At 69.6% G+C, this 56,756-nt stretch carries 53 protein-coding genes (2 of these 53 cut by a window edge); 32 read left to right on the top strand and 21 right to left on the bottom strand.

Annotated elements, in window-relative coordinates; translation table 11 throughout:
* Positions 1–377, top strand: partial view of a DUF2306 domain-containing protein gene (locus NBW76_RS12145; RefSeq protein ID WP_055967480.1) — the 3' portion only. It extends 97 nt beyond the left edge of the window; 377 of the gene's 474 nt are visible here — the last part of the coding sequence; its start codon lies off the left edge, out of view; the stop codon is at positions 375–377.
* Between the two features lie 56 nt (positions 378–433).
* Here the strand turns inward: NBW76_RS12145 and NBW76_RS12140 are convergent, their stop codons facing one another.
* A complete protein-coding gene (locus tag NBW76_RS12140) occupies positions 434–1,240 on the bottom strand; it encodes a thioesterase family protein (protein WP_056554222.1) in 807 nt (268 codons plus the stop codon).
* A 162-nt stretch (positions 1,241–1,402) separates the two neighbouring features.
* Between NBW76_RS12140 and dapA the strand changes: the two genes are divergently transcribed.
* The 12 genes from dapA (at position 1,403) to NBW76_RS12080 (ending at position 12,692) form a co-directional block, all read left to right on the top strand.
* Positions 1,403–2,320 carry a 4-hydroxy-tetrahydrodipicolinate synthase gene (gene dapA, locus NBW76_RS12135; RefSeq protein ID WP_056554225.1) on the top strand — a complete coding sequence of 306 codons (918 nt, stop codon included), beginning with the start codon at positions 1,403–1,405 and terminating at the stop codon, positions 2,318–2,320.
* A gap of 21 nt (positions 2,321–2,341) precedes the next feature.
* Entirely contained in the window at positions 2,342–4,021 is a 1,680-nt protein-coding gene (locus NBW76_RS12130) for a ribonuclease J (protein WP_056554228.1), read from the top strand.
* 278 nt (positions 4,022–4,299) lie between these two features.
* Positions 4,300–4,929 (top strand): sirohydrochlorin chelatase, encoded by a 630-nt coding sequence (locus tag NBW76_RS12125; protein ID WP_055967492.1) that lies wholly within the window; start codon positions 4,300–4,302, stop codon positions 4,927–4,929.
* Between the two features lie 276 nt (positions 4,930–5,205).
* The gene (locus tag NBW76_RS12120; protein ID WP_082481897.1) at positions 5,206–7,710 is read left to right on the top strand and encodes a DNA translocase FtsK; all 2,505 of its coding nucleotides are present in this window, start codon (positions 5,206–5,208) and stop codon (positions 7,708–7,710) included.
* Positions 7,711–7,718: 8 nt separating this feature from the next.
* Positions 7,719–8,198 (top strand): hypothetical protein, encoded by a 480-nt coding sequence (locus tag NBW76_RS12115; protein WP_156364762.1) that lies wholly within the window; start codon positions 7,719–7,721, stop codon positions 8,196–8,198.
* A 29-nt stretch (positions 8,199–8,227) separates the two neighbouring features.
* Positions 8,228–8,866 (top strand): CDP-diacylglycerol--glycerol-3-phosphate 3-phosphatidyltransferase, encoded by a 639-nt coding sequence (pgsA, locus tag NBW76_RS12110; RefSeq protein ID WP_055967498.1) that lies wholly within the window; start codon positions 8,228–8,230, stop codon positions 8,864–8,866.
* Between the two features lie 10 nt (positions 8,867–8,876).
* Entirely contained in the window at positions 8,877–9,389 is a 513-nt protein-coding gene (locus NBW76_RS12105) for a CinA family protein (protein ID WP_056554233.1), read from the top strand.
* 53 nt (positions 9,390–9,442) lie between these two features.
* A complete protein-coding gene (locus NBW76_RS12100; RefSeq protein WP_055967504.1) occupies positions 9,443–9,739 on the top strand; it encodes a helix-turn-helix domain-containing protein in 297 nt (98 codons plus the stop codon).
* A 215-nt stretch (positions 9,740–9,954) separates the two neighbouring features.
* Entirely contained in the window at positions 9,955–10,455 is a 501-nt protein-coding gene (locus NBW76_RS12095; RefSeq protein ID WP_056554236.1) for a GNAT family N-acetyltransferase, read from the top strand.
* Between the two features lie 81 nt (positions 10,456–10,536).
* A complete protein-coding gene (locus tag NBW76_RS12090; protein ID WP_055968556.1) occupies positions 10,537–10,731 on the top strand; it encodes a DUF3046 domain-containing protein in 195 nt (64 codons plus the stop codon).
* Positions 10,732–11,037: 306 nt separating this feature from the next.
* Entirely contained in the window at positions 11,038–12,123 is a 1,086-nt protein-coding gene (recA, locus tag NBW76_RS12085) for a recombinase RecA (protein WP_056554239.1), read from the top strand.
* Between the two features lie 38 nt (positions 12,124–12,161).
* Positions 12,162–12,692 carry a regulatory protein RecX gene (locus NBW76_RS12080; RefSeq protein WP_235492950.1) on the top strand — a complete coding sequence of 177 codons (531 nt, stop codon included), beginning with the start codon at positions 12,162–12,164 and terminating at the stop codon, positions 12,690–12,692.
* A 39-nt stretch (positions 12,693–12,731) separates the two neighbouring features.
* Here the strand turns inward: NBW76_RS12080 and NBW76_RS12075 are convergent, their stop codons facing one another.
* Positions 12,732–13,289, bottom strand: a complete 558-nt coding sequence (locus NBW76_RS12075; protein ID WP_156364763.1) for a PadR family transcriptional regulator — start codon at positions 13,287–13,289, stop codon at positions 12,732–12,734.
* A gap of 82 nt (positions 13,290–13,371) precedes the next feature.
* Here NBW76_RS12075 and NBW76_RS12070 point away from each other — a divergent pair, with 82 nt between their 5' ends.
* Positions 13,372–13,833, top strand: coding sequence for a hotdog fold domain-containing protein (locus NBW76_RS12070; protein ID WP_055967522.1), 462 nt, complete (start codon positions 13,372–13,374; stop codon positions 13,831–13,833).
* Positions 13,834–13,839: 6 nt separating this feature from the next.
* Here NBW76_RS12070 and NBW76_RS12065 read toward each other — a convergent pair whose 3' ends face one another.
* The 5 genes from NBW76_RS12065 to NBW76_RS12045 all read right to left on the bottom strand — a co-directional run bounded on the left by NBW76_RS12065 (position 13,840) and on the right by NBW76_RS12045 (position 18,890).
* Entirely contained in the window at positions 13,840–14,715 is an 876-nt protein-coding gene (locus NBW76_RS12065; RefSeq protein WP_055967525.1) for an amino acid ABC transporter permease, read from the bottom strand.
* Positions 14,712–15,356, bottom strand: coding sequence for an amino acid ABC transporter permease (locus NBW76_RS12060; RefSeq protein ID WP_055967528.1), 645 nt, complete (start codon positions 15,354–15,356; stop codon positions 14,712–14,714). Before NBW76_RS12060 ends, NBW76_RS12065 begins: the two co-directional genes overlap by 4 nt.
* 84 nt (positions 15,357–15,440) lie before the next feature.
* Positions 15,441–16,319, bottom strand: a complete 879-nt coding sequence (locus NBW76_RS12055) for a glutamate ABC transporter substrate-binding protein (RefSeq protein ID WP_235497756.1) — start codon at positions 16,317–16,319, stop codon at positions 15,441–15,443.
* A 58-nt stretch (positions 16,320–16,377) separates the two neighbouring features.
* The gene (locus tag NBW76_RS12050) at positions 16,378–17,106 is read right to left on the bottom strand and encodes an amino acid ABC transporter ATP-binding protein (protein ID WP_156364802.1); all 729 of its coding nucleotides are present in this window, start codon (positions 17,104–17,106) and stop codon (positions 16,378–16,380) included.
* A gap of 224 nt (positions 17,107–17,330) precedes the next feature.
* A complete protein-coding gene (locus NBW76_RS12045; RefSeq protein WP_056554251.1) occupies positions 17,331–18,890 on the bottom strand; it encodes an LVIVD repeat-containing protein in 1,560 nt (519 codons plus the stop codon).
* Between the two features lie 122 nt (positions 18,891–19,012).
* Here NBW76_RS12045 and NBW76_RS12040 point away from each other — a divergent pair, with 122 nt between their 5' ends.
* On the top strand, positions 19,013–19,708 hold the full coding sequence (locus NBW76_RS12040) for a DUF305 domain-containing protein (protein ID WP_056554254.1): 696 nt from the start codon (positions 19,013–19,015) through the stop codon (positions 19,706–19,708).
* Positions 19,709–19,785: 77 nt separating this feature from the next.
* Positions 19,786–20,208, top strand: a complete 423-nt coding sequence (locus NBW76_RS12035) for a VOC family protein (protein WP_056554257.1) — start codon at positions 19,786–19,788, stop codon at positions 20,206–20,208.
* 80 nt (positions 20,209–20,288) lie between these two features.
* Here NBW76_RS12035 and NBW76_RS12030 read toward each other — a convergent pair whose 3' ends face one another.
* Positions 20,289–20,600, bottom strand: coding sequence for a hypothetical protein (locus NBW76_RS12030; protein ID WP_056554260.1), 312 nt, complete (start codon positions 20,598–20,600; stop codon positions 20,289–20,291).
* Between the two features lie 100 nt (positions 20,601–20,700).
* Between NBW76_RS12030 and miaB the strand changes: the two genes are divergently transcribed.
* Positions 20,701–22,209: a tRNA (N6-isopentenyl adenosine(37)-C2)-methylthiotransferase MiaB gene (gene miaB, locus NBW76_RS12025; protein ID WP_056554263.1), complete on the top strand. Its 1,509-nt coding sequence runs from the start codon at positions 20,701–20,703 to the stop codon at positions 22,207–22,209.
* A 127-nt stretch (positions 22,210–22,336) separates the two neighbouring features.
* Here the strand turns inward: miaB and NBW76_RS12020 are convergent, their stop codons facing one another.
* Positions 22,337–24,415, bottom strand: coding sequence for a YhgE/Pip domain-containing protein (locus tag NBW76_RS12020; RefSeq protein ID WP_056554265.1), 2,079 nt, complete (start codon positions 24,413–24,415; stop codon positions 22,337–22,339).
* Entirely contained in the window at positions 24,415–27,315 is a 2,901-nt protein-coding gene (locus NBW76_RS12015) for an MMPL family transporter (RefSeq protein ID WP_056554269.1), read from the bottom strand. Before NBW76_RS12015 ends, NBW76_RS12020 begins: the two co-directional genes overlap by 1 nt.
* Before the next feature lie 51 nt (positions 27,316–27,366).
* Here NBW76_RS12015 and NBW76_RS12010 point away from each other — a divergent pair, with 51 nt between their 5' ends.
* Complete coding sequence (locus tag NBW76_RS12010; protein WP_162239211.1) at positions 27,367–28,005, top strand: TetR/AcrR family transcriptional regulator; 639 nt, start codon at positions 27,367–27,369, stop codon at positions 28,003–28,005.
* A 46-nt stretch (positions 28,006–28,051) separates the two neighbouring features.
* The gene (locus NBW76_RS12005) at positions 28,052–28,618 is read left to right on the top strand and encodes an HhH-GPD-type base excision DNA repair protein (protein ID WP_055967569.1); all 567 of its coding nucleotides are present in this window, start codon (positions 28,052–28,054) and stop codon (positions 28,616–28,618) included.
* Positions 28,619–28,645: 27 nt separating this feature from the next.
* Here the strand turns inward: NBW76_RS12005 and NBW76_RS12000 are convergent, their stop codons facing one another.
* Positions 28,646–29,215, bottom strand: coding sequence for a hypothetical protein (locus NBW76_RS12000; RefSeq protein ID WP_056554276.1), 570 nt, complete (start codon positions 29,213–29,215; stop codon positions 28,646–28,648).
* A 64-nt stretch (positions 29,216–29,279) separates the two neighbouring features.
* Here NBW76_RS12000 and NBW76_RS11995 point away from each other — a divergent pair, with 64 nt between their 5' ends.
* Positions 29,280–29,960, top strand: coding sequence for a hypothetical protein (locus NBW76_RS11995; protein ID WP_056554279.1), 681 nt, complete (start codon positions 29,280–29,282; stop codon positions 29,958–29,960).
* 7 nt (positions 29,961–29,967) lie between these two features.
* On the opposite strand, the gene NBW76_RS11990 is transcribed toward NBW76_RS11995, so the two are convergent.
* Positions 29,968–30,216 (bottom strand): antitoxin, encoded by a 249-nt coding sequence (locus tag NBW76_RS11990; RefSeq protein ID WP_055967578.1) that lies wholly within the window; start codon positions 30,214–30,216, stop codon positions 29,968–29,970.
* A gap of 66 nt (positions 30,217–30,282) precedes the next feature.
* Here NBW76_RS11990 and miaA point away from each other — a divergent pair, with 66 nt between their 5' ends.
* The 6 genes from miaA (at position 30,283) to NBW76_RS11960 (ending at position 39,484) form a co-directional block, all read left to right on the top strand.
* Positions 30,283–31,239, top strand: a complete 957-nt coding sequence (gene miaA / locus NBW76_RS11985) for a tRNA (adenosine(37)-N6)-dimethylallyltransferase MiaA (protein ID WP_056554282.1) — start codon at positions 30,283–30,285, stop codon at positions 31,237–31,239.
* A gap of 9 nt (positions 31,240–31,248) precedes the next feature.
* The gene (gene dapF / locus NBW76_RS11980; protein WP_055967583.1) at positions 31,249–32,079 is read left to right on the top strand and encodes a diaminopimelate epimerase; all 831 of its coding nucleotides are present in this window, start codon (positions 31,249–31,251) and stop codon (positions 32,077–32,079) included.
* Complete coding sequence (hflX, locus tag NBW76_RS11975; RefSeq protein ID WP_056554285.1) at positions 32,076–33,497, top strand: GTPase HflX; 1,422 nt, start codon at positions 32,076–32,078, stop codon at positions 33,495–33,497. The genes dapF and hflX overlap by 4 nt, the downstream gene beginning before the upstream one ends.
* A gap of 81 nt (positions 33,498–33,578) precedes the next feature.
* Positions 33,579–35,522: an ATP-dependent DNA helicase gene (locus tag NBW76_RS11970; protein WP_056554288.1), complete on the top strand. Its 1,944-nt coding sequence runs from the start codon at positions 33,579–33,581 to the stop codon at positions 35,520–35,522.
* Positions 35,523–35,643: 121 nt separating this feature from the next.
* Positions 35,644–37,497 (top strand): carboxypeptidase-like regulatory domain-containing protein, encoded by a 1,854-nt coding sequence (locus NBW76_RS11965; protein ID WP_162239212.1) that lies wholly within the window; start codon positions 35,644–35,646, stop codon positions 37,495–37,497.
* 73 nt (positions 37,498–37,570) lie between these two features.
* Positions 37,571–39,484 carry a hypothetical protein gene (locus NBW76_RS11960; protein WP_056554294.1) on the top strand — a complete coding sequence of 638 codons (1,914 nt, stop codon included), beginning with the start codon at positions 37,571–37,573 and terminating at the stop codon, positions 39,482–39,484.
* Positions 39,485–39,583: 99 nt separating this feature from the next.
* On the opposite strand, the gene lexA is transcribed toward NBW76_RS11960, so the two are convergent.
* A complete protein-coding gene (gene lexA / locus NBW76_RS11955; protein ID WP_055968558.1) occupies positions 39,584–40,360 on the bottom strand; it encodes a transcriptional repressor LexA in 777 nt (258 codons plus the stop codon).
* Positions 40,361–40,739: 379 nt separating this feature from the next.
* On the opposite strand from lexA, the gene NBW76_RS11950 reads away from it, so the two are divergent.
* Positions 40,740–41,129, top strand: a complete 390-nt coding sequence (locus NBW76_RS11950; RefSeq protein WP_082481901.1) for a LysM domain-containing protein — start codon at positions 40,740–40,742, stop codon at positions 41,127–41,129.
* A 25-nt stretch (positions 41,130–41,154) separates the two neighbouring features.
* On the top strand, positions 41,155–41,901 hold the full coding sequence (locus tag NBW76_RS11945) for a type 1 glutamine amidotransferase (protein ID WP_056554297.1): 747 nt from the start codon (positions 41,155–41,157) through the stop codon (positions 41,899–41,901).
* 10 nt (positions 41,902–41,911) lie between these two features.
* Here the strand turns inward: NBW76_RS11945 and NBW76_RS11940 are convergent, their stop codons facing one another.
* Positions 41,912–42,325: a VOC family protein gene (locus NBW76_RS11940; protein WP_056554300.1), complete on the bottom strand. Its 414-nt coding sequence runs from the start codon at positions 42,323–42,325 to the stop codon at positions 41,912–41,914.
* Positions 42,326–42,716: 391 nt separating this feature from the next.
* Here NBW76_RS11940 and nrdR point away from each other — a divergent pair, with 391 nt between their 5' ends.
* From nrdR to NBW76_RS11925, 3 genes are all read left to right on the top strand, one after another.
* Positions 42,717–43,205 carry a transcriptional regulator NrdR gene (gene nrdR, locus NBW76_RS11935; RefSeq protein WP_055967602.1) on the top strand — a complete coding sequence of 163 codons (489 nt, stop codon included), beginning with the start codon at positions 42,717–42,719 and terminating at the stop codon, positions 43,203–43,205.
* A gap of 106 nt (positions 43,206–43,311) precedes the next feature.
* Positions 43,312–46,236: a vitamin B12-dependent ribonucleotide reductase gene (locus NBW76_RS11930; RefSeq protein WP_056554304.1), complete on the top strand. Its 2,925-nt coding sequence runs from the start codon at positions 43,312–43,314 to the stop codon at positions 46,234–46,236.
* A 109-nt stretch (positions 46,237–46,345) separates the two neighbouring features.
* Positions 46,346–47,650, top strand: a complete 1,305-nt coding sequence (locus tag NBW76_RS11925; protein WP_056554307.1) for a DNA cytosine methyltransferase — start codon at positions 46,346–46,348, stop codon at positions 47,648–47,650.
* Here the strand turns inward: NBW76_RS11925 and NBW76_RS11920 are convergent, their stop codons facing one another.
* On the bottom strand, positions 47,651–48,073 hold the full coding sequence (locus NBW76_RS11920; RefSeq protein WP_235492951.1) for a very short patch repair endonuclease: 423 nt from the start codon (positions 48,071–48,073) through the stop codon (positions 47,651–47,653).
* 47 nt (positions 48,074–48,120) lie between these two features.
* Here NBW76_RS11920 and NBW76_RS11915 point away from each other — a divergent pair, with 47 nt between their 5' ends.
* A complete protein-coding gene (locus NBW76_RS11915) occupies positions 48,121–48,861 on the top strand; it encodes an HNH endonuclease (protein ID WP_082481902.1) in 741 nt (246 codons plus the stop codon).
* A 4-nt stretch (positions 48,862–48,865) separates the two neighbouring features.
* Here the strand turns inward: NBW76_RS11915 and NBW76_RS11910 are convergent, their stop codons facing one another.
* From NBW76_RS11910 to NBW76_RS11885, 6 genes are all read right to left on the bottom strand, one after another.
* Positions 48,866–49,927: a helicase associated domain-containing protein gene (locus NBW76_RS11910; RefSeq protein WP_056554319.1), complete on the bottom strand. Its 1,062-nt coding sequence runs from the start codon at positions 49,925–49,927 to the stop codon at positions 48,866–48,868.
* Positions 49,924–50,226 (bottom strand): hypothetical protein, encoded by a 303-nt coding sequence (locus NBW76_RS11905; RefSeq protein ID WP_056554322.1) that lies wholly within the window; start codon positions 50,224–50,226, stop codon positions 49,924–49,926. Before NBW76_RS11905 ends, NBW76_RS11910 begins: the two co-directional genes overlap by 4 nt.
* Complete coding sequence (locus NBW76_RS11900; RefSeq protein ID WP_156364767.1) at positions 50,211–51,332, bottom strand: hypothetical protein; 1,122 nt, start codon at positions 51,330–51,332, stop codon at positions 50,211–50,213. The genes NBW76_RS11905 and NBW76_RS11900 overlap by 16 nt, the downstream gene beginning before the upstream one ends.
* Complete coding sequence (locus NBW76_RS11895) at positions 51,329–53,377, bottom strand: Z1 domain-containing protein (RefSeq protein ID WP_056554328.1); 2,049 nt, start codon at positions 53,375–53,377, stop codon at positions 51,329–51,331. Before NBW76_RS11895 ends, NBW76_RS11900 begins: the two co-directional genes overlap by 4 nt.
* Positions 53,374–55,023 (bottom strand): hypothetical protein, encoded by a 1,650-nt coding sequence (locus NBW76_RS11890; protein ID WP_156364768.1) that lies wholly within the window; start codon positions 55,021–55,023, stop codon positions 53,374–53,376. Before NBW76_RS11890 ends, NBW76_RS11895 begins: the two co-directional genes overlap by 4 nt.
* Positions 55,024–55,762: 739 nt before the next feature.
* Positions 55,763–56,756: the final stretch of a UvrD-helicase domain-containing protein gene (locus NBW76_RS11885; protein ID WP_056554334.1), read on the bottom strand. The gene runs 1,289 nt beyond the window's last position; only the last 994 of its 2,283 coding nucleotides appear in the window; its start codon lies beyond the right edge, outside the window; it ends in the stop codon at positions 55,763–55,765.

Genomic DNA, 56,756 nt, shown 5'->3' with positions numbered 1-56,756 from the left:
ATCGCGTGGCCGGGCGGGTGTGGGTCGTCGCGCTGATGTTCGTGGCCGCCTCGTCGTTCTGGATCCAGGAGATCCGGCCCGGGCACTTCAGTGCCCTGCACGCGCTCTCGGTGGTCACGCTGGTCACGGTTCCGCTCGGCATCCTCGGCGCACGGCAAGGTCGTATCCGCGACCACCGGTCTGCCATGACGGGCAACTGGATCGGGCTGGTGGGTGCCGGCATCGCCGCGGCGGCGGTGCCGGACCGCGCGATCCCGCAGCTCGTGGTGCACGACGCCGTCACCGCAGGTGTCGCGGGTCTGGCCGTCCTGGCGACCGCGGCCGCCGTCATCGGCGTCGGGCGCGTCGTCGACGCCGCCGTCGTGCCCCAGCCCTGACGACCTGCCCTGGCCACCAGTCCTGAGAGCCGCGCCGGAGGCGTGGGCCCCGAAGGTCAGGACAGGACGGCGAGCTGCCGGCTCTGTGCCACGAGGCGGCCCTGGTCGTCCCAGAGCTCGACGTCCTCGTCGTGGTAGCCGTGCACCACGTGGCGGGTCGTCACGTGCATCAGCGCCCACGCCGTCTCGGGGCGGCGGCGCAGGTGCACGGTCAGCTGGACGGTGGCGGAGGCCAGGAGTCCGAGCTCGGCCGTGACGGGCGGGTAGCCGTCGACGATGGCAGCGGCCGCGACGGCGTCGATCGGTCGGCCGTCCTTGGGTCGGACCCACACGCTGGCCTCGGGATCGCCGCTCGGCTCGCCGCGCAGCCAGCCGGGGACCTCGGGCAGACGGACCTCGTACCGGTCGACGATCGGGACCGCGCCGGACGGCACGTACCCGGAGACGTCGACGCCGTCGTCGGGCCCGCCGACGGGGGGCGCGCCGTGCGGCGTGTGCTCGGCCGAGCCGGCGGCGTCCCAGTCGTGCAGGGAGATGACCGCGTGCGCGACAGTGGCGCCGTTCTGCAGGAGCACTGCCTGGTGGACCGACACGCGTCGACCGACGCGCAACGTGGTCACCTCCACCGCGGCATCGCCCGGCGTCGGCGGCTTGAAGTAGCTCACCGAGACGGTGAGCAGGTCAGGGTGCGCAGGGGCGGTGGTGGCGGCCTCGTCGAGCGTGGCGCGGGCGAGCACGGCGAGCACGTAGCCGCCGTTGGCCGTCCCGTTGGGGGTGTTCCAGTCCGCGGTGAGGACGAGGTGGCGCAGGCCGTCGTCGCCGGGTGTCGAGGCGATGGCACGGTCGAGCTCGTACGTCGTCATGGGCTGACGGTAGCGACGCGCCTTGCCTGGCCCGCACGCGCGGTGCCGCACGTGGACGTCGCGCGACGAGGCACCTGGACGACCTGATCGACCCGGTCGCATCCTCCTGCGTGCTCAGCGGGCCGGACCGGACGCCGCAGCGTCGAGCGGTAACCTCGGTCCATGACCTCCCCGCTCGCCAGCGACGCCGCGCCGTTCGGGCGCGTCCTGACCGCCATGGTCACGCCGTTCACGCCCGACGGCGACCTCGACCTCGCTGCGGCGCAGAAGGTGGCGAAGCACCTGGTCGACCACGGCAACGACGGCCTCGTCGTCAGCGGCACCACCGGCGAGTCGCCCACCACCACGGTCGAGGAGGACGGACAGCTGCTGGCCGCCGTCGTCGAGGCCGTCGGTGACCGTGCCACCGTGGTGGCCGGTGTCGGCACGAACGACACCCGTCACTCCGTGCAGCTGGCGCAGCAGGCCCGCAAGGCCGGCGCCCACGGCCTGCTGGTCGTCACGCCCTACTACTCCAAGCCGCCGCAGTCGGGCATCGTCGCGCACGTCAACACCGTGGCCGAGGCCGGCGAGGACGTCCCGGTGATGCTCTACGACATCCCCGGACGCAGCGGAGTCATGCTGGCGACCGAGACCTACGTCGAGCTGCGCAGGAACCCGCTCGTGCTGTCGGTCAAGGACGCCGTCGGCGACTTCAACCGCGGTGCGTGGCTCATGCGCGAGACCGGCATCACGATCTACTCCGGCGACGACTCGCTGAACCTCGGCTGGCTCGCGTACGGAGCCAGCGGCATCGTCAGCGTCGTCTCCCACGCCGCGCCCCGTCGTCTCGCCGACCTGGTCGCCGCGGTCGACGCAGGCGACCTCGACGAGGCTCGCGCCATCCAGCGGCAGCTCCTGCCCATCGACCGGGCGATGATGACCGTCACCCAGGGCGTCATCACGGCCAAGGCCGTGCTGCAGATCCTGGGCGTGCTCGACAACCGCACGACCCGCGCGCCCCTGCCCGAGGCCACGGAGGACGAGGTCGCCATGCTGCGCGACGCCCTCGCCGCCTCCCACCTGATCGACCAGACCTGATCGACTGAACGGACGAACTCCTTGAGTCACATGCACACGGAGCTGGGCCCGCCCCCGGCCCTGGGCTCGAACACCCTGCGCGTCACCCCGCTCGGCGGACTCGGCGAGATCGGTCGCAACATGACCGTCTTCGAGTTCGGCGGCAAGCTGCTGATCGTCGACTGCGGCGTGCTGTTCCCCGAGGAGCACCACCCGGGCGTCGACCTGATCCTGCCCGACTTCGGCCCCATCCGGGAACGGCTCGACGACGTGGTCGCCGTCGTGCTGACCCACGGCCACGAGGACCACATCGGCGGTGTGCCGTACCTGCTGCGCGAGCGCGGGAACATCCCCGTGGTCGGCTCGAGGCTGACGTTGGCCCTCGTCGAGCCGAAGCTGCGCGAGCACCGGCTGCGCGACGTGCCGCAGCACGTGGTGGCCGAGAACGAGACGCTGCACCTGGGGCCGTTCGAGCTCGAGTTCGTGGCCGTCAACCACTCGATCCCCGACGCCCTCGCCGTCGCGGTCAAGACGCCCGCGGGCGTCGCGCTGCACACGGGCGACTTCAAGATGGACCAGCTGCCGCTCGACGGCCGCATCACCGACCTGCGCGCCTTCGCGCGGCTCGGCGAGGCCGGTGTCGACCTCTTCCTCACCGACTCCACCAACGCCGACGTGCCCGGGTTCACGGTGGCCGAGCGCAACATCACCCCGGCGATCGACGCGGTGTTCGCGTCCAGCACGCAGCGCGTCATCGTCGCCTCGTTCGCCTCGCACGTGCACCGGGTGCAGCAGGTCCTCGACGCCGCCGCCAAGCACGGCCGCAAGGTCGCCTACGTCGGACGCTCGATGGTGCGCAACATGCAGATCGCCCGCGACCTGGGGTACCTGCACGTGCCCGACGGGGTCGTCGTCGACCGGATCGACGCCGCGCCGCCGGAGAAGATGGTGCTGATGTCCACCGGTTCCCAGGGCGAGCCCATGGCCGCCCTGTCGCGCATCGCCAACCGCAGCCACCCCCAGGTCAGCCTCGAGCCGGGCGACACGGTCCTGCTGGCGTCCTCGCTCATCCCGGGCAACGAGAACGCCGTCTACCGCGTCATCGACGGGCTCACCAAGATCGGCGCGCGCGTGGTCCACAAGGGCAACGCCCTGGTGCACGTGTCCGGGCACGCGTCGGCCGGCGAGCTCCTCTACTGCTACAACATCGTCAAGCCCACCAACGTGCTGCCGGTGCACGGGGAGATCCGCCACCTGCACGCCAACGCCGCGCTGGCCACGCAGACGGGCGTGCCGAACGTGCTGCTGGCCGAGGACGGGTACGTCGTCGACCTGGTCGACGGGCACGCGTCCGTGGTCGGCGCGGTCCAGTGCGGCTACGTCTACGTCGACGGCTCCTCGGTCGGCGAGATCACCGACAGCGAGCTCAAGGACCGTCGGATCCTGCGCGACGAGGGCTTCATCTCCGTCGTCGTGGTGGTCGACTCCACGAACGGCAAGATCGTCACGGGCCCGGAGGTGCACGCGCGCGGTCTCGCCGAGGACGACTCCGTCTTCGACGAGATCACGCCCAAGATCGTCGACGCGGTGGAGCAGGCGCTGCGCGAGGGCACGCACGACACGCAGCAGCTGCAGCAGGTCGTGCGCCGTGTGCTCGGCTCGTTCGCCGGCCGGAAGCTGCGGCGTCGGCCCATGATCATCCCCATCGTGCTCGAGGCCTGAGCCGTCCGACCCGGTCCGATCGAGGACCTTCGGACTGTTACGCAGGTGAAACCTGTGGGCGGTGGTGCCGAAACACGCGCTGACTAACGTCGTCATCAAGAGTTCGGCGCGGGGCCGAACCGTGGTGGGACACCGGTTGCGGCCGGCAGCGTCGTTACGCACGACGGTGCCGGCCGTACGCCGATCTCCCCGCACGAGGGGGTTGGTCAGTGACGTCACGCAGGTCCGACGAGGTGTTGCTCGCCTGCTCATCCGGGCATGCCGATCCGGCCGAACGGGTGGCCCTCCAGGGCCTGGTCAACGCCGTGCGACGCGACGCTCCGTCGGTCGACGTGCGCGACACCCCGGTCGACCTGATGGCCCTCGACGACGCGTGGCCGCCCGTGCGGGTGGCGGTGCCGCTGACGCTGACCGGAGGGACCGCCGTGGCGGGCGCGCTGTCGGCCGCCTCCCGGCACGACCCGTCCCTCGTGGTCGCGCACCCGATCGGCCCGGACTGGACGTTGGCCGAGCTGTGCGTGCAGCGACTGATCGAGGCAGGGGCCCGCAAGGACGACACGATCGTCCTGGGTGTCTCCGGAGCCCATGACGACGCGGCGATCACGGGCTACTCCCGGATGGCGCGGCTGGTCAGCGCCGTGTGGGGCGGGCCGGTGCACATCGGCTCCATCGGCGGGAAGGACACGCCGCTCACCGACGCCGTCGACATCGCGCGGGCCTACGGCCAGCGGGTGGTGGTCTCGTCCTACGTGCTGACCCCGGGTCGCGACGCCGACATGCTGCGCCACTGCGGTGCCGACCTGGTGACGGCACCCGTGCTCGACGGCGGGCTGCCCGACCGACGGGTCGTCGACCTCGTGCTCGCTCGGTTCCACCAGGCCCTCGGTCTCGGCGTCGCAGCGCTCTGAGGTCGGTCGTCCGGCGGCTGCGCTGCCTCCGGTCTCCACGACGACCTGCGGCTGCGCTGCCCCGGCCTCGAGCGGGGCCGCTCTAGCGGGCTGTCCTCGGGCCGTGCTCGGGCCGTCAGAGGTAGGTGACGCACGTATCCGCGCCGTCAGAGGTAGGTCTCGCACCGAAGGGCGGTCTCGACAGGTGCGACGCCTACCTCTGACACGCCGGGAATCCCCGCCGGGTCGACGGCGTGGGTGCACGCCGACCCTCGACTTCTGGTTTAGGCTCTCGCCATGGCGACCCGAACGTCTTCCCCGCCGCGCAAGCGGCCGTCCGGCAGCCAGGCCCGCAAGAAGCCTGCCTCCCGCAGCACCGCGAAGCGCAAGCCCGCGGCGCGCAAGCCTGCCCCGCGGCGCACCGGACCCGGTCCCGTGGCCGCGGTGCTCGGCGGGCTCGCCCGTGCCTGCGCAGCCGTCTGGCTGGGCATCGCCGGAGCCGTCGGCGCGGTCGCGCGCAGCATCGGGCACTCCGCGGCCGAGCTGGAGCCCGAGCAGCGCCGTGACGGCGTCGGGTTCGGCATCGTCGCGCTCGCCATCGTCGTGGCCGCCGCCGTCTGGTGGCAGGTCCCCGGTCCGGTGGCCGACGCGGTGCGTGCCGCCACCACGGGCACGGTGGGTCTGCTGGCCTGGGCCGTGCCGATCCTGTTCGCCGTCATCGCCTGGCGCACGCTGCGCCACCCCGACCGCAACGGCCCCGTGGGCCGTCAGGTCATCGGCTGGTCGGCCATCTGCGGTGGCGTGCTCGGCCTCGTGCACCTCGCCCACGGCGTGCCGCGCCCGGAGGACATGGTCGAGGTCCGCGACGCCGGGGGAGCGGTCGGGTTCCTGTTCTCCGCCATCCCCATGGACCTGCTGCGCACCGAGTACGTCGTGGCCCCGATCCTCGTGCTCGTCGTCCTGTTCGGCCTGCTCGTCGTCACCGCCACGCCCCTGCACGCCGTGCCCACGCGACTGCAGGAGGCCCGCGATCGTGCCCTCGGACGTCACGTCGAGGACGCCGAGGCGGAGCCGGAGGCGAGCCCGCGCAAGCGTCACCCCCGCACCGTGGCCGACGAGCCGTACGAGAACCCGCTCGTCGACGGTCCCGACGAGGACCGCCAGGTCTCGGCCCGACGTCGCCGCAAGGCCGAGAAGGCCGAGGCCGACGCCGCGGCCGCGGCTGCGAGTGCGATGGAGGTCGACGCCGCGCCGGAGACCGAGGACACCACCGACGTCGTGCTGCCGCCCATGGAGCCGCTGCCGGCACGCGCCGAGCAGCTCGCACTCTCGGGTGACGTCGTCTACTCCCTGCCCGACTCCACGGTCCTGCGCGAGGGCAGCCCGCACAAGGCGCGCTCCGCGGCCTCCGACGAGGTCGTCGAGCGGCTCACCGAGGTCCTCGAGCAGTTCCAGATCGACGCCCAGGTCACCGGCTACACCCGCGGACCGACGGTCACCCGCTACGAGGTCGAGCTCGGACCGGCCGTCAAGGTCGAGAAGGTCACCGCGCTGAGCAAGAACATCTCCTACGCCGTGGCCTCGAACGAGGTCCGCATCCTCAGCCCGATCCCCGGCAAGTCCGCGATCGGCGTCGAGATCCCGAACGTCGACAAGGAGATGGTCTCCCTCGGCGACGTGCTCCGCTCGGCCAAGGCCCGCGGCGACCACCACCCGATGGTCATCGGCCTCGGCAAGGACGTCGAGGGCGGGTTCGTGGTCGCCAACCTCGCCAAGATGCCCCACCTGCTGGTGGCCGGCGCCACCGGCTCCGGCAAGTCGAGCTTCGTCAACTCCATGATCGCGTCGCTGCTGATGCGCTCGACGCCCGACGAGGTGCGGATGATCATGGTCGACCCCAAGCGGGTCGAGCTGACGGCCTACGAGGGCATCCCGCACCTCATCACGCCGATCATCACGAACCCCAAGAAGGCGGCCGAGGCGCTCCAGTGGGTCGTGCGCGAGATGGACCAGCGCTACGACGACCTCGCCAACTTCGGCTTCCGGCACGTTGACGACTTCAACAAGGCGGTGCGCGCCGGCTCCGTGAAGGTGCCCCCGGGCAGCGAGCGCGTGCTCACCCCGTACCCGTACCTCCTGGTGGTCGTCGACGAGCTCGCCGACCTCATGATGGTCGCCCCGCGCGACGTCGAGGACTCGGTCGTGCGCATCACGCAGCTCGCGCGCGCCGCCGGCATCCACCTGGTGCTCGCCACCCAGCGACCCAGCGTCGACGTGGTCACCGGGCTCATCAAGGCCAACGTGCCCAGCCGTCTGGCCTTCGCCACCAGCTCCCTCGCCGACAGCCGCGTGATCCTCGACCAGCCGGGCGCCGAGAAGCTCGTCGGGCAGGGCGACGGACTGTTCCTGCCCATGGGTGCCAACAAGTCGATGCGCATGCAGGGCGCCTGGATCACCGAGGCGGAGATCGCGGAGGTGGTCAAGCACTGCAAGGAGCAGCTGCAGCCGAGCTACCGCGACGACGTCACGGCACCCGCGCAGGCCAAGCGCGACCTCGACGACGACATCGGCGACGACATGGACCTGGTCATCCAGGCGGTCGAGCTCGTGGTCACCACGCAGTTCGGCTCGACGTCGATGCTGCAGCGCAAGCTGCGCGTCGGGTTCGCCAAGGCCGGCCGGCTCATGGACATCATGGAGAGCCGCGGCGTCGTGGGCCCGAGCGAGGGCTCCAAGGCCCGCGACGTGCTGATCAAGCCCGACGACCTCGAGGACGTCCTCGCCTCGATCAGCGTCGGCTGAGCGTGCCCATGGTCGACGAGCGTGCCGACGCGCCAGGATCCGGGGAGCCCGCCTCCGACGAGCCGTTCGAGATCCGTCGACGGATCGCCCTGTTCGCGCTCCTGGGGCTGGCCGTGCTCGGGGTCGCGGCCGGGTTCGCCTGGCTGGCCTGGGACCGGGACGACGTGCTGCTGTGGGTGCCTGCCGCGGTGCTCGCGCTGCTCTCCCTCGCGGTGCTGCAGGGCGTCCGCGACGCGCGTACCCCGTTGTTCGTGGCGGACGCCCACGGGGTGAGGATGCGCGACGGCGACGGCTGGGTCGGGCTGCTGTGGAGCGAGATGGCCGACATCCGCGTCGAGCCGCGCGAGGGGCTGCTCGACGCGCGGGTCAAGGTCGTGAGCCCCGACGGCCAGAAGATCTACACCGCCCCGCTGGGCCTCGGCACGACCGTCTCGGCCGAGGAGGCCGAGGTCCAGGTGGCCAGGCGCCGGAGCCCTGCTCCATACTGAAACGTCCGCCCCGCCACCGAGAGGCATGCATGCAGCCGGCCGACGCCAGCCACGATCCGACGCCCGAGCACGCTCCCAGCAACCTGAACATCGCGAACGCCCTCACGGTCCTGCGGATCGTCGGCGTGCCGCTCTTCGGCTGGTTGCTGCTCACGCAGGACGGGTCCGACGTCTCGACGCGGGTCTGGGCGTTCGTGGCCTTCTCGCTGCTGATGATCACCGATCGCATCGACGGTGACCTCGCGCGAAGCCGCAACCTCGTCACCAACTTCGGCAAGCTCGCCGACCCCATCGCCGACAAGGCGCTCACCGGCATGGCGTTCGTCGGCCTGTCGATCATTGGCGTGCTCTGGTGGTGGGTCACGATCGTGCTGCTGGTGCGCGAGTGGGGCATCACGCTCATGCGGTTCGTGGTCAAGAAGTACGGCGTGATGCCGGCGAGCCAGGGCGGGCGCATCAAGACCACGCTCCAGGCCCTCGCGATCGGCGGCTACGTGCTCCCCTTCGAGCTGTGGGACAACACCGCCAGCGACGTGCTGCGATGGGCGACGCACGTGATCATGGCGGCCGCCCTGGCCATCACGATCGTCACGGCGGTGCAGTACGTGCGCGACGCGATCGTGCTGCGGCGGGACGCGAAGGCGTCGGCGCCGAGCCCAGAGTCGTGAGCCCCGAGTCGTGAGTCCCGGCCCCGACGCCGTCCGGGTCGTGCGACTGCTCCGTGAGCGCGGCGAGACGATCGCCACCGCCGAGTCCCTCACGGGAGGGCTCCTGTGCGCGGCCCTCGTGGACGTGCCAGGGGCGTCGGACGTGGTCGTCGGCGGTCTCGTCGCCTATGCCACGCAGGTGAAGACGGACGTGCTGAGGGTCGACCCCGACCTGGTGGCCGCGCGTGGCACGGTCGATCCCGACGTCGCCGTCGCGATGGCCACGTCGGTGCACCACCTGCTGGGCTCCGACTGGGGCGTCTCGACCACCGGCGTGGCCGGGCCGGGTCCGAGCGAGGGCAAGTCCGCCGGGACGGTCCACGTCGGCATCGACGGACCGGGGTCGCGGGAGGTGTCGGTGCCGCTCGCGCTGTCCGGCGACCGCGACGAGGTCCGCGCGGCGACGGTCGCTGCGGCGCTGTCGCACCTGGTCGCTAGGCTGGATCCAGAGAGTCGGGAATCACACCCGAGCCCATCGCGTTGACCTTCGCAGGAATGCGTTGATCTCTCACGGAGCACGGCGGACGGAGGTGGACCATGACGGCCATGAGGCAGCTGGTCGGTGAGGTGCTGCGCGCCCGCCGTATGGCCCAGGGGCTCACCCTTCGCGACGTCTCCGCCAAGGCACGGGTCTCCCTCGGGTACATCTCCGAGGTCGAGCGCGGCCAGAAGGAGCCCAGTTCGGAGCTGCTGGCTGCCCTCGCCGCCGCCCTGGAGGTGCCGCTGAGCAAGGTGCTCCTCGACGTCAGCACGCTGCTGGCCATCGAGGAGGCCACCGACCTCGCGAGCGTGTCGTCCATCGCCCCCGGCGAGGTCGAGGTCTCCGCGGCCTGACCCGCCGACCCCACACCGTGGGCCCGGCGAGCCCGGACGCACGGCTTGGGGCCTCACGTCGCGTGGGGGTCGAGCCTGCCAAGCGATCGGCGTCACGGTCCTGGCATGCTGGCCGACGGCATCGAAGGACCGGGGCACGGCCCGTCCCGCGGTGTCACGGACGTACGACCAGCGACGACGAGGCGGGGGTATTGGTGAATCCCAGTGACTGGGGCTTGCGACCCCTCGTCCTCGACGACGTCGACGCCGTCCACGCCGTCTACTCCGACCCCGGCACCTGGCGGCACCTGCCCGCGGGCGTCTTCACGGACCGCTCGCAGAGCGTGGGTCTGGCGGAGCGTGCGGAGCGCGACTGGCGCGACGTCGGCCTGGGGGAGTGGGCGGTCCTGGTGGCCGGCGAGGTCGTCGGCACCGGAGGCGCCATGCCCCGCGACGGCTGGTGGAACCTCGGCTTCCGCCTCTCGCCTCGCGTGTGGGGCCACGGCCTCGGCACGTGGGTGGCCAGCGTGGGCGTGGGCGCCGCGCACCGCACCCGCGAGGACTGGCCCGTCGTGGCGCGGTCACTGTCGTCGAACCCCGCCTCCGGCCGGGTCAGCGAGCTCGCCGGGCTCGAGCTGGTGCACCGGGCCCCGTTCCCCGACGGCCTCGACCGCATCGTGCACGCGGACCGGCCGCTCGAGGCCGACCTGCTCGACGCGATCGTCGCGCTCGGCTGAGGTCGACGGACGGCCCGAGCGGCTCCGAGGTCGCCCGAGGCCGTCGCCGACGGCTGTGCGCCCCGTGGCATGCTGGCCGCGATGAGGCACAGCGAGTTCTGGGAGCGGATGCGGATCCACCTCGGCCCGGCGTACGCCCGCTCGTGGGCGGAGTCGCAGGTCATGTCCGACCTGGGTGGTCGCACGGCCAGCGAGGCGCTCGACGCCGGGGTCGACCCCAAGACCGTGTGGCGTGCCGTGCACGCCCGGCTGGAGCTTCCCGCCAGCGAGCGCTGACCGCACGCCCCTTCCCCCATCGGTGGATCCTCAACATCTGGAGCCTCATCGGTGGATCCTCAACCACAGCGGGCGTTCCGCGGTTGAGGATCCACCGATCGTGGGGGAGTCGTGAGCGTGCCGGCACCGACGAGGTCGACACGGCGTGTCGCATCCGATCGAACAGGTGTTCGTACTAGCGTTGTCCACACGGTTGACGCGAAGGTGTGTCGCTGTCCACAGGCGGGGTCGACGAGGCCCCAGATGTCTGAGGCGGCCCCTAGCGTCGCAGATGACCGGCCCCCACCGAGCAGAACGGACCAGCCCATGGCTTCCAAGGCACCACTGACCCCCGTCACCGCCGTCACGAGCGACCAGCGCGAGAAGGCGATCGACAACGCGATCGCCCAGATCGACCGCAACTACGGCAAGGGCGCCGTCATGCGCCTCGGTGAGCGGGGCCGTGTCCCGATCAACGTCATCCCGACCGGCGCCACGGCGCTCGACATCGCGCTCGGCATCGGCGGTCTGCCGCGCGGGCGCATCGTCGAGATCTACGGCCCTGAGTCCTCGGGCAAGACCACGGTCGCGTTGCACGCGGTGGCCAACGCCCAGAAGGCCGGTGGGGTGGCGGCCTTCATCGATGCCGAGCACGCGCTCGACCCCGACTACGCCCGCAAGCTGGGCGTCGACACCGACGCGCTGCTCATCTCCCAGCCCGACTCCGGTGAGCAGGCCCTCGAGATCGCCGACATGCTGATCCGCTCGGGCGCCATCGACGTCATCGTCATCGACTCCGTGGCGGCCCTGGTGCCCCGCGCCGAGATCGACGGCGAGATGGGCGACAGCCACGTCGGTCTGCAGGCTCGCCTCATGAGCCAGGCCCTGCGCAAGATGACGGGCGCCATCCACGGCTCGGGCACCACGGCGATCTTCATCAACCAGCTGCGCGAGAAGATCGGCGTCATGTTCGGCTCGCCCGAGACCACCACCGGCGGCAAGGCGCTCAAGTTCTACGCCTCCGTCCGGCTCGACGTGCGCCGCATCGAGACGCTCAAGGACGGCACCGACATGGTCGGCAACCGCACACGCGTCAAGGTCGTCAAGAACAAGCTCGCCCCGCCGTTCAAGCAGGCCGAGTTCGACATCATGTACGGCCAGGGCATCAGCCGGGAGGGCAGCCTGATCGACGTCGGCGTGGAGACGGGCATGGTCCGCAAGGCCGGCGCCTGGTACACGTACGAGGGCGACCAGCTGGGCCAGGGCAAGGAGAACGCCCGCCAGTTCCTCAAGGACAACCCCGATCTCGCCGAGGAGCTCGAGAAGCGGGTCAAGGAGCACCTGGGAGTCGGCGCCACGATCGACGACGAGGTCGCCGCCGACGACATCGACCTGCCCGCGACGGAGTTCTGAGCGTGCCCGGGGGACAGGCGCGAGGGCAGGAGCCGCCCGTGGGCTCGGACGAGCCGGTGCGCGACACCGCGCAGGATCCCGATGCCGACGTCGAGTCGGTGGCTCGCACCATCCTGCTCAACAAGCTCACGGACTCGCCGCGCAGCCGGGCCGAGCTCGCCGAGGCGCTGGCGCGCAAGCACGTGCCCGACGACGTCGCGACGCGGTTGCTCGACCGGTTCGAGGAGGTCGGTCTGATCGACGACGCCGCGTTCGCGCGGGCCTGGGTCGAGTCGCGCTCACGCAGCAAGGGCCTGGCCACCAAGGTGCTGGCGCTCGAGCTGCGGCGCAAGGGCATCGCCGACGAGATCGCGCGGGAGGTCCTGGCCGACGTCGATCCCGACTCCGAGCGTGAGGCGGCCCACCGGCTGGTCCAGAAGAAGCTGCGCTCCATGCGCGGCCTCGACGACACCACCCGGATCCGTCGGCTCACCGGCATGCTGGCGCGCAAGGGCTACTCGCCCCAGGTCGCCTTCGACGTGGTCCGCGAGGAGCTCGAGGCCGACGTGGAGCCGCTCGTCTCCACCTGAGCTGGTGGCGGCAACGGGTGTGGTGTGGGGGAGTGCGGATCAGCCGCGCTCCTCCACGTCGCGTCGGATCCGTTCGACGATGTCCTTCTCGCTGTCGTAGTACGACATGCCCCAGTCGGCCACGCGAGCCGCGTAGCGGAGCTCATCGACGTCTCCGAGCATCTCGCGCACGGCCTCCAGCTCCTTGCGCTGCACGGCGAGCCGCTCGAGGTAGTCGTCCAGCATCTCCTGCACGTGCTCGGTCGAGGTGAGCCGACCCATCAGCAGACGCAGAGCCACCGGGTGCTTGAGCACCGGGAACGGGTCGTCCACGGGTGCGGAGAGCCACCGTTCCACCTGGGTGCGTCCCTCGTCGCTGATCTTGAAGCGGCGCGTGGTGCGTCGTCCCTCGGTCTGCTCCACGGCGTGCACCAGGTCGCCCTGGAGCAGCTTGTCGAGCTCGGTGTAGATCTGGCTCATCGCCGGCGACGTCCAGTAGAACCGCAGCGTCCGGTCGGCGCGCTGCTTCAGCTCGTAGCCCGTGAGGCCCTTGGTCTCGGACTCCCCGTCGAAGGCCAGCAGCCCCAAGATGGCGTACGAGGTCATCGACAGGTTCACGTCGCTCACCCTACTGAGCCGTTCGCCACATCGCCCGCGCCGACGCAGACAGCGTCGCTGTCAGGGTCCTAGACTCACGCGCATGCCCAGCACCCTCGATGTGTACCGGAAGATGTCGGCCCTCCCGCAGGGAAAGCGACTGTTCTCCATCTTCTACGGCCAGAAGGCGCCGTACTTCGCGTCGATCCACCTCGCCGTGCGCGAGATGCGGCCGCACTTCGCCGAGATCACGATCCCGAAGCGGCGCAGCGTGCAGAACCACATCGGCACCGTGCACGCGATCGCGGCCTGCAACGGTCTCGAGGCGGCCATGGGCCTGCTCGCCGAGGCCACCTGTCCGAGCGACTCCCGCTGGCTGCCCAAGGGCATGGACGTGAAGTACCTGGCGAAGTCGGCCGGCGACCTCTACTGCACCGCCGAGTCCAGCCCCGAGGACTGGGCCAACGGTCCCGACGTCCCGATCCGCGTGAAGGCGGCGCTGAAGGACGGCACCGTCACGGTCGAGGGCACCATCCACCTCTGGGTCACCCCCAAGAAGCGCTGAGCCGGCTCAGGCCGGACCCGGTGCGCCGGTGCCGCCCGCACCACCGTCGGGCTGGCCCTGCACGACGCCACCGACCTGGTCGGACGACTTTCGCTGACCGATGTAGCGCCGCTGCACCCACCCACCGAGCCAGGTGAGCAGCAGGTTCATCGCGATGTAGACGACCGCGAGCACGATGGCGGTGGCCAGCCGGTTGTCGAAGGTGTTCCAGACCGAGCGACCTGCCACGGTGAGGCCCGGCGCGAGGATCGCGTACCCCAGGCTGGTGTCCTTCAGCACGACGATGCACTGGCTGATGATCGAAGGGAACATGATCTTCACGGCCTGCGGCAGCAGGATGATGCGCGTGACCGCGCTCTTGCGCAGACCGAGCGCATAGGCCGCCTCCGCCTGTCCCTTCGGCACGGCGTTGATGCCGGCGCGGAAGACCTCGGCGAGCACCGATCCGTTGTAGAGGATCAGGCCGATCACGAGGGGGAACAGCACCCCGTTCGGGTACGACGCGAGCCCCCAGACGAAGATGATGAGCAGCAGCAGCGGCACCGCGCGGAAGAACTCCACGACGGTCCACGACGGCCACCGCACGAGCCGGCTGTCGCTCAGCTTGCCGACCCCCAGCAGGACGCCGAACACGACAGCCCCGACGATGGCGATGCCGGCGGCGCGCAGGGTGTCGATGAGGCCCTGGACGAGGACGTCGACGATCCGCGGGGTGACGAACGGCTCCCACTGCTGGGCGGTGAGCTGGTTCTCGCTGTAGAGCTTCCAGACGACCAGCGCGGCGAGCGCGACGACGCCGACGACCGTGGCGATGCCCAGCAGCCGGTAGCGGCGGGCGGCCTTCGGTCCGGGGACGTCGAAGAGGACGGATGCCTGGCTCATGCGACCCTCCAGGCCTTCTCGAAGCGGGACGCGCCGAAGGAGATCAGCTCGACGATGACGATGTAGCCGAGGGCGATCCCGAGGAAGATGACGATGCGCTCGCTCGCGTAGTCGTTGCTGAGCCCCTTCATGCGGAAGGTGGCCTCGGCGATGCCGAACACCGCGGCGAGCGAGGTGTTCTTGGTCAGGGCGATGAACACGCTCGCCAGCGGCGGAACCGTGAGCCGGAACGCCTGGGGGAGCACGACCTGCGTCATGGTCAGGGAGAAGGGCATCCCGATCGACCGTGCGGCCTCGGCCTGGCCGAGCCCGATGCCGTTGATGCCCGAGCGGATCGCCTCGGTGACGAAGGCCGCCGTGTAGAGGCCCATCGCGAGCGTGATCATGACGAAGAAGCCGAAGTCGATGCCGACCTCGGGCAGCCCGTAGTAGGTGAGCAGGATCAGCACCAGCAACGGGGTGTTGCGGAAGATGGTGACGTAGCCGATCCCGACGCCGCGCAGCACCGGCACCGGCGACACGCGGGCGACGGCCACGAGTGTGCCGACCACCAGCGCGAGCGCGCCGGACGCGACGAGCAGCTTCAAGGTCTCACCGAAACCGGAGAGCACCAGGCCGAAGTTCTCGCTGAGGGCTTCCACGTCACCTCCGTCGTCGAGCGACAGTCGCAGGATGGTCGGCCGGTCGCCGGGCGATGAGGCCCGGCGACCGGTCGGTCGGTCGGATCAGGCGCAGGCGTCGAGCGTCGGCTTCTCGGGCACGTCGTTGCCCGACTTGCCGAGCGTCGCGTCGAAGGCCTTCTCGAAGTCGCCGTCGTCGTACGCCTTCTCGATCGTGTCGTTGAGGAACTGGCACAGCTCGGGGGCGTCCTTGCTGTAGCCGACGCCGTAGCGCTCCTCGGAGAAGGGCTCACCGACGACCTTGAGCTCGTCGGGCGCCTGCGCGGCGTAGCCGAGCAGGATCGCGCCGTCGGTGGTGACGGCGTCGACGGAGCCGTTCTTCAGCTGGTCGACGCACTCGGAGTACGTGTCGAAGCCGGCCGGGGTCGCGCCGTACTCCTCCTCGACCGTCTTGATCGACGTGGAGCCGGTGACCGAGCAGACCTTCTTGCCCTCGAGGTCGTCCGGACCGTTGATGGAGTCGTCGTCGGCGGCGACGAGCAGGCTCTGGCCGGTGACGTAGTACGGACCGGCCTGGCCGACGACCTTGCGACGGTCGTCGGTGATCGAGTACGACGCGATGACGAAGTCGACCGTGCCGTTCTGCAGGAACGGCTCGCGGTTGTCGGAGATCGCCTCGACCCACTCGATCTTGTCGGGCTCGATGCCCAGCTGGCCGGCGATGATCTTGCCGAGCTCGGGGTCGATGCCGGTGGGCGCCTCGGAGCCGGCGGCCTTGAAGCCGACGCCGGGCTGGTCGTACTTGACGCCGATCTTGACGCTGCCGGCCTCGGCCAGCTCAGCCATGCGCGAGCCCGCCTCGAAGTCGGGGCTGTCGACGACCTCGTACTCGTTGCCGGACGCCGCCGTGCCGTCGTCCTCGCCTGCGTTGCCGCAGGCCGAGGCGGCCAGGACGACCGCTGCGGCGACTGCCGCGAGCTTCATGCTGCGCACCTTCATGGGAGCTTCCCCTCGATCGGTTGGTTGGGTTCGAACAGGTGGATCAGTGGTTGAGGATCTTGCCCAGGAAGTCCTTCGCGCGGTCCGACGACGGAGCGCTGAAGAACTCGTGGGGGGTGTTCTGCTCGACGATGCGTCCGTCGGCCATGAACACGACGCGGTCGGCGGCGGTGCGAGCGAAGCCCATCTCGTGGGTGACGACGATCATCGTCATGCCGCCCTTGGCGAGGTCGATCATGGTGTCGAGGACCTCCTTGATCATCTCCGGGTCGAGCGCCGACGTCGGCTCGTCGAAGAGCATGACCTTGGGCTCCATCGCGAGCGAGCGGGCGATGGCCACCCGCTGCTGCTGGCCACCGGAGAGCTGGGCGGGGAGCTTGCTGGCCTGCGACTCGACACCGACCCGCTCGAGCAGCTCCATGGCACGCTTCTCGGCATCGACCTTGGCCTGGCCACGGACCTTGATGGGGCCGAGCGTCACGTTCTCGAGCACGGTCTTGTGCGAGAAGAGGTTGAACGACTGGAAGACCATGCCGACGTCGGCGCGCAGCTGCGCGAGGGCCTTGCCCTCGGCGGGGAGCGGCTGCCCGTCCACGTGGATCTGGCCCTCGTCGATCGTCTCGAGCCGGTTGATCGTGCGGCACAGCGTCGACTTGCCCGAGCCCGACGGCCCGATCACGACGACGACCTCGCCCTGGGCGACGTCGAGCTCGATGTCCTGCAGCACATGCAAGGAGCCGAAGTGCTTCTGGACCCCCTGCATGGCCACCATGGGTGTGTCAGCCATGCGGGACAACCTATCGGCGTCCTTGGTCGTCCTTGCAAGTCCGCAACCGAATCGTCACCTGCGCCGGGGACGCGGCAACGCCGTGGACACACGCGCCGGAAGGCGGACGGGAACACACGTCGGCCGTCGACGCAGGGGTGCTGCATCGACGGCCGACGTCTCGGGGCCGCGAGGGTGGGAGTGCCGGCTCGCGGTCGTGCGATCGAGCCCTACTCGCGGTACCGCGGCTGGCTCTGCGGGTTCAGCTCGTCGAAGCGCACCCGCTCCGCACCCTTGATCCGACGGTCGTCGACCTTGAACACGTCGAAGCCGCGCTGGATCTCGTTGGAGTAGACGTAGCCGTTGTAGTAGTACGTCGACCAGGGGCCGCCGACCACGAGACGCTGTGCGTCGTTGGGGCCGCGGTCGTGCCAGGCGATCTCCTTGGGGTTGGCCGAGTCGGTGAAGTCGAACATCGACCAGCCGCCCTGGTACCAGGCCTGGACCATGATGTCCTTGCCCTTCACCGGGACCAGCGAGCCGTTGTGGGCCACGCAGTTCTCGGTGTTCGCCTGGGTGCGGGGGATCTTGTAGTAGCTCTTGAACTCCAGGTCGCCCTTGCGGGTGATGTCGTAGATCCCGTTCGCGCCCTTGGTGTCGCCCACGGTCGGGTTGCAGGTGGGCGCGCCGCCGCCGCCGAGCTCGTCGGTGAAGACGACCTTGGTGCCGTCGTTGTTGAACGTGGCAGAGTGCCAGAACGCGAAGTTCTCGGTGTCGCGCACGTTCTCGGTGACCTTCGGCTTCTCACGGTCGCGGATGTCGAGCAGGATGCCGTCGCCCATGCAGGCGCCGGCCATGATGTCCTTGCTCGGGTAGGCCGTGAGGTCGTGGCAGCCGCTGGTCTCGCGCGAGTAGCCGCCGGCCGGGTTGCCTCCGCCTGGGAAGAGCACGGGCTGGGCGATCATCGTCGCCGCCGACGGCTTCTTCAGCGGCACCTTGACGATGCTGATGGAGTCCAGCGGAGGCTGGCAGTCGGGGAACGCGGCGTCGGGAGCGTACGACGAGACGTAGACGTACAGGTCGTTCTTCGAGCCCTTGCCGGGCTTGCCGCCCTTGCCCTTGCCCGGCTTGCCGTTGCCGGGAGCCAGGGTGTGGGTGTGCGAGCCGCACGGTGTCTCGACGGCCGACACGTACTTCGGCTTGCGCGGGTCGGAGATGTCGAAGACCTTGACGCCCTCCCACGAGTCCTTGATGGTGGCCGACTGCGCCGTGCTCTGGCACGAGGCGTCGCTGCGCGAGGAGTCGGTGCTGAGGATCAGCACGTCGTCGTACACGGAGATGTCGTTCTGCGAGCCCGCGCACACGACCTGCGTGACGACCTTCGGCCTCGCGGGCTTCGAGATGTCGTAGACCATGAAGCCGTTGTAGTTGCCGGCGAAGGCGTACTTGCCCTGGAACGCGAGGTCGCTGTTGAGCGCGTCCTCGGTGGCGAACGCGCCCTGCTTGGCGATGGTGGCGATGCGCTCGACGTTCTTGCTGTTCGCCTCCTCACCGGGTGCCAGGTCGGCGCCGCTGGCGTTCATCCGAGCGGTGTCGTTGCCCGGGAGGCAGTTGCCTGCCAGGCGGTCCGCCTCCGACAGCACGACTTCGCCGTCGCACTCGTCGGACGTGGTGTCGCGGGCCTGCACCTCGGCCGTGGCGGCCATGGGTGAGAGCAGTGCCGCGGTGAGCGCGCCGGTGGCGGCGGCTCCGAGCAGGGCCGTGGTGGCCCGTCTGCGCGAGATACGCATAGGTGTGTCCTTCCCCCGAAGTGTGGCTATCCTCGCTGAAAGCCGTCATGACGACAAGGGCGACGCGCGGACTCGTTCGTGACGTTCCCGTGACGGCGACACTTCGGGGGAAGGAACCACGTATGCGTCGTCGGAGTCCCACGTTCGGCCGCGGAGCAGCCGCCGTGCTCGTGGCCGTTGCCGTGCTCGCCACCGGGTGCTCCGGGGACGATCCGTCGCGCAAGGTCGACGGCACGATCATCCAGCCCGGCATGCCGGGGGAGGACTCCGAGGAGCTCGACGAGGCCCCGGAGATCGGGCGGGCGCGGGCCAACGACGCCGACATCGAGTTCGTGCAGATGATGATCCCGCACCACGCCCAGGCGCTCGAGATGGCGCAGCTCGCCCCGAAGGCCGGGGGCAGCAAGGCGGTGCGCACGATGGCGGACCGCATCGACGGCGCCCAGCGTCCCGAGATCGTCTACATGGCGGGCTGGCTGACCGACCAGGGTCTCGACGCGCCCACGAAGGAGCAGATCGAGGGCGGCAACATCCCGATGGGCCGCCACGGTGGGCACGGGTCGCACGGCGGCGACGTGCACGAGATGGCCGGCATGGCCAGCGAGGCGCAGATGGCCGCTCTCGCGAGGGCGAAGGGTGCGCAGTTCGACCGCCAGTTCCTCGAGCTGATGGTCATGCACCACCAGGGCGCCATCGAGATGGTCGGCGACGTCGTCCGTCAGGGTGCGGACCTGCAGGTCAACGAGCTGGCCACGAGCATCGCGGCCGACCAGACCGCCGAGATCGACCGGATGCGTCAGCTCCTCGCCGACCTCTGAGCGGGTCGACTCGGCCTGCGAGGGAGCAGGGGACGTGTGAGCGTGGAGGCACACCCCACCGCACCCGAGGAGACCCCGTGCCGATCGCCGCCACCGACTACGCCCACGTCCGCCTGACCGTCCGCGACATCGACGCCTCGCGCCGCTTCTACGACTCCGTCTTCGGCTTCGACGTGGCGTTCGAGCTCCCGGAGAACCCGGACGAGGAGACCCGCGAGCAGCTGGCGTTCCTCTTCGGCGGCGTGATCTACCAGTTCCCCGGCGGTCTCCTCGGCCTGCGTCCCGTGGCTCCGGGGCACGACTCCTTCGACGAGGACCGCACCGGCCTCGACCACCTCAGCTTCGCCGTCGCGGACCGCGCCGCCCTCGACGACGCCGTCGCGGTGCTCGACGACCTCGGCATCGATCACGAGGACGTCAAGGACCTCGGCGGCCAGCTGATCCTGGAGTTCCGCGACCCCGACGGCATCGCCCTGGAGATCACTGCCCCTGCAGCCTGACGGCGGCCCCGGCTGATGGGCTGGTTCGGTGGGGTGCTCTCACGGCATCGACCAGGCCGCGGGTTTGAAACCGCGGACGACTACTCACGCTTCCGGGCGGCCCACGTGCCGACGATGCCGGCGGTCATGAGGAACGAGAGGCCGACGAGGCCGAACCCGACCAGGGTGACGGCACCGAGGCGTGGCTCGTCGTCGACGGTGGTCTGCAGTCTCGAGGAGTAGGCGGCCGACGCCTCGTCGTTCGTCGTCTCGGTGCCGGAGGGCGGGTAGGCGTACCAGCCGAGCGGCTCGGCCTCGTCGGCGTCGGACGAGCTCTGCCCGACCGCCACCACGACGAATCCGGCGCCGGCCAGTGCTGCAGCGACGAGCAGCAGACGCTTGAGACGACCCATGGCGCCATGGTGCCGCAGATGCGCCGGTCGTTCCGCCGAACGCACGGGACGGCTCGGTGCGGGACGAGGCGCGGTGCCCGCCGCGTAGACTCGTGCGGTCATGACTGCAGCGACGTCGCCAGGGGCGAAGACCTACGAGGTGCGCACCTACGGGTGCCAGATGAACGTGCACGACAGCGAGCGGCTGTCGGGCCTGCTGGAGACGGCGGGCTACGAGAAGGCCGGTGACGGAGCGGGCATCCCGGACCTCCTGGTCTTCAACACCTGCGCCGTGCGCGAGAACGCCGACAACAAGCTCTACGGCAACCTCGGGCACGCCGCGAGCCTCAAGGCCAAGAACCCCGGCATGCAGGTGGCGGTCGGAGGCTGCCTGGCGCAGAAGGACCGCACCACCATCACCGACAAGGCGCCGTGGGTCGACGTCGTGTTCGGCACCCACAACATCGGGTCGCTCCCGGTGCTGCTCGAGCGCGCACGCGTGCAGGAGGAGTCCCAGGTCGAGATCCTCGAGTCGCTCGAGGTCTTCCCGTCCACGCTGCCGACCAAGCGGGACTCCGTGTTCGCCGCCTGGGTCTCGATCAGCGTCGGGTGCAACAACACGTGCACGTTCTGCATCGTCCCCGCCCTGCGCGGCAAGGAGAAGGACCGTCGGCCCGGCGACATCCTCGCCGAGGTGCAGGCGCTGGTCGACGACGGTGTCGTCGAGGTGACGCTGCTGGGCCAGAACGTGAACGCCTACGGCGTCGAGTTCGGCGACCGCCAGGCCTTCGCCAAGCTGCTGCGCGCGTGCGGCGAGATCGAGGGCCTCGAGCGCGTGCGCTTCACCAGCCCGCACCCGAAGGACTTCACCGACGACGTCATCGCCGCCATGGCCGAGACGCCCAACGTGATGCCGCAGCTGCACATGCCGCTGCAGTCCGGCTCGGACCGCGTCCTCAAGGCGATGCGTCGCTCCTACCGCCAGGAGAAGTACCTCGGCATCCTCGACCGGGTCCGTGAGGCGATGCCCGAGGCCGCGATCACGACCGACATCATCGTCGGCTTCCCCGGCGAGACGGAGGAGGACTTCCAGCACACGCTCGACGTCGTCCGTCAGGCCCGGTTCTCCAGCGCCTTCACGTTCCAGTACTCCCAGCGCCCCGGCACGCCCGCGGCGATGCTGCCCGACCAGCTGCCGAAGGAAGTCGTGCAGGAGCGGTACATGCGCCTGGCGGCCCTCGTCGAGGAGACGTCGTGGGCGGAGAATCAACGGCTCGAGGGTCGCACCGTCGAGCTCCTCGTCTCCGACCACAGCGCCGCCGGTGGCCGCAAGGACCACGAGACCAAGCGCCTCACCGGCCGCGCGCGCGACAACCGCCTCGTGCACTTCGTCCCCGGCGACCACGCCGTGCGCCCCGGCGACCTGGTGGAGGTCACGGTCACGCACGCCGCCCCGCACCACCTCGTCAGCGACGCCGAGCCGGTGTCGTACCGGCGCACGCGCGCGGGCGACGCGTGGGAGGCCCGTCAGGGTCGCACCGAGGTGCGCCCCGCCGTCTCCCTCGGCATGCCCGCCGTGGGCGTACCGGCCCCGCTCCCGGTCGCCGACGCACCCGCCTGCGCCCGCTGACCCCTCCCGGCACTCCCGCCCCGAGATTTCCAGGTCGACCTGGGAATCTCGCACGGCGCACGAAGACCTCAGCCGCGCACGGGTCGCAACCCGTGCGCGGCTGAGATCACCGTGCCTCGCAGACCGGTCAGACCTGCAGGGTCGGGTGCAGTCTCGTGATCGAGACCCGCTGCCGCCGCCTCGCCGCCAGCGCCGTGGCACCCAGGGCCAGCAGTGCGAAGACCACGAGGACGAACGCGTCGAACGCGACGCCCTGCGTCCCACCGGCGGTGGCCGCCCGGATCCCGTGGACCGCATAGGTCATCGGGAGCAAGGAGTGCAGGAACCCGAAGAACGACGGTGAGGTCTCGATCGGGTACGTGCCGCCCGCGGCCGTGAGCTGCAGGCAGACGAAGACGATCGCGAGGAATCGTCCAGCCCCGCCGAACCAGGCGATGAACGTCTGGTTGATGGCCGTGAAGACCAGACCGGTGAGCACGGCGAGACCGAGCAGGAGCCACGGCTGCGAGGCCCCGACGCCGACGACCCCGAGCAGCACGCCCACCAGCAGCACGGCCTGCACGAGCGACAGCGCGGCGCCGGGCACGAACCCGGCCAGGGCCGTGCGCACGCTGCCGGCGGCCGAGGCGACGGCACGCGCCGAGAGCGGCCGCAGGAGCAGGTAGATCGACATCGCACCGACCCACAGCGCCAGGGCCATGAAGTAGGGCGCGAGTCCCTCGCCGTAGGACGAGACCTTGTTCAGACGGTCAGCTGCGTCGGTCACCGGCGTGGCCGCGGTCTTGGCCAGCTGGTCGCGCTCGTCCTCGGTGTAGTCCGGGACCTGCTCGCTGCCGTCGCTGAGCCCCGACTGCAGCTCCAGTGCACCGTCGCGCAGCGCGCCCGCGCCGTCGGCCAGCTGGTTGGCCCCGTCGGTGAGCTGGCCGGCTCCGTCGGCCAGGCGATCGGCACCGGTGGCGGCATCGTCGGCGCCGTCGGCCAGCTGGGAGGTGCCGGAGCGAAGTCGGTCGGCGCCGTCGGCGGCGTCACCGATCGCCCCGACGAGGGCAGGAACGTTGTCGGCGAGCTCGCGGTTGCCGTCGGCCACCTGGCGAGCGCCCCGGCTCAGTGCCGCCGACTGCTCCCCGATCGTCCCTGCCTGCCCGACGAGTCCGTCGAGCTGGGTGCGCGCCGTGGCGGCGGAGTCGGCCGCGGCGTCGAGGTCCGAGCACTGCGCGGCGGGTGCACCGCTCTCGCGGCACGTGGTGGCCGCGTCGCGCAGGCTCTGCTCCAGCGTCCCGAGGCGCTGGTCGATCTCGTCGGTGCTGCCGGAGATGGCACCCGCCACCTGCTGCACGATCCGGTCGAACCCGGCGACGCCGGTGGCCACCTGCTCGGCACCGTCGGCGAGCCGTTCGGTCTGGCCGGGCAGGGGAGCCGTGCGGTCCTCGAGCTCTCCGAGACCGCCCGCCAGCTGTCCGACGCCGTCGTCCAGCTGGTTCGCCCCGGTGGCGAGCCGACGCGTGCCGTCCGCCAGCGTCGTGGCCCCGTCGGCCAGCTGTGCCGTGCCGTCGCTCAGCTGGTTCGCGCCGTCGGTCAGCTCTCCGGCGCCGTCGGCCAGCTGCCCGGCGCCGTCGGCGGCCTCCTCCAGGGACGCCTTGATGTCGGTGAACCCGAGGTAGAGGTTGCCGAGGTACGTCTCGGTCACCTGGGCGTTGAGCGACGACTTGGCGGCGTCGAGGATGCGGTCGGCGATCTGGCCGTTGACGAAGTTCACGGCGTCGTTGGTCTTGAGGTCGAGCCGACCCTGCACCGCCGCGGACGGGTCCCCGCTCGTGGAGGTGGCCGCCTTCGACAGGTCCTTCGGGATGGTCAGCACGGCCTTGTACGTGCCGTCCGCCAGCCCGGCCCGGGCGTCGGCCGCGTCGGTGAGCAGCCAGTCGTAGTTGTTCCTCGAGTCGTCACCGATGAGGTTCGCGGCCAGCTCGCGGCCGACGGCGACGGGCTGCTTCTCACCGTCCTGACCGGCCACCTCGATCATCTCGTCCTCGTTGACGACGGCGGCCTGGACGTTGTCGAGCCGACCGGTGGGGTCGAGGTTGGCCCAGATGTAGAGGGCGCCGTAGAACAGCGGCACGATCGCCACCGCGAGCACGGCGGCGCGGGTGATCCGGCTGCGGCGGAACCGCGCGAGCTCGAACCAGGGCAGGGACGGGGAGGGGAACATCAGATCATCAGCTCATCGAGGGTGCGACGGGTGTCGAGCTCCAGCAGGTGGAGCCGCGGGGACGGTGTCGAGGAGTTCTGGGCCGGGGCGGACGATGCGGCCTGGACGCCCGCGACGAGCGCGGTCGACCGGTGCTCCAGGAGCTGGGCGAGCGTGGACCACAGCAGGTCGATGTGCTCGGTGGCGCGCAGGTCGTCGGCGTCGTCGACGACCACGACCTGCGGGTCGGCCAGCAGCGCCAGCACGACCCCGAGCGTCTTGCGCTCCAGGCGGGTCAGCTCGGACACCAGCCTCGTGCCGGCCACCTCCTGGAAGGGCAGGCCCGCCTCGTCGTGGGCCGCCTCCAGCGCGCGGTTCATCGAGTTCCGCACGGGTGTCACCTTCGACCGCGAGACCCACAGCCCGAACGTGCGGATGGAGAGCCGCTCGGCGATGTGCTGGTCCACGGTCAGGTTGGGGTCGAGGTCGTTCACGTCGCGGAACTCGGCGAGGGCCACGGCCTCGCGGACGGCCGGCGACTCCTGCGGGAGCAGGTGCCCGGCCACGCGCAGCCGGCCCTCATCGAAGGCCATGCGGCCCGCGATCGTGAGCAGCAGGGCGGTCTTGCCGCTGCCGCTGGGGCCGTGCACGACCAACCAGTCGCCGGCGGGCACCTCGAGGGTGACGTCGTTGTAGACGAAGCCTTCCGGCGTCTGCAGCGTCAGCCCGGCAGCGGAGACGGCCGCGGTGGAGTCGCGACGAGGCCAGGACTCCAGCTCGACCCTGCGGTGCAGGGCCTCGCCCTCGACGTCGACGTGGGGGAGGACCTTCGCGAGCCGCGCAGGCATCCACCACGCCCGGTCGCCGGCGTAGCGCATGACCGCCGGGGCGAAGAGCATGCGCACGAGGAAGGCGTCGGCGAACACACCGATGGCCAGCGCGAACGCGATCGGCTTGATGTTCACGTCGCCCTCGGGCACGAAGGCGGCGAACACGGCCAGCATGATCACCGCCGCGGCCGTGACCACACGTGAGCTGCCCACGAAGCCGTCGATGATCGCGCGGTCGGCGTCGCCGGTGCGCACGTACTCCTCCTTCATGCGCGACATGAGGAAGACCTCGTAGTCCATGGACAGGCCGAACAGCACCGCCATCAGCAGGATCGGCAGGAAGGAGATGAGCGGACCGGTCTGGTCGAGGTGCACCAGGTCGGCGAACCAGCCCCACTGGAACACCGCGACCACGGCCCCGAACGCTGCACCGGTGGACAGGATGAAGCCCAAGGTCGCCTTGACCGGCACGAGGACCGAGCGGAACACCACCATGAGGAGCAGCACCGACAGACCCACCACGAGGAAGCCGAAGGGCAGCAGCGCACCCTGCAGGCGCTCGGAGACGTCGATGCCGACGGCGGTCAGACCGGTGACGGCGACGTCGACGCCGTGCTCCTTCTCCCAGCGCGGCGCCTCCGCACGGATGCGGTCCACGAGGTCCGCCGTGGCGGCGTCGGCCGGTCCGGTCGACGGGATCACCTGCACCACGGCGGTGTCGGCGGTCCGGTTGGGCGTGGCCAGGCCGATCTGCTCGACGCCCGGCGTGGCGCGCAGGTCCTTCTCGACGTCGGCCACGACGCCGAGCGGGTCGCGCGAGGTGATGACGTCGAGGGTCACGAGCAGCGGCCCGTTGTACCCCGGCCCGAAGTACTCGTCGACCAGGTCGTAGGAGTCGCGCTGCGGCGTGCCGACCGGCTCGGTGCCGTTGTCGGGCAGGGCCAGCTGCAGGTCCTTCACGGGCAGGGTGGCGATGGCGAGGATGCCGACCACGAGCACCATGGCCACGGCCGGGAACTTGGTGGTCAGCAGGACCCAGCGTCGGGAGAACCCGCCCGGGGGACGCTCGCCCTCCTTCGCCTTGAGGCGGTCGCCGGCGCGGCCGAGCAGCGCGGGGAGCAGGGTGAGCGCCACGGCGACCGCGACGGCCACGGCCAGCGCCCCGCCGATGCCCATGACGGTGAGGAAGGGGATGCGTGCCACGGCGAGGCCCACGAGCGCGATCATGACGGTCACGCCGGCGAAGACCACGGCGGAGCCGGCGGTGGCGACGGACCGGGCGGCCGCCTCCTCCGCGGGCACGCCCTCGCTCATCAGCTCGCGGTGCCGCGACAGGATGAACAGGGCGTAGTCGATGCCGACGGCGAGCCCGATCATGAGCGCCAGGAGGGGAGCGGTCGACGAGACCGACAGGAAGCCCGTGGCCGTCCAGATGAGCTCCATCGACACGATCACGCCCACGAGGGCGGTGATGATGGGCAGGAACGCCGCACGCCACGACCGGAACATCCGGTAGAGCACGAAGAGCGCGACGACGACGCCGATGATCTCGATGATCGAGAGCTTGGGGCCGGTGTTGGAGAACGCGTCACCGCCGAAGGCGACCGTGTAGCCGGCGTCCTCCAGGCTGGTGCCGGTGTCCTGCAGGTCGGTCTTCAGCTTCTCGGTCACGTTCTCGAAGCCGCCGGAGAGCTGGACCTGCACCTGGGCCGCGCGGTCGTCCTTCGAGATCGAGGCGTCGCGGGCCATCTCGTCGTACGGCGAGGTCACGTCGGTGACGCCGTCGACGCGCTCGAGGTCGGAGACGGTCCGCCCCACGAGGGCACGTGACCGCTCGGAGTCGATGGAGGTGCCGTCCGGCGCCACGACCACGACGTAGGCGGACAGGCCGGCCAGCTCGGGGAAGGTGCGGCCGAGGTCGGCGAACGCGTCGTTGGCCTCCGAGCCGGGGATGTCGAACTCGTCGCGCGTGCCGTCGCCGAGGGTGAGCGCGGCGCCGGCGCCGATCATCACCACCAGGATCCACGCGAGCAGGACGCGCGTGTGGTGGACGAACGAGCGGCGCCCCAGCTCGTAGAGGTACGTGGACATGAGAGCAACGATACGTTTCTGTATCCGATACAGCAATGTATCGTGAGTGTCGTGTCCACCACGTCTGCCGCGAGCCCGGATCCCGTGTCCCGACGTCGCGCCGCCACGCGCGAGCGCCTGCTCGACGCCGCGCGCACGCTCCTGGTCCGCGAGGGTCTGCAGGGTGTCTCGGTGGAGCGGCTGTGCGAGGAGGCCGGCTACACCCGCGGCGCCTTCTACTCCAACTTCGACTCGAAGGACGATCTCGTCGTCGCCCTGGTCATGCGCGAGAAGGAGGCCATCCTGAAGACCCTGCGCGAGGCGGCGGAGCCGTCCACGCTCGCGGGACTGCAGCCGGAGGAAGCCGCCGGGGCGATCCTCGAGCGCTTCGTGCTGCTGCAGCCGCCGGACCTCGACATGTTCCTGCTCCATCTCGAGCTGCAGACGCGCGGACTGCGCGGCGACGTCGGCGGCGACGTGTTCGTCGGCTGGTGGCACGAGGTCATCGACGGCATCTCCGACGTCCTCACCGTCGCGCTCGACGCGGTGGGACTGCGCCTCACCCTCGACGTCAAGGACGTCAGCGTGATCCTCATGGGCATGTGGGACGCCATGGTGCTGAGCTCGCTCGTCGACGACCGTCCGGTCGACATCGACACGCTGCGCACGACCCTGCCCCGGATGCTCCTCGCCCTCACCGAACCGATCTGACCCGCCACGCCCCGCCGCGGTCCGCTCGACCTGGGATGATGGGTCCATGGTGACGATCGCGCAGGACCCAGCAGCCGACCGCGTGCTCAGCGACGACCCGTTCGCGCTCCTCGTGGGCATGCTGCTCGACCAGCAGTACCCGATGGAGCACGCGTTCCGCGGGCCGGCCAAGATCCTCGAGCGCTTCGGCACGCTCGACCCCGCCGCCATCGCCGACGCCGAGCCCGACGCCTTCGCCGACCTCTGCGCCACCCCGCCGGCGATCCACCGCTACGGCCGGTCCATGGCCGGGCGCGTGCAGGCGCTCGCCAAGGTCGTGGTCGACGAGTACGACGGCGACGCCTCGCGCATCTGGTCCGACGTCGGCAGCGCGCCGGTGCTCATGAAGCGGCTCACCGCCCTGCCGGGCTACGGCGAGCAGAAGGCGAAGATCTTCACCGCCCTGCTGGCCAAGCAGCTCGACGTGAAGCCGCGTGGCTGGACGAAGGCCTCGGGCGACTACGCCAAGAAGGGCTACCGCTCGGTCGCCGACGTCGTGGACGCCGACTCGCTGCAGAAGGTCCGGCAGTTCAAGAAGGCCAAGAAGGCCGAGGCCAAGGCCGCTCAGGCCTAGGCGCGGGCACGCTCGAGCGCTGCGGCATCAGACGTCCTGGTCTCCGGCGGAGAACGGGTCGACCAGCACGTCGGGCACGCGGCAGGTGCCGTCGGCGGCGCGGTCCATCCGCTCGACGACCGGACGGTCGTCGGGTCCGGTGGGCACGCGGAAGGTCGCGTCGAAGCCGGTGCTCACCTGACGGGCGTAGCGGTCACGGGCACGCAGGAGGCTGTCCCAGTCCTCGAGCCACGCGTCCAGGGGGCGGTCGGACCGACGGTCTGCAGCGTCGATCCGGCGCACCGTGTCGATCATCCGCTCGACCGCGAGGTTCTGGTCGGCCAGCACGGCGGCCTGCCGTCGCGGCGGCCCACCGACCCGGAGTCCGTCCACGGTCGACGTCATGATCGCGCAGGCGATGGTGACGACGCCGGTCACCTCGGGGTCGTCGAGGTAGCCGCGCTCGTCCTCCTCGAGGGAGTGCAGCAGGGAGAACGTGGCGGCCGCAGCCACGGCGAGCGCCACCAGCGGTGCCAGGAGAGCCATCCACCGCCACCCGGGAGACACCGGCGGCAGGTCGTACCGCCACGCGTCCTCGTCGGGCAGGTAGGCGGGCACCAGGTCATGGTGCCACGGGGGCGCTCGTCCGGCGGGTCGAGCGTGCACCGCCTACGCTCGCCCCGTGCCCAGCGTCGTGTTCTGCCCCTGCTCACCCCTGGTCGCCGCAGGTGCTCTGGTCGGTGACGTCAGCGAGATGGACGCGGTGCGGGTCGAGGCGCTCGCGGCCGTCCGCAGGCTCGTCGACGACGCCCCGGCCCGCGTGCTCGTGGTCGGGTCCGACGCACCGCCGGCTCCGGCGGACGAGCGTGTCGGTGGCTCGCTGGCGCCGCACGGGATCGACGTGACCGCAGGCGGCCCCGACGGCGGGCTCGGGCTGGCCCACACCGTCGGTGCGTGGCTGCTCGACGAAGCAGGCTGGTCGGGCTCGCGCGTGTACGTGCACGAGGTTCACGCGTCCGACCTCGACGACTCCGCCGTGCTGGTCATGGCCGACGGCTCGGCCAGGCGCTCCGAGCGGGCGCCCGGACACCTCGACGACCGGGCCGAGCCGTTCGACGCCACGATCGCCGCGGCACTGGCCGACGGTGACGCCGATGCGCTGGGCGGCATCGACCTCGAGCTCGCGGACTCGTTGCTGTGCGCAGGTGCACCGGCATGGCGAACGGTGGGCGACGCCGTGTCCGCTCGACTGCACGCCACCGAGGGTGCGCCGGTCGACGGCTCAGGGGTCGAGGCTCGCCTGCACCTCGACGACGCGCCGCTCGGCGTCGGCTGGTTCGTCGCCGAGTGGAACGTCTCCTAGCGCAGGCTCAGGCGCGGCCGCGGGGTCCGGCTGGTCCGCCGCCCCGGTCCTCCTCGGCGAGCTTGTCGGCGGCGTCCTTCGCCTTGCCGGCCGCGCCGTCGATCTTTCCGGTGTACTTGCCCTTGGTCGCCTTGTCGGCGAGACCGGCGGCCTTGTCGATGCCCTGGTCGATCTTGTCGTTCTGGGTCTTCGCCAGCTCGGCGGCCTTCGCCTTGAGCTCGGGGGCGTTCTTCTTCAGCTTGTCCAGGAAGCCCATCAGATCTCTCCTCGGTCCAGGGGCGCACTGCCCCGCTTGCCCCGAGGCTACTGAAAGACTCCACGGGTGAGCAGCCTCGATCGCATCGTGGTCGTCGTCGGTCCGACGGCGTCGGGCAAGTCGGCGCTGGCGGTCGACCTGGCGCTCGCCCTCGGTGGCGAGGTGGTGAACGCCGACGCCGTGCAGCTGTTCCGTGGCATGGACATCGGCAGCGCGAAGGTCACCGAGGCCGAGCGGCGCGGCGTCCCGCACCACCTGCTCGACGTGCTCGACGTGCACGAGCCGACGTCGGTGGCGACCTTCCAGCGCGACGCCCGCGCCACGATCGAGGACTGTCTGCGTCGTGGCGTGACGCCGGTGCTCGTCGGCGGGTCGTCGCTGTACGTGAGGGCCGTGATCGACGACTTCGAGTTCCCCGGCACGGACCCCGAGGTGCGCGAGCGCTACCAGCGTCGGCTCGAGACCGAGGGGGCCGAGGCGTTGCACGCCGAGCTGCGGCGGGTGGCTCCCGAGGCTGCCGACCAGGTGCTCCCCTCGAACGGCCGCCGGCTCGTGCGCGCGCTGGAGGTCACCGAGATGACCGGCCGACCGTTCGTCGCGAGTCTTCCGGCTCACCGCTCGATCTACCGACACGTGACCCTGCTCGGCCTCGACGTCCCGCGTCCGGTGCTCGACGAGCGCATCGTGCGTCGGGTCGATGCCATGTGGGAGCAGGGACTCGTCGAGGAGGTGCGCGGCCTGCTCGATGCCGGGATCGACGGCTCGCCCACGGCGTCGCGCTCCATCGGCTACCAGCAGGTGCTCGCGATGCTGCGTGGGGAGGTGAGCGACGAGGAGGCCCGCGCCGAGACCGTGCGGGGCACCCGCGCGTTCGCCCGGCGACAGGACCGGATGTTCCACCAGGACCCGCGGGTGCACTGGCTGCCCCACGACGAGCCCGACCTGCTGGCCCGCGCGCTGGACCACGTGGCACGGGGTGGGGAGCCCGGCGACGCCGCGGATCCGTCGGGCCCGCGGCCGTAGACTGGTGTCATGACTTTCCCCTGGCTCAAGGGGCACGGCACCGAGAACGACTTCGTCCTGCTCCCCGACCACGACGGCACGGTGCACGGCGACCTCGATCCCGCGTTCGTGGCGGCGCTGTGCGCGCGACGCACCGGCATCGGCGCCGACGGCGTGCTTCGCGTGGTGCGGTCGGCCGCGCTCGACGAGCCCCAGGCCGCCGGCAGCGCAGGGGAGTGGTTCATGGACTACCGCAACGCCGACGGCACCGTCAGCGAGATGTGCGGCAACGGCGTCCGCGTGTTCGCCCGGCACCTGCTCGACGAAGGACTCGTGCCCGGGGGCGAGCCGGTCGTGGTCGGCACCCGCGACGGCGACAAGATCGTCACGCTCGACGGCGACGACTACGTCGTCGACATGGGCGGCGCGACGTTCGTCGAGGGCAGCAAGGTCGTCGTCGACGGGCGCGCCTGGGAGGCCGTCGGCGTCCGCACCGGCAACCCGCACGCGGTCGCCTTCGTGGACCGGCTCGACGACGCGGGCTCCCTGCTCACCGAGCCCGAGTACGACTCGCGGGTGTACCCCGACGGCGTGAACATCGAGTTCGTCGACGTCCGCGGTGACCACCACATCGCGATGCGGGTGCACGAGCGCGGCTCCGGCGAGACGCGGTCCTGCGGCACCGGTGCTTGTGCTGCAGCCGTCGCGACCGCCTCGGTGCAGGCCGACACCCTGCCCACGACCTATCGCGTGGACGTGCCCGGCGGCACGGTCCGCGTCACCTGGACCGCGGACGGCCGCGTGCTGCTGGCCGGTCCCGCCGAGATCGTCGCCCGTGGCGACATGGAATGGATGGCATGAGTCGATCTACCCCCACCCCCGGACCCGACGTCGACGCCGAGTCGCAGCGGGCCACCGAGGGCGCCCACGAGGGGCTCGAGCTGGCGGAGCGCCAATCGCTGCGCCGCGTCGCCGGTCTGCGCACCGAGCTCGAGGACATCACCGAGGTCGAGTACCGGCAGCTGCGGCTCGAGCGCGTCGTCCTCGTGGGTGTGTGGACGGACGGGTCGGCCGAGGACGCCGAGAACTCCCTGGCCGAGCTCAAGCTGCTCGCCGAGACCGCGGGCTCCGAGGTGCTCGACGCGCTGCTCCAGCGTCGTCAGCGACCCGACGCGGCCACCTTCATCGGCAGCGGCAAGGTCGAGGAGCTGACGGCGGCGGTGCAGGCCACCGGCGCCGACACGATCATCTGCGACGGCGAGCTCGCCCCCAGCCAGCTGCGCAACCTCGAGGACCGCACCAAGGTCAAGGTCGTCGACCGCACCGCCCTGATCCTCGACATCTTCGCCCAGCACGCGAAGTCGGCGGAGGGCAAGGCGCAGGTCGAGCTGGCCCAGCTGCAGTACCAGACCCAGCGTCTGCGCGGCTGGGGTGGCAACCTGTCGCGCCAGGCCGGTGGCCGTGCCGCCGGCGGTGAGGGCATCGGTGGCCGTGGCCCCGGTGAGACCAAGCTCGAGACCGACCGCCGCCGCATCCAGGCCAAGATGGCCAAGCTGCGCCGTGAGCTCAAGGCGCTGCGCACCACGCGCGACATCAAGAAGGCTCAGCGTCGGCGCAACGCCGTGCCCGCCGTCGTCATCGCCGGCTACACCAACGCGGGCAAGTCGAGCCTGCTCAACCGGCTCACCGGCGCCGGCGTGCTCGTCGAGGACGCCCTGTTCGCCACCCTCGACCCCACCACCCGCAAGACCCAGGCCAGCGACGGACGTGTGTACACGATGTCCGACACCGTCGGCTTCGTGCGCCACCTGCCGCACCAGCTCGTCGAGGCGTTCCGCTCCACGCTGGAGGAGGTGGCCGAGTCCGACCTGGTGCTCCACGTCGTCGACGCGTCCCATCCCGACCCCGAGGGGCAGATCGCTGCGGTGCGCGAGGTGTTCGCCGAGATCGACGCGACCGGTGTCCCGGAGATCATCGTGCTCAACAAGGCCGACGCCGCCGACCCGATGATGGTCAAGCAGCTGCTCGCCCGCGAGCCGCACGCGGTCCTGGTGAGTGCCCGCACGGGCCAGGGCATCGACGAGCTGCTCGCGGCGGTCGAGGCGGACCTGCCTCGCCCGGAGGCCCGGGTGGACGTCGTGGTGCCCTACGACCGGGGCGACCTGCTCAGCCTCGTGCACCAGACCGGTGAGATCGAGACCCTCGACCACGCGTCCGACGGCACGCACCTCGTCGCCCGCGTCTCCGACGAGCTCGCGCACCAGCTCAACGAGCTCTGAGGCCGGGCGACGCCGGCGCCGGCGCACTCGGCTGTGGACGGGGGCCGGACCGGCGCGGGGCGTCCGTCTAGGCTCGCCACCATGCCCGACAGCCCCTCCGCCGAGCCCAGCGTCCGCGAGGTCCTGCACGCCGCGGTCGGCGCCCTCGGCGGCACGGAACGCCCAGGTCAGGTGGCCATGGCGGAGGCCGTCGCCGAGTCCCTCGGCTCGGGTCGACACCTGCTGGTCCAGGCCGGGACGGGCACCGGCAAGTCGCTCGGCTACCTCGTGCCCAGCCTGCTCCACCAGGACCGCGTGGTGGTCTCCACCGCGACGCTCGGACTGCAGCACCAGCTCGTCCAACGTGACCTCCCGGCCCTGGTCGCGGGTGCACGCGAGGCCATGGGCACCACGCCGTCGTACGCCGTCGTGAAGGGTCGCGCCAACTACGCCTGCCTGCACCGCGTGCGCGAGGGCGTGCCCGACGAGCAGGGTGCTCTCGTCGACCTGCCCGAGGGAAGCCTCGGCGCAGAGGTGCTGGCGCTGCGCGAGTGGGCCGAGGACCTTGCGGGCAAGCCGGGAAGCGGCGACGGTGCGCACGGCGACCGTGAGTCCGCGCCGTCGCACACCGATCGCGCCTGGCGGCAGGTCAGTGTCAACCACCGCGAGTGCGTGGGTGCCACGCGCTGCCCGCACGCCGCGGAGTGCTTCGCGGAGCTGGCCCGCGAGTCCGCCCAGCACGCCGACGTCGTCGTCACCAACCACGCGCTCCTGGCCATCGACGCGATCGACGGCGTGCCGATGCTCCCCGAGTACGACGCCGTGGTGGTCGACGAGGCGCACGAGCTCGCCGCCCGCGTCACGCAGGCCGCCACGTCCGACCTCGACCCGGCGGGCATCGAGCGCGCCGCCCGGCGCGCCCGCCCCCACACCGACGGGGAGACCGACGACCTCAACGAGGCTGCCGACGCCCTGGCGGCCGCCCTGGCCCGCGTCGACGTCGGACGCATCGACGCGCTCGACGACGAGCTGGCCGAGGCGCTCGCGCGGGTCCGTGACATGGCCCGCGCCTGCCTGTCCGCCTTCCCGCGAGAGAAGTCCGACGGCGAGGCCGACGCCTCCCGCCAGCAGGCGAAGGCCGGGCTCGAGGAGGTGCGTCTCGTCGCCGACCGCATGGCGAGCCTGCGCGAGACGGAGGTGCTGTGGCTCTCCGACACCCGCGGTCCGGTGCTTCACGTCGCTCCGGTCGACGTCTCGGCCAGCCTGCGCGACAAGCTCTTCGAGGAGAAGACGGTGGTGCTCACGAGCGCCACGCTCACCGTCGGCGGTGGGTTCGACCCCGTCGCCGCGGCCGTCGGGCTCCGCCCGGGGGACACCGAGGTGTGGACCGGTCTCGACGTCGGCTCACCGTTCGACTACCGCCGCCAGGGCATCCTCTACGTCGCCAAGCACCTGCCGCCGCCGGGTCGCGACGGCATCACCGACGCCCAGCTCGACGAGATCGCGGCCCTGCTGGAGTCCGCAGGCGGACGGACACTGGGGCTGTTCTCGTCGCGACGTGCGGCCGAGGCCGCAGCCGAGGGAGTGCGCACGCGCCTACCCGACCACGAGATCCTCTGCCAGGGCGACGCGCAGCTGTCCGAGCTGACGCGGCGCTTCGCCGAGGAGGAGCGCACCAGCCTGTTCGGCACGCTCAGCCTGTGGCAGGGCATCGACCTGCCGGGCGACACCTGCCGGCTCGTGATCATCGACCGGGTCCCGTTCCCGCGGCCCGACGACCCGCTCATGAGCGCCCGTCAGCGCCTGGTCGAGAAGCGCGGCGGCAACGGGTTCATGACCGTGGCGGCCAGCCATGCCGCACTGCTGCTGGCACAGGGGTCGGGGCGGTTGATCCGGCGCACCACCGACCGGGGCGTCGTGGCGGTGCTCGACCCCCGACTCGTCACGGCACGCTACGGGTCGTTCCTCGCCGCCTCGCTGCCTCCGCTGTGGCGCACGACCGACCGCGACGCCGTGCTCGGGGCCCTGCGTCGGCTCGACGACTGACGACGCGTCGGCCGTTCGCCCAGTTGGCACCCGGACGTGGTCCGCGCGGGGTACGCTGAGCCGTCATCCCCACGTATGAAGGGCTCGGGGCTCCATGCGCCGTCTTGCCGCGTCTGTCGCGTTGATCGTCAGTTCCACCCTCGTCGTGGCGGTGCCGTCGACGGCCCAGGCCGCCACCGGTCTGGAGGTCCGCTCCAACGTCGTGGCCGTGGAGCGCCCTGACTCGACGGGTCACCACCCCCTCTACCTCTACGCGGTCTGCAAGGGTTCCAAGACCTGCTCGGGCACGGCCACGCTGGTGCAGGGCGGTCTGGTCAAGACCACGTCCTACTCGATCAAGGGCGGCAAGAGCGGCTACCTGAAGGCCTACTGGAACAAGGCGGCGGCCCAGCCGACCGAGCTCGGCAAGATCGACGCGTTCAAGCGGACCTTCACCTGGACCCCCAAGGGTGCGTCCAAGAAGAGCAAGTCGATCTGGCTCGAGCCGCGCATCTACAGCCGTCGGATCCAGGGCCAGGTTCGCGGTCCCGCGTCGTCGCGCATCAAGGACCTGCAGGTCTCCAAGTGGGTCGTCAGCGGCCTGCGCAGCAGCCGGGTCAGCACGGCGCCCGTCGGCTCCGACGGGCGCTTCGACATCGGCTCCTCCGCCCTCGGCCGCAACAACAGTCCCGGTGCGGCCTACCGCCTGAGCGTCTCGGCCGTGGTCGACGGCACCGAGCGCGAGTGGTTCTGGCTGGGGAGCACCACGGGGTCCGGCTTTGCCGACGGCGGTGGCGGCTGGATCCGCGACGCCGCCGTCGTGCGCGTGCAGAAGGCCGGCGACTTCCAGGCGGACTTCGCCTACGGCACGGTCAGCGGGCGCCTCACGGGCACCGGCTCGGCGGGTGCGGACGTCCGCGTGCTCACCCCGCCGCCGTCCTACCCGAGCCGTTCGTCGGACCGGCGCGGTCTCGACGTGCCCTACTGCGCCAACGAGTTCGGGCGCGTGCGCACCGACGACGCCGGCCGCTACTCGGTCACGTTCGTCCCGCGCCCCGACGCGGTGCGGTACCGCTACATGGTCGACTTCGAGCCGGCCGGCGCACTGCGCGGCGCCGTGATCATCTCTGACGGCAACGTCGTCGACAGCTGCCAGGCCGCCATCAAGTACACGCGGGACATGTCCGACCTGCTCGGCTTCCCCTCGGGATCCGAGACGCTCCCGGTGGGCGACGTGAGCACGTCGGCGGACCAGCGCAGCCTCACGATCAACGGCAACACGCTGAAGGGTGGCTCGGTCCACGACCGCTGGACCACGCTGCGCGAGTACTCCGTGGGCCGCAAGATCCTTGAGTCGCCGATCGTGGCCGAGGGCTACGCCAACAGCAGCGGCAACAAGACGTTCGCCGCGCGCCCCGGCAAGTACTGGGTGGAGGTGGGTCGCCGGACCAGCTGCTCGGCCTGGTATCCCAGCATCTACTCCAACAACTACCTGTACCACAAGGGTGGCGAGCGAGGCAGTGAGCGCTGGAAGACCGTGGGTGGCAGCGTGCCGGAGTACTCCACGTCCTACCGCTACGGCTACGTGAAGCGGAACCCCCCGAAGGGCTACAAGGGCTGGATGTACCGCGACGTGTGCAAGGCCGTGGGCGCGGGCAAGTACGTGCTGATCACGGTGGGTGCGGGCGACCGGACGGTCGACGTCACGAACCCCCGCGGCGGCACCATCTCCGGGCGGGTCACCCGTGTGGGCGGCAAGTCCAACAAGGAGATGCTCGTGACCGCGTACTCCACCGACGGCAAGAAGGTGCTGCGCTCGGCCTACAGCAGCCGCAGCGGTGGCTTCGTGATCCGCGGCCTGGCGAGCGGCTCCTACAAGATCGTCGTGAACGCGGACTCCTGGCGCGGCATCAGCCGCTCGTTCTCCGGCAAGAAGTCGGTGAAGGCCAAGGCGGGCAAGAACGTCTCGGCCGGCACGCTGCGCTTCAAGGGCTGACGACGGAACCGGGCTACCAGGCCCGGGCTTGGTACAGTGCAGCGGTCCTGCCATCGAAGTTCTCGGGGAATTGATGTTCCGTCGTACCGCCGTCCTGCTGTCTGCCGTGCTCGTCGCGACGGGCGCCCTCGTCGGGCTGAGCGCCTCCACCGCCCAGGCCGCGACCGGAATCGAGGCGCGGTCGAACATCGTCGCCGTCGGCTCGCCCAACTCGGCCGGACACCGTCCGGTCAAGATCTACGCGCGCTGCAACGGGTCGAAGACCTGCTCCGGTCGTGCGGCGATCCTGGGCCAGACCCGGTACGTCAACTGGCCGTACAGCATCAAGGGCAACAGTGCGGGCTACATCACCGTCTACTGGCTGGGCGACGAGGGCAACACGGCTCCGACGGGCCTCGGCTCTGCCCCCGGCCAGCAGGGGACCACCTTCGAGCGCACGCTGCGGGTCTACCCCTCGGGTGCCTCGGCGCGTGACAAGACCATCACGCTGGAGCGGACCCAGGCCAGCCGGAACCTCAAGGGCACCGTGTCGGGCCCCGGCCTCGGCAGCCGCGTGACCGACGTGCAGGTGACCAGCTGGAACGTCAGCGGACTCGTCTCGCGTCGTCTCAAGACCGTCGACGTCGCGTCGAACGGCACCTACGACTTCGGCGCCGTCTCGCTCGGCACCAACAACGCCGCGTCCTACGGCTACCGGCTGAGCATCCGGGCGCGGGTCGACGGCACGGTCCGCGAGTGGTTCTGGCGCGGCACCGACGGACGGCCCACCGGCGGCGGCAAGCGCGTCAGCGAGGCGCACGCGGCCTCGGTGACCAAGTACAACGACTTCGTGGCCGACTTCCGGTTCGGCCGGATCGCCGGCACGCTCAGCGGGGCCGGGTCCACCGGCACCGACGTGCGTGTGATCGCCCCGCCCGTCACCCGGCCGACGCGCGCCTCGGACCTGCGCGGTCTCGACGTGCCCTTCTGTGCCAACGAGTACGGCGCCGACACGACGTCGGGGTCCGGCGGCTACGACATCACGTTCCTCCCGGTGAGCCAGAACGGCGACTCGCGCTACCTCGTCTCGCACGAGGGCACCAACCGGGCCGGCGTCATCACGACGGGCGGGCGCCAGTACGCCAGCTGCAACGCCGCCACGAAGTACACCTACTCCGCGAGCGACGACGACCTGATCTCCTACGGCACCGGCGGCCTGTCGGCCGCCATCTCCGCCAACCTCGACTCCGGCAAGCACGCGCTCGGCTTCGACACCGACGCGACCTACACGTCGTCGATCAAGCCGCACGACACCTGGACAACGGTCCGCGAGTACGTGCCCGGCACCAAGATCCTGGACCGCCCGATCATCACGGCCGGCCACGCCAACTCCTCGGGCTTCAAGCAGTTCGAGGGTCTGCGCAACGGCAAGTACTGGGTCGAGGTCGGGCGACGGACGGGCTGTTCTGCCTGGTACCCCAGCATCTACAAGGACAACTACCTCTACCACAAGGGTGGCGAGCGCGGCAGCGAGCGCTGGAAGACCGTCAACGGCGCCTACCCCGAGTACGAGACGTCGTACCGCTACGGCTTCAAGGCCAAGAAGCCGCCGAGCGGCTACAAGGGCTGGATGTACCGCGACGCCTGCGTGGCGCAGAGCGCCGGTGACTACAAGCTCGTCACCATCAACAACGGCGACGCCACGTCGAACACCTCCAAGCTGCGCAAGGGCGCCACGATCTCGGGCAAGGTCTCGCGGATCGGCGGCAAGAGCAACAAGGAGATGCTGGTCTCGGTGTACTCCACGCAGGGCGTGCTCGTGATGCGCTCGGCGTACACGAGCTCCTCGGGCCGCTTCGTCATCCGCGGCCTCGAGTCGGGCAACTACCGGGTCCTGGTCAACGGTGACTCGTGGCGCGGCATCGGTCGCACCCACAAGGGCACGCAGACCAAGCGGGTCACGGCCGGCAAGTCCTACAGCGTGGGCACGCTCAACTTCCGCAGCTGAGCACAGCTCGCCCGGCACCGCTCGGGCGCCGACGCACCACGAGGCCCTCTCCCGTGAACGGGAGAGGGCCTCGTGGGTGATGAGCGCTGACGGTGGGTGTCAGAGGCGGCGCAGCACCGTCGTGACCTTGCCCAGGATCGTGGCGTGGTTGCCGTCGATGGGGGAGTAGTCGTCGTTGTGCGGCAGCAGCCAGATCTGGCCGTCCTTGCGCTGGAACGTCTTGACCGTGGCCTCGCCGTCGAGCATGGCGGCGACGATCTCGCCGTTCTCGGCGACCGGCTGCTGGCGGACGACCACGTAGTCGCCGTCGCAGATCGCCGCGTCGACCATGGAGTCGCCGCGCACCTCGAGCAGGAACAGCGTGCCGTCGCCGACGAGGGAGCGGGGGAGCGGGAAGATCTCCTCGACCTGCTCCTCGGCCAGGATCGGACCGCCCGCGGCGATGCGACCGAGCATGGGCACGTAGGTGGCCTCGGGGCGCTGGTCGCCGAAGCCGGTCTCGTCGACCTCGGAGTCGTCGGCCGAGCTGAGCGTGCGCCGCGCCTTGACCACCTCGGGCAGGAAGATCTCGATCGCGCGCGGGCGATTCGGGTCGCGCTTGACGTAGCCGAGGCGCTCGAGGACCCGCAGCTGGTGGGCGACCGAGGAGGTGCTGGCCAGGCCGACGGCGCCACCGATCTCGCGCATGCTGGGCGGGTAGCCGCGCTGCTCGATCTGGTCGCGCATGAAGTGCAGGATCTTCTGCTGCCGGCCGGTGAGGCCGGTCATCTCGTCGACGGGACCGTCGGGCAGCTCACGCACGGAGTTGCGTGAACCCTTCGGGCGGCCCCGACGCGGCGCGTCGGCGGAGGGGTCGAGGGTGCTGTCGTCGCTCATGATGCCCACGCTAGACCTCTGCGCGGACGTTTACAAACACATGTTCGACAGCGTGTCGCGCGTTCGAACGGCGCGCTCGATGGTTCCGCGACGGCGCTCGGGACGCCGTCAGGCGCGTGCGACGCGTCACAGTCGAACATGGTGTCGAAGATTCTTTCACTGGAATGACGGGCAATCCTGCTGTCCGTTCGGATTCCTGTTCGAAAGGGGGCTGCTTTTGTCGGCGCCTTCCCCTACTGTCGTACACGTGTTCGATCGAACATCTGTTCGTCGGATCCGCGGAGCACCACCGCCCCCGGAGCATCGACCTTCGAATGACATCGGCAGGTGCTCGATCGACACACCAAGACTCCTTCCTCTCCCTTCCCCGGAGGTCACCATGAGCACCATCACCGTCTACGAGACCAGCCGCTTCGCCCCGTCGTTCTCCCGTGGGATCGCCGCGGCTCCGCGCAGCACCACCGAGCCGGCTGCGGTCCGGCTGACCCGTCGGGGCCGCCTCGTGCTCCTGCTCGCCGTGATCGCGGCGCTGGCGGTCACGGTCGTCGCTCTCGGCTCCTCCACCGTCGCCACCTCAGACGCGGGCGCGGTTCCCGCCACCACGGTCGTCACCGTGCAGGAGGGGCAGACGCTCTGGCAGATCGCCGCCGACGCCAACCCCGAGGGCGACGTGCGCGACACGGTCGACGACATCATGCGCATGAACTCGCTGCCGAGCGCCGGTGCGCTGCAGCTCGGCTCCGACCTCGCGGTGCCCGTCTACGAGTGACGGGCCCGTCCGGCACCATGGGGGCATGAACGACGCCTCCACCAACCCGGGCCCGACGCCGGCGGACCGCCCTCTGCAGGTCCACGTGCTGGCCGATGACACCGACCGCTCCGGTGGCTACGTCACGGAGCGGCTGCGGGAGCACGGCGCCGAGCTGACCTGGATCGACCGCGACACGATCGACTCCCCGTGGTCGGCGACCGGTGTCGACCTGGTCCTCAGCCTCGGCTCGGAGCGCTCGGCGCACGAGCCCCGCTGGGCCCACGTGGTGGAGGCGGAGTCCGACGTCGTGCGGGTGGCGCTCGGGTCGGGCGTCCCCGTGATGGCCATCTGCTACGGCGCCCAGCTCGTGGCCCGTGCCCTCGGCGGCACGTCGTACCGCGGCGACGGTGCCGAGATCGGGTGGCGCCGCGTCGACACGCTCGACGAGGTCCTCTGCCCCGAGGGGCCGTGGGGCCAGTTCCACCAGGACGTGCTGAGCCCGCCGCCCACGGCGCGCGTGATCGGCAGCTCGTGGTTCGGCCCGCAGTGCTTCGTCGACGAGGCCTTCGGCGCCCGCGTGATCGCCTGGCAGTTCCACCCCGAGGTGACTCCGGAGACCTTCAGCCGCTGGGTCGACGAGAGCGCCGACCTCGTGCGGGTGAGCGGGTCGGAGCCCAGCGAGCTGAAGCGTCAGGCGCTCGCGAACGCGACGCGCAGCCGTCTCGCCGCGTTCGCGCTCGTCGACGCCGCGCTCGACCACCTCGGCGTGTCGGTGCCCCGCCCCGTGTGAGGGTCGGCCGCTACTGGCTCGCGGCGAGGTTGACCAGCCAGGCCACGCCGAAGCGGTCGTTCAGCAGGCCGAACTCGTCGCCCCACGGTGCACGCTCGAGCGGTGCCACGATCTCGGCGCCCTCGCTGAGTCCGGCCCAGTAGTCGCGGATGCGGGGATCGTCGCCGTTGAGGGTGACGTTGATGGCCGTGCCCATCGACGGCTGGTCGCCGCCCGGGGGAGTGTCGGAGGCCATCAGGTCGAAGCCGGCGTCGGTGACAAGGTGCCCGTGCATCAGCAGGTCGACAACGGCTGGGTCGTCGGACATTCCGCCCTCGCCGAAGGTCATCGCCTCGATCGTCCCGCCGAAGACGGACTGGTAGAACTCGAGCGCCTCGCGGGACTCGTCGCGGAAGTTCAGGTACGGGTTCAGTCGCATGGTCATGCGGTCATCGTCCTCCCTTTTGTTCCTGAGAGGAAGAGAATCCGGTGAGAGCCTTTCGGGACCGGGTACGTCCTGGGCGAGGAGGGGGTGGTTCCACCTCGGACGCACCGGGACACGCCGTGACACCTGGGACTCGTGTGACTCGAGAGGCCGCTGACCTGCGCAAACATCGAGCTCTCAGATTTGTCTGCGCAACTCGTCAGACTTGCTTGCATGACCTGGTGTGCAGGCGTACGGTAGCCACTACATCTAGTGATTACACCGATGTAGTTCTCCACATCTAGTCCCACAGGGACGGGGGACTTACCCACAGGAATCCCGGGCCATCCACCTCTGCATCCCCAGGTTGTCCCCAGATCCCGCGAAGAAATCAGCCCGAGAGGAGAGCATCGTGCACTGTCCGTTCTGCAAGAACCCCGACACCCGCGTGCTCGACTCCCGGGTGGCCGAGGAGGGCGGCGCCATCCGGCGTCGTCGGGTCTGCGGAGCGTGCGAGAAGCGCTTCACGACCATCGAGCAGATGCAGCTGACGGTCCTCAAGCGGTCGGGGGCCACCGAGCCCTTCAACCGCGACAAGGCCATCTCGGGCGTCCGCAAGGCCTGCAAGGGCCGTCCGGTCTCCGACGACGACCTCGCACGCCTCGGCCAGCAGGTCGAGGACGCACTGCGCGAGAGCGGGGCGGCCGAGATCGCGGCCCACGAGGTCGGCCTGGCCATCCTCGACCCGCTCAAGAGCCTCGACGAGGTGGCGTACCTGCGCTTCGCGAGTGTCTACAAGGCGTTCGACTCGGTGGACGACTTCGCCGCCGAGATCGCCGTCCTCATGGCCCGCGCCGCAGACGGCGAGCTGGCCGAGCACACCGCACGACAGCTTCCCTGACCACCCGCCGCCCACGGGCGGCACCGGCACCCTGAACGACCTCGTCCCGTGCCACGGGGCGGGACGCACGACCTTTCACACACCAGCAGCGACACAGGAGCACGACATGACGGAGACGGTCGACGGATCGACGGGCCGGGCACAGTCCGGCAAGACGCGCGGGAGCAAGGCCGGCAAGGGCCTGAGCATCCAGCGCGTGTACACGACCGAGGGCGTGCACCCGTACGACGCCGTGACGTGGGAGCGTCGCGACGTCGTGCAGACCAACTGGAAGACCGGCGAGACGGTCTTCGAGCAGCGCGGTGTGGAGTTCCCCGACTTCTGGAGCGTCAACGCCTCCACGATCGTCACCACCAAGTACTTCCGCGGCGCCGTGGGCTCGCCCGAGCGTGAGCAGAGCCTGCGCCAGCTGCTCGACCGCGTCGTGCTCACGTACACCGCGGCCGGCAAGGAGCACGGCTACTTCGCCACCGACGCCGACGCCGAGGTCTTCGAGCACGAGCTGACGCACATGCTGCTGCACCAGGTGTTCAGCTTCAACAGCCCCGTGTGGTTCAACGTCGGCACGTCGAGCCCGCAGCAGGTCAGCGCGTGCTTCATCCTCGCCGTCGACGACTCGATGGACTCGATCCTCAACTGGTACCGCGAGGAGGGCCTGATCTTCAAGGGCGGCTCCGGTGCCGGCCTCAACCTGTCGCGCATTCGTTCGTCCAAGGAGCTGCTGCGCTCCTCCGGCGGCACCGCGTCGGGCCCCGTCTCCTTCATGCGCGGCGCCGACGCGTCCGCCGGCACCATCAAGTCCGGTGGCGCCACGCGTCGTGCGGCCAAGATGGTCGTGCTCGACATCGACCACCCCGACATCGTCGAGTTCGTCGAGACCAAGGAGCGCGAGGAGGAGAAGATCCGCGTCCTGCGCGACGCCGGCTTCGACATGGACCTCGGTGGCGACGACATCACCAGCGTCCAGTACCAGAACGCCAACAACTCGATCCGTGTCGACGACGCCTTCATGCGCGCCGTCGAGGAGAACACCTCCTACGGCCTGCGTGCCCGCACCAGCGGCGAGGTGATCGAGGAGATCGACGCCAACGAGCTGTGGGGCAAGGTCGCCAAGGCCGCCTGGGCCTGCGCCGACCCGGGCATCCAGTACGACTCGACGATCAACGACTGGCACACCACGCCGGAGACGGGCCGCATCACCGCGTCCAACCCGTGCTCGGAGTACATGCACCTGGACAACTCCAGCTGCAACCTGGCCAGCCTCAACCTGATGAAGTTCCTGTCCGAGGACGGCACGACGTTCGACGTCGAGAAGTTCGTCAAGAGCGTCGAGCTGATCATCACCGCGATGGACATCAGCATCTGCTTCGCCGACTTCCCGACCGAGGCGATCGGCGACACCACGCGCGCCTACCGCCAGCTGGGCATCGGCTACGCCAACCTCGGCGCGATGCTCATGGCCTCGGGCCTGGCGTACGACTCCGAGGGTGGCCGCGCGCTGGCCGCCTCGATCACGTCGCTCATGACGGGCACCTCCTACCGTCGCTCGGCCGAGCTGGCCGGCGTCGTCGGTGCGTACGACGGCTTCAAGCAGAACGCCACGCCGCACACGCGGGTCATGCGCAAGCACCTCGCCGCCAACGACGACATCCGCACGCTGCACTCGATGGACATCGCCGTGCAGCGCGAGGCCACCAAGCAGTGGGCCGACAACCTGAAGATCGGCGAGAAGAACGGCTGGCGCAACGCCCAGGCGTCCGTCCTCGCGCCCACCGGCACCATCGGCTTCATGATGGACTGCGACACCACCGGCATCGAGCCGGACTTCTCGCTGGTCAAGTTCAAGAAGCTCGTCGGTGGCGGCTCGATGCAGGTCGTCAACCAGACGGTCCCGATCGCGCTCAAGAAGCTCGGCTACACCGGCGAGACCATCGAGGCGATCATGGAGTTCATCGCCGAGAAGGGTCACGTCGTCGACGCCCCCGGCCTGAAGCCCGAGCACTACGAGGTCTTCGACTGCGCCGTGGGTGACCGGGCCATCAAGCCCATGGGTCACGTGCGGATGATGGCGGCGGCCCAGCCGTTCCTGTCCGGCGCCATCTCCAAGACGGTCAACATGCCCGAGACCTCCACGGTCGAGGAGATCGCCGACGTCTACTTCCAGGGCTGGAAGCTCGGCCTGAAGGCTCTCGCGGTCTACCGCGACAACTGCAAGGTCGGCCAGCCGCTGTCCTCGCAGAAGAGCCAGGACGACAAGACGTCGGCCAAGGCTGCCGAGGGTGCGGCCGAGGTCAAGACGGTCGTCGTCGAGAAGCCGATCCGTCGTCGTCTGCCGAAGTCGCGCCAGTCGATCACCACGTCGTTCAGCGTCGGCGGTGCCGAGGGCTACATGACCTCCGGTGCGCACGAGAACGGCGAGCTGGGCGAGCTGTTCCTCAAGCTGGGCAAGCAGGGCTCGACGCTGGCCGGCGTGATGGACGCCTTCTCGATCGCCGTGTCGATCGGTCTGCAGTACGGCGTGCCGCTCGAGACGTTCGTGCAGAAGTTCACGAACCTCAAGTTCGAGCCGGCGGGCCTGACCGACGACTCCGACGTCCGCATGGCGCAGTCGATCATGGACTACGTCTTCCGCCGCCTGGCGCTGGACTACATCGACTTCGACACGCGCTCGGCGATGGGCATCCACTCGGCCGAGGAGCGTCAGCGCTACCTCGACACGGGCAGCCACCAGCCGATCAGCAAGGGCACGACGGCCGCCGAGCTCGTCGAGACCGAGCCGGAGACGCTGAAGGAGGCCGCGACCGCCGAGGCCGCGACCTCGCCCGTCGCCGACGACGTGACCGCCGAGCAGGCCCAGGCCGACACGGCCAAGCCTGCTCCGAAGACGGCCCACACGTCGGCCGAGCTCCTCGAGGCCATCACCGGCTCCGCGGTCGACTCGCCCCTGTGCATGACCTGCGGCACCAAGATGCGCCCCGCCGGCTCCTGCCACGTCTGTGAGGGCTGCGGCAGCACCAGCGGCTGCAGCTGATCGAAGGTCCGTGGACGAGCCCCCTGATCCGATTGGGTCGGGGGGCTCGTCCACAGACACACCCCGTCAATCACCAGTCGTGTCGGAACGCGAACCTAGGATGTCGAACATGAGCTCGAACACGGCAGCAGCAGAGCCAGCCTTCACGTTCATCGACCTCTTCGCCGGCATCGGCGGCTTCCACGCGGCCCTGAGCGCGCTCGGGGGCGAGTGCGTCTACGCCTCGGAGATCGACGAGGCTGCGGCGAAGATCTACCAGCACAACTGGGACATGGAGGTCGCGGGCGACATCGTCCCGGAGACCGACCCGGTCGTGAAGGTGCCGAAGCACGACGTCCTGGCCGCGGGCTTCCCGTGCCAGCCCTTCAGCAAGTCCGGCTTCCAGCGCGGCATGGACGAGGCGCGGGGGACCCTCTTCTGGAACATCTTGCGCATCCTCGAGGAGCACCGGCCGTCCCTGGTTCTGCTCGAGAACGTGCGCAACATTGCGGGACCGCGCCACACCCACGAGTGGGACGTCATCATCCGTTCGCTGCGGGAGCTCGGCTACCGGGTCAGCTCTACGCCGGCCGTGTTCTCTCCCCATCTCCTCCCGCCCTCGATGGGCGGACGTCCTCAGGTTCGTGAGCGGGTCTTCATCGTCGGAACCTACGTGGGCCCGGAGCACTCTCACGATGAGGTCGAGCCGGTCGTCCGCAACCGCCCAATCGACGGCTGGAACCCGCAGGACTGGGTCCTGCAGGACTACCTGCAGGACGAGGACGAGATCGCCGACCGGGCGAACTACGAGCTGACGCCGAGCGAGCAGCACTGGGTCCACGTGTGGTCCGAGTTCGTGCTGCGACTCCGCGCCGCTGGGGTCGACAAGTTGCCCGGCTTCCCGATCTGGGTCGACCACTTCCGACACATCGACAGTCTCGTCATCCCCGAGGGAACCCCGGCCTGGAAGGCCAACTTCCTTCGGAAGAACGCAGAGTTCTACACGAAGCACGAGGATCTTCTCAACCAGTGGCTCGCCGAGTTCGACGACCTGGAGGACATGCCGGCGTCCCGCCGGAAGTTCGAGTGGCAGGCGCAGGACGCAGTCTCGCTCGAGGACTGCATCATGCACTTCAGGCCGTCGGGCATCCGAGTCAAGAAGCCGACGTACGTTCCCGCACTCGTCGCGATCACGCAGACGACGATTCTCGGGCGCCCGCTCCGGCGCATCACGCCCCGTGAAGCGGCCCGCCTGCAAGGCCTCCCCGAATCCTTTGAGTTCCCGGGACAGCCTGACTCGGCGTCCTACAAGCAGCTGGGCAACGGCGTGAACGCGGGAGTGGTCTACCACGTGGCACGCGCAGAGATGACCCGCGCTGGCGATCGGTGGGTCAACGTACTCGACGCGACTCCGGAGTCGATCGACGACGTCTGACTAGACCGTCGGTCTCACCAGTTGCTCGATGCGGTCGGCCGCAGCCGCGGGGTCCTCGTGCTCCCACACCCGCACGACGGTCCAGCCCTGCTCGTCCAACAATCGGTTTGTGTCAGCATCGCGGTCGCGGTTACGTTGAATCTTCCAGTCCCACCACTCGCGATTCGTCTTCGGTCGTGTCCCGTGCTCCGAACACCCGTGCCAGTAGCAGCCGTCCACAAACACTGCGACCTTCGCCCTCGTGAACGCCACGTCTATTCGGCGTCGCCGGTTTCCTGGAACATGCATCTGCACCCGGTATCGGAGACCGCGACCGTGCAGCTCCCGGCGCAGCGCGAGCTCGGGCGCCGTGTCGCTCCGCGCGAGGACTGACATCTTCTTCGACAGCCACCCGCCTGGACTCGCTCTTTCAGGCTCGTCCACCGCTCGATCATCTCCTATAGGAGCTCCGTCGATGAGATGCTAGTCGGATGAAGAAGGCGGAGCTGCCGGGAGTCATCGCTCGCGTTCTCGGCATCGAGAATCCCGAAGATGGCTGGGTGTCGAACGGGGACACGGTGAACGCTGCATGGCACGTCGTGGTGGGGGAGGCACTCGATGTACCCCATCGCGTCGGCAAGGTCGAACACATGCAAAACCTGCTTGCGTCGGTTGGCGTCGCGTGGGAGCCGGCACGGCACAGCTCCGAGCACACAGCCAGCAAGGGCGGCGCAAACGTCAGGAAGGAAGCCTACGAAGACCTACTGGCTGCACTGCGAGCTTCGCCGCACGCGAAGCTCGCAGCCAGCATCGCTACCGAGGACTCGCTGTACGACGATGACCACGGCAACTGGGTCACGAGGAGCATCCGGCTTAGGCGTGGCCAGCCGAAGTTTCGAGCTGCCCTTTTGGAGGCGTACGCGGGGAGGTGTGCGGTGACCGGTTCAGAGACGGTCTCTGTCCTGGAGGCCGCACACATCCGACCTTTCGCCGACGGGGGCGCTGCCGTCGTGCAGAACGGCTTGCTGCTGCGAGCGGACGTTCACACCCTGTTCGACCTTGGGCGCATTGGGATCACTGAGGACTACTTCGTCGTAATGCACCCATCACTTTCGTCGAGCGAGTACTCACGATTCGCCGGACAGCTGGCACATGTGCCCGCGAGCAGACCGCAACGACCGGATGGAGCGCTGCTGGAGCAGCACGTGTCGAAGTGGGCACTTGGCAGCTAGCCGCTCAGGCCTCGACGCCGGCGGCGGCGCACGCGGCTTCCCACGTTCCAAACCGGCTGATCACCGAGCTTCGGTTGGGCCCGGTGAGTGCGCCGGAGGTGACAAGCTCCTGGTAGGCGGCAGGCCTGAGGGGAAAGACCAAGGTTGCGGCCTCTTGGAGTGCCGCGATGATGTCTGCTTCGAACCACGTGCGCGACGGACCTCGTTGCATCCCCCAGTCAAAGCCCACATCTTCAAGTCGCTTGGATCGGTCAGGTCGAAGGCTGCCGCGGTGGTATCGGGAGCGTTGCACCCCGATCCACTGTCCTAGTCGGACACCTTTCCTTGACACGAACGATGCCTCGACCTCGACGTTGCCGTGCTGGCGGCGATAGGACAACAACTCCTCGTAGTGCTCATCCCAGACCTCGTCACCTGCGACCACCTCGATGTCGACGCCTAGGCGCTCGAACGCCTCGATGACTTCCCTCGAGGCGCGCTCCGCACGGACGTTCGAGCGCTGCGCGGCGATCCACCGCCCGAGCTCGAGACCGTCAGACGACGTGAAGTTGGCGGGGACGCGGCTGTGTCCGTGATGGCCAGAAAAACGCTCCAAGGCTTGGAGCATCGCTCCTCGTTCTCTCCCGCGAAGGCCTTGGATGTTGACGCCGAGGTTGTGGAACAGCTCTTCCACGTCCGGAGCGCAGGCGCCGTCGGTCAGCAAGGATCGCTGCCGACGAACCCACGAACCCAGCGCAACGCCCGTCTCCGTCTTGTAGGAGGACGGCACGTCGCCGTGACCGTGGGCCTCGACGTAGGTCGAGAAGGCCTCGAAGATCAGCCGCTGCTTGCGTGCTGCAGGATCCCAAACCAGTCCGAGATCGTCGAGGAGCGCCGTCCGTTCCGCGCTAAGGCGACCAGCGCGACGCGCCAACCGCTGCGTGTTGACCCAACGTCCAAGACGAAAGGAGTCCTCGCACACGTGATCGACGGGTACCTCGGCAGAGCCGTTCGCCTCGACCCACTGGGCAAGGTGCTGATGTCCCACCTCCCAAGAAGCGCCATGCCAGGACTGCTGCTCGCTCATGTCGTGGACCCGGTTAGCAGCAGTACCGCGCCGCGAACACGGCGCAGCCCATCGAGGGTCACGGTGCCACCGCGCGACTCGTCGCTCGAGCTCCACTCGAAGCCGGCCGCCTCGACAATCCCACGCGCCATCTGCGGCTTGGTCAGGCGACGCTCGCGTTGGAGGCCGAGCCCGAGGGCCTGGTCGATCGCGTCGAAGATCTCACGTGGTTCGGTGGAGCCGGTCGACATGTGCGGCGCCTCGATGCCGATCATCGCGGCGATCTCCCAGACGATGTCGACCTTCAGCTCTTGAGCCATCCGTCTTCCTCGTCGGCCTGGGCGCTGGTGAGGGCGTCGTAGGCGTCGCGGACCTCCTGGAGGAGCTCGACGACCTCTGTGCTGTCTGGGTGTGACGCGATGTCCTCCTCCGCCGCCTGGAGTGCGTTGCGAGCAGTGGTGAGTCGCCTCGTGAGGCGGAGGTGGGTGTCCAGGCTCGCGTCATCGATTCTCTGCTGCGCCACCTCAAGACTGTCGCCGTCCCTGATGGCGGCCTTGCCAATCGGGTTGCCGACCACCGCGCCCAGCTTCGAGACCTCGCGCGAGTCCTTGATCAGCGGCGGCGTCTTCCCGTCCCCGAAGACCCAGGTGAGGAGCTCCCGAAGTTCCGGCTCTCTCTCAGGAGCGATCGGCGCCTGTCCCTTCTTCATGCGCGAACCCAGGGGAGCCCCCACGTGCCCACGGAGCTTGGTGTTGCTCATGGCGACGGTGAGCAGCGAGAACGCCTCCTCGAGGGGTCCTGTCTCGATCCCCATATCCGCTGCCTGCTTCGCGATGGCTTGTTCGCGATACAGATTGCCCGCTCGACCTGCCTCGATGCCGATCATCTTGCCGACCTCCCCGACGCTCATGCCGTCGTTGTCGATCAACTTCGCGACGTAGCGTGCCTGGGCGTACGGCTTCCAGGAGAGGATTCCCGAGATGTGCCGGAAGCCGATGATGGGGACCATGCTGGTGCGGTCCTCCGCCACCACCACCGGCACCTCGTCATCGGAACGCACCTCGGCCCGGCTGGAGAGGTCGTCCCAGTGGCCCGGGTCAGGAAAGTTGGCGCGGATCTGTGCCTGGGTGAGTCCCAACAACGCAGTCAGCCGCCGGTTCCCTTCAACCACGATGTAGGTGCCGGGTTCGGCGGGGTTCGTGATGGCGATCAGGGGCTCGGACGAGAAGTACCCGTGGGTCGCGATCGACTCCGCCACTGCATCGGCGTCGTAGTTCATGGCCAGGTGGACGGCCAGGTCCTCCTGTGGTGCCCCATGCCGGTCGGACGGAAGCCTCGGGTTCTCGGGATCGAGACGGAGATCTGCGATCCGGATGGAGGTGGGTCTTCCTAGACGCCGGCTGCTGGTGGCGACGGGCTCGGTCATCGCTTTCTCACGATCTGTTGGGTGCCCATGTGGACAGCGAGGGTGTGGAGTGCTTGGTCAGACCCGCGTGGAGTCACGAAGTGGACCTGGAGCGCGTAGGGGTGGTCGTTCGCTGGACCGACCACGGTGCGGTCGCCACCGTAGAACCGGGCGGGCGGGGTGCCGTCGGCGCTTCGACCCTGGAAGAGGTTGACGAAGCCGAGCTCGGTCCAACGACGGGTGCGCGACCCACCCTCCTGGTCGTCCATCAGGATGACCGGGACGAGGTCGTCAGGGCGAAGGTGTCGCATCAGGTAGTCGAGGATGTCCTGGTGCCGCCAACCGGCGCTGTAGGACTTGAGCAGCCAGGGCTCCAGGACTTCCTCGAGCAGTTGCTCGACAGGCACCTGCACCGTCCGGAACGACAGCGCTCCGTACGAGAGGCGGTCTGCGTCGAGCAGACCAATTCCCTCGACGAGGGAGGCGTTGGACCCGATGTCAGCCTCGTCTCTCGAGGGTTGCCGGAGGCTGAGCCAGCCGTCGCTCGGCGGAGAGAACTTGTTGAGGGCTCCCAGCACCGACGGACGGCTGGGACGAGTGCCGGGGGGCAGCCTAAGTCCGATCTCGGTCGACCACTCGTGGACGCTCCTGCCGGCGCCCAGGGCATCCTCGAGGGTCGCCCGGAGGTCGTACTCCGTGTAGACGATCCCGCGGAGGACCTCGAGCGTACGAGCAGTCGAGAAGAACTGGCAGTAGGGAAGCAGCTTGCGCCGATATCCGAACGCTCGGGAGCGCTGCTCAAGCGTGTCGACCTGCTCGGACGCTGGACGGTTCATGTAGGTCACAGTCAGTCCCTCGACCGTGAACCCGCGGTCGAGCTTGTTGCCGCCGACCAGGATGTGCACCGGTGTCAGGTTCCAACGGACGGACTTCAGGTCGCTGGCGGAGTTGATGAGCCACGTGGTCGCCTCACGGAGGGCTTCCTTCATGTACTGGAGAAAGAGGTGTTCAGGAGGAGACGCGGCGCCGAGGCTGACCAGGTGGGCGTGCTCGTCGCGCAGCACCTTCGGCAGTGCAGCGATCGTCTCGGCGCCACTCGTGTCCTCTCGCCATTTCCGGAGCTGCCTGTCGACCAAGAACTTGTACACCTGCTGGATCTTGTTGCTCTGCGTCGAGTGGATGAGCATGCTGACGGGCGCGGCTTCGCCGGGAAGACCGAGCAACATTCCTGCGCCGACGACGAAGTTCGCCAAGGCCGTCTCCAAGCTTCCGGGCATCTCCACGGGGGGCTTGCTCGCGGACTGCTCGTCCCCGGCTGGCACGATGCGGATGACCTTCTCGGCCTCGTCCACGAAGAACTCGCGACCGCCGGTGTACCCGGGTCCTGGGTGCAGCAGGGTGACGAACTCCGGCTTGAGGTGGTCGTCGAGGTCGAGCAGGAGTGGTGCGTAGGGGGTAGCCGTGAACTGCACGTAGAGGTGCTCGTCGACCGAGCCGCGAAGGTTGGTCAGGCTCGCGTAGGTCTTGCTGAGCTGGTTGTCACTGACGCTGGTGTTGAGAGACGCCTGGTCGGCTTCGTCGTCGATGATCAGCACGGGCTGGTTCTTCGCCTCGCACGCTCGAAGGACGGCAGCAAGATTGTTGACGTGACCAGCGTGCTTCAGCAGTGTGAGGACGACGACGCGTCCTCGGTCGAGCCATTCATCGACCTCGTGGGCCTTGCGCTCCTTCACGTTCTGCATGAAGACCCACCGGTACGCCCGGGAGTCTGCGGTGAGGGCAGACTCGATGCGGCGAGAGTTCTGGTCGAGAAGCAGGTTGGTGCTGCCGAGCAGAGCCACGATGACGCGGTAGCCCTCGTCGGCCGCGGCTGCGATCAGGGCGGTGATGGTGGTGGTCTTGCCGCTCTGGACGTAGCCGAGCGCCAAGCCGGTCGCAGAGCGGGCCTCGCTCTCTGCGAGCGGGCCGTGCTGGAGGATGTCGTCGCATGCGTCCCACACGAGCTGTCGCGTGGCAAGGTCCATCTGAACAGCCATGGCCTCGTCCAGCTTTTCGCGCTCGCTCATCGGTCAACCCCTTCGTCCGCAACCGTGTCGACAATTATGCTGCCAGCATCATCCGACGTTTCTGTGCTGCTTCCCGGCGTGGGCGCAAGTCGGGCTGCGAGCAGACGCCAGTACTCGTCCCGACCGGCAAGAACGGATAGTCCGGCAATCTTCGCCTCGTTCCACCCCCCGAAGCAGTTGCGGACCGTCTGCGCACTCGGCACGTCAGGAAGGGCCGTCGCCCAGTCGTCGAAGGCGGTGACCGATACTGATCCACCGGTCGCGGCGAGGAAGTCGGCCATGGTCTCCGCCATGTCCTCGGCGCTCCACCTCCGTGCGTACTCCGCCCGCGAGGTCGCTCCGGCCTCCACGCCGGCTCGCTCACAGGCATCTCTCCATGAACCGAAGCGCTGGTGGATGCGAGGGATGCTGAGACCGTCGACGAGTCCGGCTCGGAGCAGTTCTGTGTACATCTTTCCGGTCAAGGGGTATTCGTACGTTCCTGCCTCCGCGATCGCGGCGATGGCTTGCTCGTCGGACAGGCGCTCGTAGGCGGTGCCGTCTCGCGAGGAGATGAGGAGACGGCGAAGGTCAGGCGGAAGGATCTTCGAGACTTCAGCGGCAGGCACTCCGACCCGCTCCGCGAATGCACTGACGCCGATACCGGGATTGGCGCGGAGCGCCTCGATCGCTCGAAGAAGCGTGGCCTGGCGCTCCGCTTGCTGGACGGCGGCGCGCGCAACGCGGAAGTCCTCAGGTGTGAACGACTCCTGTAGAAGGATCTGACGGATCCGTTCGCGTGTGACGCCCTGGTCCGTCGCGATCTGCTGCAGGGTCAGGCCCGAGGCGCGGAGAGCCTTGATCCTTGCGCGGTCAGTGCCGCCCCCTTGACGGCGCCTGCTGTCCCGGACGACAGGATGCGTCGTTGACGCGATGCGCGACAGATGCTCCCCGCCCGCAGGTGGCGTCGGCTGTCCGGTGTCCGTCCGAGACAGACGAAAGTAGGACGAGCCGTGGTGCTCAAACCATGGAAGATGGTCGTCGACGTGCGCGGTGGTGGCGGCCCTCGAGAAGAGGGTCTGCTTCAGCGCGACGAGGTCGTGGTTGACATCCACGGCTATGGCCCACCGCTTGAGATCTCGCCACGTGAAGAGTGCAGTGCCGTTCTCCTTCACCCAGTCGACCAGGACATCCGTCGGGGTGGCGCTCGACCTGGGTGTGGCGGGCATCCGATCTTTGTGCGCGTAGAAGCCACGTCTGACTCGCTCAACGGGAGACGACTCGTCCGCGGCGACACTCATGAGCGCGTCACGAAGCAGGGGCACCGCGAGGTGGCGAGCGGCCGCGTCGTCGTCGGCCCAACGGCACAGCGTCGGGAAGTCGAACGGGTGCTTGCTGCCATGGGCCGTCCTGACGATCCAGTCGCGTGCAGGCCCAAGCCCTGAGTCGCGACGGTCGTTGGTGCCTCCCGTCAGCGGTTTGATCGACTCTGCAGCAGGTTCGCGCGTCGTCGAGACGGTGTCCGCAACATGCACGTACCGTCCTGGACCGGTCTTGACGATCGGTGAGCTCGGGTCGTCCGCCAAGTCATCCAGGGCGCTCCGGATGGTCGTGAGCCGTTCGGATCCCCAGAGAGCGAGTGGGGTTGCGGACATCAGCGAGGGCACGTCGAACGGCCCGGACAGCCGGCCTGTCGCAGTGACGAGCTTTTCTCGTAGCGTCGCTGGGCCGTCAGGCCGCGTCCTCGTCGGCTCCTGGCCTCTAGTGCCAGATACGTCTCGCTCAGCGCCTGCGCAGGAGAGGCATCGCAGGTACTTCACGAGCACTGGTTCCCGCAGGGCGGCCCGACTCTCGTACCCGGGGACGCTGAGACCCGCAGCGGCCGTGGTACTTCCGCATGAAGCACATCGTGCCGACGTGGTGTGTGTTGCGGCCAGGGCCACGGACGCCTGGTGCGTGGCGTGGCGGTGCGCGAGCCGGCCGCTGCCACAGTCCTCCTCACCCGCAACGGCCTCTTCGAGGTGGCGAGAACCGTCTTGTGCGAGGTATCGAACGAGGCCAGCGACATCCCAGAGTGCTTGAGGATCAGAACCCCAGCGCTCCCAGACCCAACGGTCACCACGGCCGACGTGAGCCAAGCCACCCTGCACATTATGGGGCTCAACCGCTGCGAGGTTGTGAAGCTTCAGGCTCACGCTCGATGGGCTGCGGAAGGCGGGTCCTTCGCGCACCGCCCTTGGGAAGATGGGAAGAGCTCGGATCGAGGCGCTCAGCTCGGGGACGCCGGCACTCTGAGCGTTGAGGCCACGGGTCCCACCCCGCTGCACGAAGAAGGCGAGTGCAAGAATCAGCTCGTCGCGTGTCCAGGCCGGGGACCGTCCGGTGGTCGTCGCCGCGTCGGTCACGTCAATTCAGGTCCTTCTGCAGTCGCTCAGCGAGGGCCTCGATGAACGCTGGCCACAGCTCGGGCAGCAGGCCCGACCTGATCTCCGCCGCCAAGTCGTCGGCCATGAGCGCCACGACTCGACCACCCTTGGCCTTCGCGGACGCCGCCGGTGCCAGCGCCGTGGAGCTGGGGGCGGAGTCCTCGCTGAAGGTCTCCTCGCCGGTCTCGGCCTGAGAGTCGTCCGGCCCTTCGAGCACAAGCGGACCCGACTCGGGCAGCGCTTCTCCATGGACCCCCAGAGCAGGCACTGGCAGGGACATGACCAGGCTCATGAAACCGGTGGTTCGCGTCAGAGCGATGTACAGACGACGCTCGCCGACCTTGGTGCCGTCCACGATGCCGGCCGGTTGGACGACGACGGTGGCATCGAACTCCAGTCCTTTGGATTCTTCGGCAGTCAGGACGTTGATGCTTCGGCCGAGCGCACCCTGGCGCGCGTCCGTGAATCGAACGTCTCGTCTCTGCAGCTCATCGACGACGTGGTCACGGAATTGTGTGGCGCTGATGATGCCGACGGATAGGCCTCTGCCGGCGTAGCCCTGCGCCACCTCGATCGCGCGGCCGACGAGATCCTCGTCGTCCACCCTGATCAGCTCCGGTGCGGCCGGGGCGCTCCTGATCACGCTCGGCGCGCGCAGCCCAGGGGCAGCTGTGGGGAGGAGCCGCGCCGCCAGCTCGAAGTGCTCCCGTGGAACGCGGTACCCGAACTCGAGCTCCTCGAGGTGTGCCTCATGGCTCATCTCCAGCGCGGCAACGATGTCGTCCCACGAGTCTCGGGCCCAGGGACCGGTCGACTGCGCCACGTCTCCGACGATCGTGAAGGACCCACTCGTCGAGCGTCGGCGGATCGATCGAAGCTGCATGGGAGAAAGGTCCTGGGCCTCGTCCACGACGACGTGGGCGTGCTTGGTGGTCCTTCCGCCCAGCTGCGACTCCGCTTCGTCAAGCAGTGCG

The sequence above is a fragment of the Aeromicrobium sp. Leaf245 genome (genome assembly GCF_942548115.1).
Taxonomy (GTDB): Bacteria; Actinomycetota; Actinomycetes; order Propionibacteriales; family Nocardioidaceae; genus Aeromicrobium.
The sequence above is the reverse complement of the archived record's forward strand: the minus strand, read 5'-3'. Positions and strand labels throughout refer to the sequence as shown.

What these genes read in the sequence shown, in the direction of transcription:
- NBW76_RS12005 (WP_055967569.1), top strand. Translation starts at nt 28,052, where the DNA reads ATGGTGACGATCGCGCAGGACCCAGCAGCCGACCGCGTGCTCAGCGAC.
- NBW76_RS12100 (WP_055967504.1), top strand. Translation starts at nt 9,443, where the DNA reads ATGACGGCCATGAGGCAGCTGGTCGGTGAGGTGCTGCGCGCCCGCCGT.
- NBW76_RS11895 (WP_056554328.1), bottom strand. Translation starts at nt 53,377, where the DNA reads ATGAGCGAGCGCGAAAAGCTGGACGAGGCCATGGCTGTTCAGATGGAC.
- NBW76_RS12055 (WP_235497756.1), bottom strand. Translation starts at nt 16,319, where the DNA reads ATGAAGCTCGCGGCAGTCGCCGCAGCGGTCGTCCTGGCCGCCTCGGCC.
- NBW76_RS11945 (WP_056554297.1), top strand. Translation starts at nt 41,155, where the DNA reads ATGAACGACGCCTCCACCAACCCGGGCCCGACGCCGGCGGACCGCCCT.
- NBW76_RS11950 (WP_082481901.1), top strand. Translation starts at nt 40,740, where the DNA reads ATGAGCACCATCACCGTCTACGAGACCAGCCGCTTCGCCCCGTCGTTC.
- NBW76_RS11970 (WP_056554288.1), top strand. Translation starts at nt 33,579, where the DNA reads ATGCCCGACAGCCCCTCCGCCGAGCCCAGCGTCCGCGAGGTCCTGCAC.
- NBW76_RS12070 (WP_055967522.1), top strand. Translation starts at nt 13,372, where the DNA reads ATGCCCAGCACCCTCGATGTGTACCGGAAGATGTCGGCCCTCCCGCAG.
- NBW76_RS11905 (WP_056554322.1), bottom strand. Translation starts at nt 50,226, where the DNA reads ATGGCTCAAGAGCTGAAGGTCGACATCGTCTGGGAGATCGCCGCGATG.
- dapA (WP_056554225.1), top strand. Translation starts at nt 1,403, where the DNA reads ATGACCTCCCCGCTCGCCAGCGACGCCGCGCCGTTCGGGCGCGTCCTG.
- recA (WP_056554239.1), top strand. Translation starts at nt 11,038, where the DNA reads ATGGCTTCCAAGGCACCACTGACCCCCGTCACCGCCGTCACGAGCGAC.
- NBW76_RS12015 (WP_056554269.1), bottom strand. Translation starts at nt 27,315, where the DNA reads ATGTCCACGTACCTCTACGAGCTGGGGCGCCGCTCGTTCGTCCACCAC.
- NBW76_RS11960 (WP_056554294.1), top strand. Translation starts at nt 37,571, where the DNA reads ATGTTCCGTCGTACCGCCGTCCTGCTGTCTGCCGTGCTCGTCGCGACG.
- NBW76_RS12050 (WP_156364802.1), bottom strand. Translation starts at nt 17,106, where the DNA reads ATGGTGGCCATGCAGGGGGTCCAGAAGCACTTCGGCTCCTTGCATGTG.
- miaB (WP_056554263.1), top strand. Translation starts at nt 20,701, where the DNA reads ATGACTGCAGCGACGTCGCCAGGGGCGAAGACCTACGAGGTGCGCACC.
- NBW76_RS12040 (WP_056554254.1), top strand. Translation starts at nt 19,013, where the DNA reads ATGCGTCGTCGGAGTCCCACGTTCGGCCGCGGAGCAGCCGCCGTGCTC.
- NBW76_RS11900 (WP_156364767.1), bottom strand. Translation starts at nt 51,332, where the DNA reads ATGACCGAGCCCGTCGCCACCAGCAGCCGGCGTCTAGGAAGACCCACC.
- NBW76_RS11915 (WP_082481902.1), top strand. Translation starts at nt 48,121, where the DNA reads ATGAAGAAGGCGGAGCTGCCGGGAGTCATCGCTCGCGTTCTCGGCATC.
- NBW76_RS11940 (WP_056554300.1), bottom strand. Translation starts at nt 42,325, where the DNA reads ATGACCATGCGACTGAACCCGTACCTGAACTTCCGCGACGAGTCCCGC.
- NBW76_RS12045 (WP_056554251.1), bottom strand. Translation starts at nt 18,890, where the DNA reads ATGCGTATCTCGCGCAGACGGGCCACCACGGCCCTGCTCGGAGCCGCC.
- NBW76_RS12115 (WP_156364762.1), top strand. Translation starts at nt 7,719, where the DNA reads ATGGTCGACGAGCGTGCCGACGCGCCAGGATCCGGGGAGCCCGCCTCC.
- pgsA (WP_055967498.1), top strand. Translation starts at nt 8,228, where the DNA reads ATGCAGCCGGCCGACGCCAGCCACGATCCGACGCCCGAGCACGCTCCC.
- hflX (WP_056554285.1), top strand. Translation starts at nt 32,076, where the DNA reads ATGAGTCGATCTACCCCCACCCCCGGACCCGACGTCGACGCCGAGTCG.
- NBW76_RS12140 (WP_056554222.1), bottom strand. Translation starts at nt 1,240, where the DNA reads ATGACGACGTACGAGCTCGACCGTGCCATCGCCTCGACACCCGGCGAC.
- lexA (WP_055968558.1), bottom strand. Translation starts at nt 40,360, where the DNA reads ATGAGCGACGACAGCACCCTCGACCCCTCCGCCGACGCGCCGCGTCGG.
- NBW76_RS12065 (WP_055967525.1), bottom strand. Translation starts at nt 14,715, where the DNA reads ATGAGCCAGGCATCCGTCCTCTTCGACGTCCCCGGACCGAAGGCCGCC.
- NBW76_RS12120 (WP_082481897.1), top strand. Translation starts at nt 5,206, where the DNA reads ATGGCGACCCGAACGTCTTCCCCGCCGCGCAAGCGGCCGTCCGGCAGC.
- NBW76_RS11990 (WP_055967578.1), bottom strand. Translation starts at nt 30,216, where the DNA reads ATGGGCTTCCTGGACAAGCTGAAGAAGAACGCCCCCGAGCTCAAGGCG.
- NBW76_RS11925 (WP_056554307.1), top strand. Translation starts at nt 46,346, where the DNA reads ATGAGCTCGAACACGGCAGCAGCAGAGCCAGCCTTCACGTTCATCGAC.
- NBW76_RS11930 (WP_056554304.1), top strand. Translation starts at nt 43,312, where the DNA reads ATGACGGAGACGGTCGACGGATCGACGGGCCGGGCACAGTCCGGCAAG.
- NBW76_RS12030 (WP_056554260.1), bottom strand. Translation starts at nt 20,600, where the DNA reads ATGGGTCGTCTCAAGCGTCTGCTGCTCGTCGCTGCAGCACTGGCCGGC.
- dapF (WP_055967583.1), top strand. Translation starts at nt 31,249, where the DNA reads ATGACTTTCCCCTGGCTCAAGGGGCACGGCACCGAGAACGACTTCGTC.
- NBW76_RS12020 (WP_056554265.1), bottom strand. Translation starts at nt 24,415, where the DNA reads ATGTTCCCCTCCCCGTCCCTGCCCTGGTTCGAGCTCGCGCGGTTCCGC.
- NBW76_RS11910 (WP_056554319.1), bottom strand. Translation starts at nt 49,927, where the DNA reads ATGAGCGAGCAGCAGTCCTGGCATGGCGCTTCTTGGGAGGTGGGACAT.
- NBW76_RS12090 (WP_055968556.1), top strand. Translation starts at nt 10,537, where the DNA reads ATGAGGCACAGCGAGTTCTGGGAGCGGATGCGGATCCACCTCGGCCCG.